This window comes from Bacillus sp. LB7, assembly GCF_030449715.1.
Taxonomy (GTDB): domain Bacteria; phylum Bacillota; class Bacilli; order Bacillales; family Bacillaceae; genus Bacillus; species Bacillus paralicheniformis.
The window spans coordinates 170495-224760 of sequence record NZ_JASGCA010000001.1 but is presented as its reverse complement, the minus strand read 5'-3'; the positions used below and the strand labels follow the sequence as shown (position 1 = coordinate 224760).

General features: G+C 46.9%; 64 protein-coding genes and 4 pseudogenes (2 of these 68 running past the window's edge). 19 read left to right on the top strand and 49 right to left on the bottom strand.

All coding sequences use genetic code 11. The features are described 5' to 3' along the window. From QMZ64_RS01060 to QMZ64_RS01050, 3 genes are all read right to left on the bottom strand, one after another. Positions 1-29, bottom strand: partial view of a hypothetical protein gene (locus QMZ64_RS01060; protein WP_265626492.1) — the 5' end (the start) only. It extends 241 nt beyond the left edge of the window; only the first 29 of its 270 coding nucleotides appear in the window; its start codon is at positions 27-29; the stop codon falls past the left edge of the window. Next, positions 19-1149 carry a Rap family tetratricopeptide repeat protein gene (locus tag QMZ64_RS01055; protein ID WP_265626490.1) on the bottom strand — a complete coding sequence of 377 codons (1131 nt, stop codon included), beginning with the start codon at positions 1147-1149 and terminating at the stop codon, positions 19-21. Before QMZ64_RS01055 ends, QMZ64_RS01060 begins: the two co-directional genes overlap by 11 nt. Before the next feature lie 229 nt (positions 1150-1378). After that, positions 1379-1816, bottom strand: a complete 438-nt coding sequence (locus QMZ64_RS01050; RefSeq protein WP_265626488.1) for a peptidylprolyl isomerase — start codon at positions 1814-1816, stop codon at positions 1379-1381. 337 nt (positions 1817-2153) lie between these two features. On the opposite strand from QMZ64_RS01050, the gene QMZ64_RS01045 reads away from it, so the two are divergent. Continuing rightward, positions 2154-3050 (top strand): DUF1002 domain-containing protein, encoded by an 897-nt coding sequence (locus tag QMZ64_RS01045; RefSeq protein ID WP_265626487.1) that lies wholly within the window; start codon positions 2154-2156, stop codon positions 3048-3050. On the opposite strand, the gene QMZ64_RS01040 is transcribed toward QMZ64_RS01045, so the two are convergent. After that, positions 3047-3907, bottom strand: a complete 861-nt coding sequence (locus QMZ64_RS01040) for a poly-gamma-glutamate hydrolase family protein (protein WP_265626485.1) — start codon at positions 3905-3907, stop codon at positions 3047-3049. The two genes, QMZ64_RS01045 and QMZ64_RS01040, sit on opposite strands and share 4 nt — an antisense overlap. 237 nt (positions 3908-4144) lie before the next feature. Further along, positions 4145-5464, bottom strand: a complete 1320-nt coding sequence (lysA, locus tag QMZ64_RS01035) for a diaminopimelate decarboxylase (RefSeq protein WP_265626483.1) — start codon at positions 5462-5464, stop codon at positions 4145-4147. 357 nt (positions 5465-5821) lie between these two features. Here lysA and QMZ64_RS01030 point away from each other — a divergent pair, with 357 nt between their 5' ends. Then, complete coding sequence (locus QMZ64_RS01030; protein ID WP_265626481.1) at positions 5822-6145, top strand: hypothetical protein; 324 nt, start codon at positions 5822-5824, stop codon at positions 6143-6145. Positions 6146-6189: 44 nt separating this feature from the next. On the opposite strand, the gene QMZ64_RS01025 is transcribed toward QMZ64_RS01030, so the two are convergent. The 19 genes from QMZ64_RS01025 to QMZ64_RS00935 all read right to left on the bottom strand — a co-directional run bounded on the left by QMZ64_RS01025 (position 6190) and on the right by QMZ64_RS00935 (position 20976). Further along, positions 6190-7662 carry a spore germination protein gene (locus tag QMZ64_RS01025; RefSeq protein ID WP_265626480.1) on the bottom strand — a complete coding sequence of 491 codons (1473 nt, stop codon included), beginning with the start codon at positions 7660-7662 and terminating at the stop codon, positions 6190-6192. Then, positions 7622-8224 (bottom strand): stage V sporulation protein SpoVABEA, encoded by a 603-nt coding sequence (gene spoVAEA / locus QMZ64_RS01020; protein ID WP_265626478.1) that lies wholly within the window; start codon positions 8222-8224, stop codon positions 7622-7624. The genes QMZ64_RS01025 and spoVAEA overlap by 41 nt, the downstream gene beginning before the upstream one ends. Positions 8225-8230: 6 nt before the next feature. Next, positions 8231-8581, bottom strand: coding sequence for a stage V sporulation protein AE (gene spoVAE / locus QMZ64_RS01015; protein ID WP_154994250.1), 351 nt, complete (start codon positions 8579-8581; stop codon positions 8231-8233). Between the two features lies 1 nt (position 8582). Beyond that, positions 8583-9602, bottom strand: a complete 1020-nt coding sequence (spoVAD, locus tag QMZ64_RS01010) for a stage V sporulation protein AD (protein ID WP_265626476.1) — start codon at positions 9600-9602, stop codon at positions 8583-8585. Positions 9603-9614: 12 nt separating this feature from the next. Further along, entirely contained in the window at positions 9615-10064 is a 450-nt protein-coding gene (spoVAC, locus tag QMZ64_RS01005; protein WP_154994246.1) for a stage V sporulation protein AC, read from the bottom strand. Between the two features lie 13 nt (positions 10065-10077). After that, complete coding sequence (locus QMZ64_RS01000; RefSeq protein ID WP_145653094.1) at positions 10078-10503, bottom strand: stage V sporulation protein AB; 426 nt, start codon at positions 10501-10503, stop codon at positions 10078-10080. Further along, positions 10493-11113 (bottom strand): stage V sporulation protein AA, encoded by a 621-nt coding sequence (locus tag QMZ64_RS00995; RefSeq protein WP_020452030.1) that lies wholly within the window; start codon positions 11111-11113, stop codon positions 10493-10495. The genes QMZ64_RS01000 and QMZ64_RS00995 overlap by 11 nt, the downstream gene beginning before the upstream one ends. Before the next feature lie 152 nt (positions 11114-11265). Then, positions 11266-12033 carry an RNA polymerase sporulation sigma factor SigF gene (gene sigF / locus QMZ64_RS00990; RefSeq protein WP_265626471.1) on the bottom strand — a complete coding sequence of 256 codons (768 nt, stop codon included), beginning with the start codon at positions 12031-12033 and terminating at the stop codon, positions 11266-11268. A gap of 12 nt (positions 12034-12045) precedes the next feature. Continuing rightward, positions 12046-12486, bottom strand: coding sequence for an anti-sigma F factor (gene spoIIAB / locus QMZ64_RS00985; RefSeq protein WP_165427471.1), 441 nt, complete (start codon positions 12484-12486; stop codon positions 12046-12048). Next, on the bottom strand, positions 12483-12836 hold the full coding sequence (gene spoIIAA / locus QMZ64_RS00980) for an anti-sigma F factor antagonist (RefSeq protein ID WP_020452033.1): 354 nt from the start codon (positions 12834-12836) through the stop codon (positions 12483-12485). Before spoIIAA ends, spoIIAB begins: the two co-directional genes overlap by 4 nt. Before the next feature lie 93 nt (positions 12837-12929). Further along, positions 12930-14102, bottom strand: coding sequence for a D-alanyl-D-alanine carboxypeptidase family protein (locus tag QMZ64_RS00975; RefSeq protein WP_265626468.1), 1173 nt, complete (start codon positions 14100-14102; stop codon positions 12930-12932). Between the two features lie 157 nt (positions 14103-14259). Then, positions 14260-15066 (bottom strand): purine-nucleoside phosphorylase, encoded by an 807-nt coding sequence (locus tag QMZ64_RS00970; protein WP_265627788.1) that lies wholly within the window; start codon positions 15064-15066, stop codon positions 14260-14262. Positions 15067-15086: 20 nt separating this feature from the next. Then, on the bottom strand, positions 15087-16271 hold the full coding sequence (gene deoB, locus QMZ64_RS00965) for a phosphopentomutase (RefSeq protein WP_243943339.1): 1185 nt from the start codon (positions 16269-16271) through the stop codon (positions 15087-15089). Between the two features lie 193 nt (positions 16272-16464). Next, positions 16465-17355 (bottom strand): site-specific tyrosine recombinase XerD, encoded by an 891-nt coding sequence (xerD, locus tag QMZ64_RS00960; protein ID WP_020452037.1) that lies wholly within the window; start codon positions 17353-17355, stop codon positions 16465-16467. Positions 17356-17361: 6 nt separating this feature from the next. Continuing rightward, positions 17362-17586 (bottom strand): YqzK family protein, encoded by a 225-nt coding sequence (locus tag QMZ64_RS00955; RefSeq protein ID WP_023855929.1) that lies wholly within the window; start codon positions 17584-17586, stop codon positions 17362-17364. 120 nt (positions 17587-17706) lie between these two features. Next, the gene (fur, locus tag QMZ64_RS00950; protein ID WP_003183178.1) at positions 17707-18156 is read right to left on the bottom strand and encodes a ferric iron uptake transcriptional regulator; all 450 of its coding nucleotides are present in this window, start codon (positions 18154-18156) and stop codon (positions 17707-17709) included. A gap of 118 nt (positions 18157-18274) precedes the next feature. After that, positions 18275-18931 (bottom strand): stage II sporulation protein M, encoded by a 657-nt coding sequence (gene spoIIM, locus QMZ64_RS00945; RefSeq protein ID WP_020452038.1) that lies wholly within the window; start codon positions 18929-18931, stop codon positions 18275-18277. Positions 18932-19311: 380 nt separating this feature from the next. Then, positions 19312-20658, bottom strand: a complete 1347-nt coding sequence (locus QMZ64_RS00940) for a PTS sugar transporter subunit IIC (RefSeq protein ID WP_265626463.1) — start codon at positions 20656-20658, stop codon at positions 19312-19314. Between the two features lie 18 nt (positions 20659-20676). Next, entirely contained in the window at positions 20677-20976 is a 300-nt protein-coding gene (locus QMZ64_RS00935) for a PTS sugar transporter subunit IIB (RefSeq protein WP_020452040.1), read from the bottom strand. Positions 20977-21241: 265 nt separating this feature from the next. Here QMZ64_RS00935 and QMZ64_RS00930 point away from each other — a divergent pair. Together QMZ64_RS00930 and QMZ64_RS00925 are read left to right on the top strand one after the other, a co-directional pair. Continuing rightward, positions 21242-22687 (top strand): annotated as a pseudogene (locus QMZ64_RS00930) (NCS1 family nucleobase:cation symporter-1); the annotation flags it as partial. A gap of 257 nt (positions 22688-22944) precedes the next feature. Beyond that, positions 22945-23505: a GNAT family N-acetyltransferase gene (locus QMZ64_RS00925; RefSeq protein WP_243943333.1), complete on the top strand. Its 561-nt coding sequence runs from the start codon at positions 22945-22947 to the stop codon at positions 23503-23505. Here the strand turns inward: QMZ64_RS00925 and QMZ64_RS23240 are convergent. The 4 genes and pseudogenes from QMZ64_RS23240 to QMZ64_RS00910 form a co-directional block, all read right to left on the bottom strand. Next, positions 23504-23713: pseudogene (locus tag QMZ64_RS23240) on the bottom strand (hypothetical protein); the annotation flags it as partial. The gene QMZ64_RS00925 and the pseudogene QMZ64_RS23240 sit on opposite strands and share 2 nt — an antisense overlap. A 64-nt stretch (positions 23714-23777) precedes the next feature. Continuing rightward, positions 23778-24230 (bottom strand): GNAT family N-acetyltransferase, encoded by a 453-nt coding sequence (locus QMZ64_RS00920; protein WP_265626461.1) that lies wholly within the window; start codon positions 24228-24230, stop codon positions 23778-23780. A gap of 20 nt (positions 24231-24250) precedes the next feature. Next, positions 24251-25414 (bottom strand): TIGR00375 family protein, encoded by a 1164-nt coding sequence (locus QMZ64_RS00915; protein ID WP_265626459.1) that lies wholly within the window; start codon positions 25412-25414, stop codon positions 24251-24253. After that, complete coding sequence (locus QMZ64_RS00910) at positions 25411-25968, bottom strand: NUDIX hydrolase (RefSeq protein ID WP_025811205.1); 558 nt, start codon at positions 25966-25968, stop codon at positions 25411-25413. The genes QMZ64_RS00915 and QMZ64_RS00910 overlap by 4 nt, the downstream gene beginning before the upstream one ends. A gap of 76 nt (positions 25969-26044) precedes the next feature. Here QMZ64_RS00910 and mciZ point away from each other — a divergent pair. The 4 genes and pseudogenes from mciZ to QMZ64_RS00890 form a co-directional block, all read left to right on the top strand. After that, positions 26045-26161: pseudogene (gene mciZ, locus QMZ64_RS00905) on the top strand (Z-ring formation inhibitor MciZ); the annotation flags it as partial. Positions 26162-26261: 100 nt separating this feature from the next. Then, positions 26262-26867: a TetR/AcrR family transcriptional regulator gene (locus QMZ64_RS00900; protein ID WP_265626457.1), complete on the top strand. Its 606-nt coding sequence runs from the start codon at positions 26262-26264 to the stop codon at positions 26865-26867. Positions 26868-26869: 2 nt separating this feature from the next. Further along, positions 26870-27220 (top strand): DoxX family protein, encoded by a 351-nt coding sequence (locus QMZ64_RS00895; RefSeq protein WP_301441086.1) that lies wholly within the window; start codon positions 26870-26872, stop codon positions 27218-27220. A gap of 73 nt (positions 27221-27293) precedes the next feature. Continuing rightward, positions 27294-28214 carry an aldo/keto reductase gene (locus QMZ64_RS00890; protein WP_265626455.1) on the top strand — a complete coding sequence of 307 codons (921 nt, stop codon included), beginning with the start codon at positions 27294-27296 and terminating at the stop codon, positions 28212-28214. 41 nt (positions 28215-28255) lie between these two features. Here QMZ64_RS00890 and QMZ64_RS00885 read toward each other — a convergent pair whose 3' ends face one another. Then, a complete protein-coding gene (locus QMZ64_RS00885; RefSeq protein ID WP_265626453.1) occupies positions 28256-28489 on the bottom strand; it encodes a YqkE family protein in 234 nt (77 codons plus the stop codon). Positions 28490-28646: 157 nt separating this feature from the next. Between QMZ64_RS00885 and QMZ64_RS00880 the strand changes: the two genes are divergently transcribed. Beyond that, on the top strand, positions 28647-29576 hold the full coding sequence (locus QMZ64_RS00880) for an alpha/beta hydrolase (protein ID WP_020452051.1): 930 nt from the start codon (positions 28647-28649) through the stop codon (positions 29574-29576). A gap of 24 nt (positions 29577-29600) precedes the next feature. On the opposite strand, the gene QMZ64_RS00875 is transcribed toward QMZ64_RS00880, so the two are convergent. Then, on the bottom strand, positions 29601-29840 hold the full coding sequence (locus QMZ64_RS00875) for a YqkC family protein (RefSeq protein WP_265626452.1): 240 nt from the start codon (positions 29838-29840) through the stop codon (positions 29601-29603). Between the two features lie 13 nt (positions 29841-29853). Beyond that, positions 29854-30177 (bottom strand): iron-sulfur cluster biosynthesis family protein, encoded by a 324-nt coding sequence (locus tag QMZ64_RS00870; protein ID WP_020452052.1) that lies wholly within the window; start codon positions 30175-30177, stop codon positions 29854-29856. 109 nt (positions 30178-30286) lie between these two features. On the opposite strand from QMZ64_RS00870, the gene QMZ64_RS00865 reads away from it, so the two are divergent. After that, a complete protein-coding gene (locus tag QMZ64_RS00865; protein ID WP_165427479.1) occupies positions 30287-30484 on the top strand; it encodes a CDGSH iron-sulfur domain-containing protein in 198 nt (65 codons plus the stop codon). Positions 30485-30497: 13 nt separating this feature from the next. Here the strand turns inward: QMZ64_RS00865 and QMZ64_RS00860 are convergent, their stop codons facing one another. The 3 genes and pseudogenes from QMZ64_RS00860 to QMZ64_RS00850 form a co-directional block, all read right to left on the bottom strand. Beyond that, the gene (locus QMZ64_RS00860) at positions 30498-31469 is read right to left on the bottom strand and encodes a bifunctional GNAT family N-acetyltransferase/GrpB family protein (RefSeq protein WP_265626449.1); all 972 of its coding nucleotides are present in this window, start codon (positions 31467-31469) and stop codon (positions 30498-30500) included. Further along, positions 31466-31841 (bottom strand): annotated as a pseudogene (locus tag QMZ64_RS00855) (antibiotic biosynthesis monooxygenase family protein). The gene QMZ64_RS00860 and the pseudogene QMZ64_RS00855 overlap by 4 nt, the downstream one beginning before the upstream one ends. Positions 31842-31852: 11 nt before the next feature. Further along, positions 31853-31990 (bottom strand): hypothetical protein, encoded by a 138-nt coding sequence (locus tag QMZ64_RS00850; RefSeq protein WP_265626448.1) that lies wholly within the window; start codon positions 31988-31990, stop codon positions 31853-31855. Positions 31991-32378: 388 nt separating this feature from the next. Between QMZ64_RS00850 and QMZ64_RS00845 the strand changes: the two genes are divergently transcribed. Continuing rightward, positions 32379-32993, top strand: coding sequence for an esterase/lipase family protein (locus tag QMZ64_RS00845; protein WP_020452056.1), 615 nt, complete (start codon positions 32379-32381; stop codon positions 32991-32993). 137 nt (positions 32994-33130) lie between these two features. On the opposite strand, the gene QMZ64_RS00840 is transcribed toward QMZ64_RS00845, so the two are convergent. Continuing rightward, positions 33131-33343, bottom strand: coding sequence for a hypothetical protein (locus tag QMZ64_RS00840; RefSeq protein WP_243943311.1), 213 nt, complete (start codon positions 33341-33343; stop codon positions 33131-33133). Positions 33344-33613: 270 nt separating this feature from the next. Between QMZ64_RS00840 and nikA the strand changes: the two genes are divergently transcribed. Genes nikA through QMZ64_RS00810 form a run of 6 tightly spaced genes read left to right on the top strand, consistent with a single transcriptional unit; the run spans position 33614 to position 39877 of the window. Further along, positions 33614-35143, top strand: a complete 1530-nt coding sequence (nikA, locus tag QMZ64_RS00835; protein WP_265626445.1) for a nickel ABC transporter substrate-binding protein — start codon at positions 33614-33616, stop codon at positions 35141-35143. Then, entirely contained in the window at positions 35140-36081 is a 942-nt protein-coding gene (gene nikB, locus QMZ64_RS00830) for a nickel ABC transporter permease (RefSeq protein WP_265626443.1), read from the top strand. Before nikA ends, nikB begins: the two co-directional genes overlap by 4 nt. Further along, positions 36078-36908, top strand: coding sequence for a nickel transporter permease (gene nikC, locus QMZ64_RS00825; RefSeq protein ID WP_265626442.1), 831 nt, complete (start codon positions 36078-36080; stop codon positions 36906-36908). Before nikB ends, nikC begins: the two co-directional genes overlap by 4 nt. A 1-nt stretch (position 36909) precedes the next feature. After that, positions 36910-37749 (top strand): ATP-binding cassette domain-containing protein, encoded by an 840-nt coding sequence (locus QMZ64_RS00820; RefSeq protein WP_265626441.1) that lies wholly within the window; start codon positions 36910-36912, stop codon positions 37747-37749. Beyond that, entirely contained in the window at positions 37749-38534 is a 786-nt protein-coding gene (locus QMZ64_RS00815; RefSeq protein WP_265626440.1) for an ABC transporter ATP-binding protein, read from the top strand. Before QMZ64_RS00820 ends, QMZ64_RS00815 begins: the two co-directional genes overlap by 1 nt. A gap of 14 nt (positions 38535-38548) precedes the next feature. Beyond that, positions 38549-39877, top strand: coding sequence for an MATE family efflux transporter (locus tag QMZ64_RS00810; RefSeq protein ID WP_265626438.1), 1329 nt, complete (start codon positions 38549-38551; stop codon positions 39875-39877). 50 nt (positions 39878-39927) lie between these two features. Here QMZ64_RS00810 and QMZ64_RS00805 read toward each other — a convergent pair whose 3' ends face one another. From QMZ64_RS00805 to QMZ64_RS00795, 3 genes are all read right to left on the bottom strand, one after another. Next, positions 39928-40569, bottom strand: a complete 642-nt coding sequence (locus QMZ64_RS00805) for a FusB/FusC family EF-G-binding protein (RefSeq protein ID WP_265626436.1) — start codon at positions 40567-40569, stop codon at positions 39928-39930. A 210-nt stretch (positions 40570-40779) separates the two neighbouring features. Further along, a complete protein-coding gene (locus QMZ64_RS00800) occupies positions 40780-41118 on the bottom strand; it encodes a YolD-like family protein (protein ID WP_265626434.1) in 339 nt (112 codons plus the stop codon). A gap of 15 nt (positions 41119-41133) precedes the next feature. After that, positions 41134-42396 (bottom strand): Y-family DNA polymerase, encoded by a 1263-nt coding sequence (locus QMZ64_RS00795; protein ID WP_265626432.1) that lies wholly within the window; start codon positions 42394-42396, stop codon positions 41134-41136. Positions 42397-42671: 275 nt separating this feature from the next. Between QMZ64_RS00795 and QMZ64_RS00790 the strand changes: the two genes are divergently transcribed. Both QMZ64_RS00790 and QMZ64_RS00785 read left to right on the top strand, forming a co-directional pair. Next, the gene (locus QMZ64_RS00790) at positions 42672-42884 is read left to right on the top strand and encodes a YqzH family protein (protein WP_003183240.1); all 213 of its coding nucleotides are present in this window, start codon (positions 42672-42674) and stop codon (positions 42882-42884) included. Between the two features lie 127 nt (positions 42885-43011). Then, complete coding sequence (locus QMZ64_RS00785) at positions 43012-44250, top strand: MDR family MFS transporter (RefSeq protein WP_265626430.1); 1239 nt, start codon at positions 43012-43014, stop codon at positions 44248-44250. 51 nt (positions 44251-44301) lie between these two features. On the opposite strand, the gene QMZ64_RS00780 is transcribed toward QMZ64_RS00785, so the two are convergent. The 11 genes from QMZ64_RS00780 to QMZ64_RS00730 form a co-directional block, all read right to left on the bottom strand. Further along, the gene (locus tag QMZ64_RS00780; protein WP_243943289.1) at positions 44302-44685 is read right to left on the bottom strand and encodes a VOC family protein; all 384 of its coding nucleotides are present in this window, start codon (positions 44683-44685) and stop codon (positions 44302-44304) included. 14 nt (positions 44686-44699) lie between these two features. Beyond that, positions 44700-45659: a type I pantothenate kinase gene (gene coaA / locus QMZ64_RS00775; RefSeq protein WP_020452068.1), complete on the bottom strand. Its 960-nt coding sequence runs from the start codon at positions 45657-45659 to the stop codon at positions 44700-44702. A 246-nt stretch (positions 45660-45905) separates the two neighbouring features. Further along, positions 45906-46871, bottom strand: a complete 966-nt coding sequence (locus QMZ64_RS00770; protein ID WP_265626428.1) for an ABC transporter permease — start codon at positions 46869-46871, stop codon at positions 45906-45908. After that, a complete protein-coding gene (locus tag QMZ64_RS00765) occupies positions 46849-47511 on the bottom strand; it encodes an ATP-binding cassette domain-containing protein (protein WP_301441085.1) in 663 nt (220 codons plus the stop codon). Before QMZ64_RS00765 ends, QMZ64_RS00770 begins: the two co-directional genes overlap by 23 nt. Before the next feature lie 115 nt (positions 47512-47626). After that, a complete protein-coding gene (locus QMZ64_RS00760) occupies positions 47627-48169 on the bottom strand; it encodes a hypothetical protein (RefSeq protein WP_020452071.1) in 543 nt (180 codons plus the stop codon). A 443-nt stretch (positions 48170-48612) separates the two neighbouring features. After that, positions 48613-49224 (bottom strand): bacitracin resistance undecaprenyl-diphosphatase BcrC, encoded by a 612-nt coding sequence (gene bcrC / locus QMZ64_RS00755; protein WP_243943280.1) that lies wholly within the window; start codon positions 49222-49224, stop codon positions 48613-48615. Positions 49225-49344: 120 nt separating this feature from the next. Beyond that, positions 49345-50079, bottom strand: a complete 735-nt coding sequence (locus QMZ64_RS00750) for an ABC transporter permease (RefSeq protein WP_301441084.1) — start codon at positions 50077-50079, stop codon at positions 49345-49347. Continuing rightward, positions 50072-50992 carry a bacitracin resistance ABC transporter ATP-binding subunit BcrA gene (bcrA, locus tag QMZ64_RS00745; RefSeq protein WP_265626422.1) on the bottom strand — a complete coding sequence of 307 codons (921 nt, stop codon included), beginning with the start codon at positions 50990-50992 and terminating at the stop codon, positions 50072-50074. The genes QMZ64_RS00750 and bcrA overlap by 8 nt, the downstream gene beginning before the upstream one ends. Before the next feature lie 79 nt (positions 50993-51071). Continuing rightward, on the bottom strand, positions 51072-52106 hold the full coding sequence (locus QMZ64_RS00740) for a sensor histidine kinase (protein WP_265626420.1): 1035 nt from the start codon (positions 52104-52106) through the stop codon (positions 51072-51074). Then, positions 52093-52809 (bottom strand): response regulator transcription factor, encoded by a 717-nt coding sequence (locus QMZ64_RS00735; protein WP_020452076.1) that lies wholly within the window; start codon positions 52807-52809, stop codon positions 52093-52095. Before QMZ64_RS00735 ends, QMZ64_RS00740 begins: the two co-directional genes overlap by 14 nt. 158 nt (positions 52810-52967) lie before the next feature. Further along, positions 52968-54266: the end of a non-ribosomal peptide synthetase gene (locus QMZ64_RS00730; protein WP_301441083.1), read on the bottom strand. 17808 nt of this gene lie beyond the right edge of the window; only the last 1299 of its 19107 coding nucleotides appear in the window; the start codon falls outside the window, past its right edge; the stop codon is at positions 52968-52970.

Sequence of the window (54266 nt, the reverse complement as noted above, 5' to 3'; positions counted from 1 at the left end):
GCGGCGGTTAACAACAGTTTAGATTTCATACGACCAGTCCCCTTTTTTCATTTGTTTTCGAGCACTGAATACCGTTTGATAGAAATAAACAGAGTCGCTCAAGCGCCCAATTTCATTATAGTATTCAGCTGCTTCCAATGCCAAGTCCTCAATATCGGGATACATCTTTTTTGACCCGAGCAGCTGAAAAGTTTCCAGCATTTGAGCTCTTCCGTCATCATCAAGATACAAGGCTTTCAAAAAATGAAATTTTGATAGATAGATCGAATCGTCTGATCGCCGGGCGATGTCAATCCCTTTGTTTAACGCGTCATCCGCCTGCTGCAGCTGCTTCAGCTTGAAATATGCATGCGCAAGACTAAAAAACGTTTTTGGAAGAATATCTGATGACTCTTCTTGATAAATCGCAGCTGCTCTGTTGAAGTATTCAGCCGCCCGATTGAAATCCCCCATCTTATAATAGCAGTTTCCCAAATTGTAATAAGTGTGTCCTTCCAATATGAGCTGGCCTTCTTGCTGTGAAAGCTTCAGCGCCTGTTCAAGATGCGAAAGCGCCTTTTCATTCGAATCCAGGTCGTCATAGTTCCCTGCGATGACGAACTCGCATTGGATTCTCCGAACCGTGTAAGTTTCATGCGCCTGGTAGGTTTCAATCGCTTGAAGCGCATAGTTCATCGACACGTGGCTCTGTTTCATATGATAAAACACTTCAGCCATTTTAAAATGAAACTCGGCTCTCTCTATTTCGTCCTCGACATGCAGCAGCTTTTTTTCAGCGCGCCTGTAAAAAGAGATCGCTTTAATATAATCATGGTTTTTATATTCATACATCCCTCTAAAAAAGTTGAAATAATATTCAAGCAGGCCTGTCAGCTTCCCTTGTTCATCTTCGATATCTTTTAATATTTCAGAAAAGTCAGGCGGGGTTTCGCCTTCTTTCAATGGTTTTACGTAATCAAGCATGATTCTGTGTCTGAATTCCATTAAGGCGTAATACAATAATAAGTCTTGATCTTCTTCCATTTGAGAAATTTCGCGCTCAATTTCTGCCTTCAGCATTTCGGCGTCCGTAACATTAAATTTGCGTATCGCGTTATACCAGTCATTAATTTTTACGCCGACTGCCGTCGATGGGATTTTTACGCTCACCCCTTACGCCCCTTCCTTTTTTACAGATTGCGTTCTCTATCTAGCTCTTCACTTGAATATATTTTACATAAAGGGTCATTTTTTCACAATTATTTTATTTATTAGCATCGTCATTTCTTAGCAGAATGCGGTCGAAGAATCGGTCCCTGGTCCTGTTGCAACTGGAAAATGAACACCGTTTCAGACAAAAAAACAGCCCGGCTTAGCGGGCTGTTTCTGCGCTTTCTGATTATGCGTCAAATACTTCGACTTTTTCCATGCCTTGTCCCTGATCCATTGAAGTGACAGCATCAAGACCTGATGTGACTTTTCCAAAAACAGTGTGAACGCCGTTCAAGTGCGGCTGAGGCTCATGGACGATAAAGAATTGGCTGCCGCCGGTATCTTTTCCTGCGTGAGCCATTGAGAGAGAACCAGCTTCGTGTTTATGCGGATTCCCTTCTGTCTCGCATTTAATCGTATATCCAGGTCCGCCTGTTCCGGTGCCGTTCGGACAGCCTCCCTGGCTGACGAAGCCCGGAATGACGCGGTGGAACTTCAACCCGTCATAGAATCCTTCGTTTGCAAGTTTTTCAAAGTTGGAGACAGTTCCCGGCGCCGCTTCCGGATATAGTTCAAACTCGATTTTTTTGCCGTTTGTCAGTTGTATGTATCCTTTTTTAGCCATCTTGATTCTCTCCTTTCATTTCACAAGGGTCATTATATCATATCGAAGAAGCACAGAGCCAATCAACCTGAAATAAACGGCGATCTTGTATCGCTTTTGTAAAAGATTTAAAAAAAAGGTTGAATCGCCTGTGAAAATCATGAATGATAAAAGGGCGGTGTGATCCGATACCGGGAGGGCATTTGACTTGAAGAGAAATTGATCTCTTTTTTTCTTTGAAACCTCTCTCATCTTTCATCCGTCTATATTTCGGAACGCATTATTTCCGTTCCGGCAGGCTTCTTTAAAAGTACAGCAATTCTGCCTGAAGCCTGCATTTTTAAGGAGGGCATTGAGCTTGAAAAAATCGATACTAGGAATCTTTACAGCATTGTGTCTGCTCATTTTCCCGCAGGTCAGCTTTGCTGACGCCGCAGTGGGTGATGTGATCGTCACGCTGGGGAAAGACTTGTCAAGCCAGGACAGACAAAAGGTATTAAAAGAAATGAATGCGCCTGAAAATGCGACCATCATCGAGGTGACAAATGATGAGGAGCATAAATATTTAGGGGATTATATACCGAAAGCACAAATCGGAACAAGAGCGATTTCTTCTTCTTCGATTACCGTAGCGAAAAAAGGCACCGGTTTGGAAGTGCAGACACACAATATCAGCAGAATTACGGATGAAATGTATTTAAACGCGCTGATGACAGCCGGTGTAAAAGACGCTAAAGTCTATATCACCGCACCATTTGAAGTATCAGGCACGGCCGCTTTGACCGGCTTAATGAAAGCCTATGAAACGACTTCGGGCGAAAAGATCTCCGAAGACGTGAAAAAAGTCGCGAATGAAGAGCTAGTCACTACTTCAGAGCTTGGCGAGAAAATCGGCAGTGAGAACGCATCGGCGCTGATGGCCAAAGTCAAGGAAGAAATCTCGAAAAACGGGGTTCCCGAATCAAAAGAGGAATTGGAGAAAACGATTGATTCGGCTGCTTCCGATCTGGGCGTGACGCTCACAGAGGATCAGAAAAAATCTCTCATGTCTTTATTTAATAACATGAAAAATATTAATATCGACTGGAACCAGGTTGGAGACCAGCTTGACAAAGCAAAAGATAAAATCACGAAATTCCTGGATTCTGAAGAAGGACAAAATTTCCTTCAAAAACTGATCGACTTCTTTGTGTCTCTGTGGAACGCCATCGTTTCCATATTCACCGGCGGCGGCACCTCAGAGTCCAACGGTTAACACAACCGCCAAAACACCTCCTTTTTCAATTGAAGGGGGTGTTTTATTTTTGCAGAGGGGAAGTCCCCTCCGTCTTCTTCATAGTTGTCGTGAATAAAATCGGTCAGCAGTTTTGTAAATCGGTAAAACGTTTCGTTTTGCGTCGCGGCCCTGTCTTTTAGCGTGAACCGATCGAATAAAGATTGGCGGAATCCTGTGCTCATTTCAAGCTGAATGCTCAGCCCGGAAAGCGACTTGTTGGCGATGTTATGCGGATGGGTTCCGGCATACTTGTCGTCTGTCGCCAGCATTTCAGCGGCAAATCCCGAGCGGTTCAGCTCATCAACCAATATTCTGATTTTAACGCGGTCTGTCCCGCCCACTTTAATCATGCGGTCTTCACTGTAATAGCCGTGAAGCGACATGACATACTGGTGGCTCGCAGTAATGGCGAGCGCCGCCGGCTCGTCAAATCGCGTGCTTGTAATGTGAAGATCTCTATTGCCTGATGATTTCAGCCCTTCAAACAAGTACAAGGAATAATTTTTCGACACTTCATTGGCGATTTCACTTGTTCCGGGTTCGATGCCGCCTCCATGGATGGCCATGATGAGCATCGGCACTTTTGCGTCCTTCTCCGTCATTCGGTAAGACGCCGGATCTTCATTCCGCTCCAATTCTTCAAAGCTTGAATATTTATCAGTAGACTGTGTTGCACTATGAGCCGCAGCAGAACATGGGAATGAAATCACAGCTGAAATTAATAAAATATTCACAGAACTGTTTATTGCTGTAAAACACTTCACTATGTTACAATCAACACATTGCTTCAGGCACTGGAGCATGCGGTGGAGTAGGGATACTTTGGCCGGTTTCATCTACTCCGCCTCTAAATCCGTGAAATCAGCAAATCTCATCCTTTTCATCTTGATCATTGCCTTTACCATCTCCTTTGTTAAATTTTTGTTAAATTCCCAATATTATATACAATCAGCCCGGTCGCTGTTCTATGCATGTCATGATCTTTTTTACAAAAAACACCTCCCGCTGGCCGGGAAGTGTTTTTCATGCTTGAATAAAAAATGGAGACTCCCTCTTAGGGAATCTCCATTTTTTTATTGTTTTACTTTCGATTTCAGCGGCAGATCCAGCTTGACAATATCCTCATACGTCTCTCTCTGAATGACGAGCTGCGCTTCTCCATCCTCGACAAAGACGACGGCCGGGCGCGGAATGCGGTTGTAGTTGTTGGCCATGCTGTAGCCGTATGCACCGGTGCAGAAAACGGCGAGCACATCTCCGTCACGAACTTCAGGGATTTCCAAATCCCAAATCAGCATATCTCCGCTTTCACAGCATTTTCCTGCGATTGATACAGTATCATGACAAGCATCGTTCATCCTGTTGGCGACGGCCGCTTCATATTTTGCCTCATAAAGCGCTGGCCTGATATTATCGCTCATGCCGCCGTCAATGGCCACATATTTGCGAATGCCCGGCACCTCTTTTTGCGAACCGGTCGTGTACAGCGTAGTCCCCGCATCTCCGACGAGAGACCTGCCTGGTTCGATCCAAATCTCAGGGATGTCAAAGCCGAAATGCTCGGCATTTGCTTTGACCGCCTCGATGATTTTTTCAACATAGACATCGGCTGCGAGCGGCTCGTCGTCTTTTGTATAGCGGATTCCGAAACCCCCGCCGAGATTGAGCACTTCCGGAATGAATGAGTAAGTCTCCCTCCATTCAGCGAGCTTTTCAAAGATCTTGTCTGCCGCAAGAACAAATCCTGCCGTATCAAAAATTTGCGAACCGATGTGGCAGTGCACGCCGAGGAGCTTAAACGCAGATGAGTGAAGGACTTGTTCGATGGCTTGTTCGACCTGCCCATTGTGCAGATCAAAACCGAATTTCGAATCTTCCTGTCCCGTCGTAATATAATCGTGCGTGTGCGCTTCAACTCCCGGCGTGATTCTGAGCAAAACGTCTACAGTTTGTCCTGATTGCTTGCAAAGCTTTTCTGTAATGGCGATCTCGTGAAAGTTATCGAGCACGATACAGCCGATTTGATGCTCCAGAGCCATGGCTAGTTCTTCAGGGCTCTTATTGTTTCCGTGAAAATGAATCCGTTCAGCCGGGAACCCTGCTTTGATCGCAGTAAAAAGCTCTCCTCCCGATACCACATCCAGAGACAGCCCTTCTTGTTCGGCAAGCTGAATCATGGCGACCGATGAAAACGCCTTGCTTGCATACGCTACCTGCGCTTTTAAACCGGCTTCCTTGAATGCCTTCTGGAATTTTCGGGCGCGCTCTCTTATCAGCGCGACATCGTATACATAAAGAGGTGTTCCGTATCTTTCTGCCAATGATAGAACATCGACACCGCCGATTTCGAGGTGTCCACTTTCATTTTGTCTGCTAGTACCATGTAAAAACAATTGTCATTCCCTCTTTCTTTATCTACAAAGGTGCAAGGGGCGGTCCGGTTGCTGCCCGATGCATCTTCCGGCTTCATGATAGTGCGATTCTTATGTTGTATTATAACATTTCGTTTTAAAAACTAAACCACCATTTGTCCAAATTTTCTTGATTTACAAAGGGAATGATTCCCTAAAAAACTAATCCATTCTATTGATTATAGAATAACAGAAAACAGCACTTGATAGAAATAGGCATACACAACGTCTTTCAATTAAAAAAAGAGCCGAAAAACCCAGATTTTCGCCCATACAAATAGGCATTTACCTGAATATAATCTTAAAGATGAAACCTAAAAAAACGAAAGAGGTTATCATATGTATCCAAACCGTTACCCCTACACCCCGGCTCCAAGCTATACACCGGAAGATGAATACGGCCCTTATCAGCCGGCTGTACATCATGAACAGCGAATTTACGAGCCTTATGAAGGGCAGATTATTACAGCTCCGGCGAATACGAGATTTTGGCGGAGAGGAACGGAGGTTTTCCTTCATTCGTCAACGATTGACCCGTCCGGCCGCGAAATGCTGTATGTCGTCTATCCAATCAGAAGACAGAACAACATCTGTAGCCTCCGGGCAGTCGCGATCTCTGCGAACGAATACAGAGGCATCAGGACCCAAAGATTCGCTTACTGAAAAAGAGGCTTTTCCCCGGGGAAAAGCCTCTTGGAATACCGTCTTCACGGCTGTCTGGAGCGGTTTCGCGGATGAACGATGCTCGGCCTGACTTTTCCCCCGGGAACGGAAGTGCGCACGAGAATATGCCAAAACGCTTTTCCGTTGAACGGGAGGAGCGGCCATAAGTAAGGAGTCCGCAATGACCTGATCGAAGCCATCACTATAGTTAAGATCGTTAATCCAATGACAAATCCCTCTACTTTAAAAAGCGCCACCAATATCAGCATAAACAGCTTCACCATTTTATTCGCGAGACTCAGTTCGTAGCTTGGTGTCGTGTAAGCTCCGATTGCCGAGAGGGACACGTATAAAATGACTTCCGGAGAAAACAAGCCGACATTGATTGCTATGTCCCCAATCAACACAGCGGCAATCAAGCCCATTGAAATTGAAAGTGTCGTTGGGGTATGAATAGCGGCCATTCTTAAAAATTCGACGCCAAGATCCGCCAGGAAAATCTGCATGATAATCGGAATATGAGTGTCTTTGTTTAAACCGATAAACGATAAATTATCAGGCAAAAGCGACGGCTGAATGACAAACAGCAGCCAAAGCGGCAGCAAAAAGGTGGCGGCAAAAATGCCAAAAAACCGCACCCACCTTAAAAACGTTCCAACAGCCGGCGTCTGTCTGTATTCCTCAGCATGCTGTACATGGTGAAACAAAGTGGTCGGCGTGATGATGACGCTTGGCGACGTATCGACGATCACGATGACATGCCCCTCTAAAATATGGCTTGCGGCTACATCCGCCCTTTCCGTAAATCTGACGAGCGGAAACGGGTTGAAACCTTGGCCGACAAGGAATTCCTCTACCGATTTATCCGACATCGGCAGCCCGTCGATCTTCACATTTTCAATCTCTTTTTTTAATACTTCAACAAGATCGGGATCTGCGACATCTTCCAAATAGCAGAGACAGATGTCTGTTTTGGAGCGTTCACCGATATGAAGCATTTTATAGCGCAGGCGTTCATCTCTGATCCGGCGTCTGATCAGGGCTGTGTTGACAATGATGTTCTCGACGAATCCATCCCTTGCACCGCGTACGACTTTTTCTGTATCAGGCTCTTCCGGCGTTCTGCCCGGATAGCTTCTGACATCGATGATAAAAGCAAAGCCCGCATCTTCGACGATGATGGCAACCAGTCCCGACAACACTTGGTCGACCGCTTCATCAAGCGTTTCTGCTTTTGAAACCTGCTGGTTCAAAAGCCTGTTTTCGACAATGTCTTCGACCTCGCCCGACTCTTTTTCTTTATCATTGAGATGCACCAGTTCCCTTAACAGGTGAATGATGTATTGTGTGTCGCACAACCCGTTGACATAATAAAGCTGAACTTCATGGCCGAGGATAAAGACCTTGCGTACGCCAAGGTCAAAGCTTTCTCCCATGCCGACCCGATTCTTGAAATACGCTTCATTCTTAGAAGGATCAAGGAATATGTTCGTCTTCTCTTGCTTTTGAGCACTCATGATACCCGCTCCTTTCTAAAATGAGCTCGACCGCTTTCATTGTAATCGGCGACCCTTTTTCCACATCGTCTTTTCTGTTCATCTTACCGATATCACCGATTCCGACAATGATCGGAACATCCAGCTGGTCAAGGCAATAGACCGTATCACCGTTCATTCGTTTGACATCGAGCTCTTTGACGCCGTGCTTATCGACGCCGTACTCTGTCAGCTCGCCTTCTGCATCGATTGATACATCGACCCTCGTCCACTCTGCATAATGAGTTTTTGAAGCGACGGCGATGACCCCGAGCACCTCGATATCGGGATGCATCGCTACATATTTCATCGCTGTCTCTCCCGGCCCTTCGCCTTGAAGTCCGGAATCATCAAACATGACTAATACAGGGTCATGAGGGGTTTCTAGGATCATGGATACAAGCTCCGGTCCTGTTTTAACGCTCGGATTCCCCGCCGATTGGGAAATGCAGCGGCCACCCGTTTTTCTTGCTGCATATTCGATTGCTTTTGCAGCGTATATATCGCCGTCTGTGACCAAAATGACTTTGCGTTTTGCTGGCATTATCCTTTATCCTTTCGGTTTAAAAATCACGGCAACAAGAAAAGCAAACAAAATAGCGGAGGATATACCGGCAGACGTCAGTTCGAATATCCCCATGGCAATCCCGATAAAGCCGTGTTCCTCAGCCTGGTGCATTGCACCGTGCAAAAGGGAGTGGCCGAAACTGACAATCGGAACCGTAGCCCCGGCACCGGCAAATTCGATAAAACGGTCGTAAATGCCGAAACCGTCAAGGATCGCTCCAGATACGACAAAAGTTGTCATCACATGAGCCGGCGTCATTTTAAAGACATCAAGCAAGAGCTGTCCGATGACGCAAATCAGTCCTCCTGCAATAAAAGCAATGACATATTCCATCTTAGGCGTTCCCCCTTTCGGCCCGTTCAAATACGACGCCATGGGCAATGCATGGAATCGATTCTTTTTGCTGAATGATCGTCGGGCTTAAAAGAGCGCCTGTCGCTACAACAAGCACTCTGTTCAGCCTGCCCGCTTCAATTTCTTTAAAAATGTGGGCAAAGGTGACAACAGCGGAACAAGCACATCCGCTTCCACCTGCAAAAACCTGCTGGTCAGGCGTATAGATCATCAGTCCGCAGTCATTATGTTTGGTCCCGACATTGATTCCTTCCTCTTTTAACAGATCCTTTAAAATCGGGCTGCCGACACCTGAAAGGTCGCCGGTTAAAATCAGATCGTAATCATCAGGGGTGCGTCCCAGATCCTCCAAATGCTGCTTGATCGTATCCGCCGCAGCGGGTGCCATCGCTGACCCCATATCTTGGGAATCGGTAATCCCCAAGTCGATGACCTTTCCGACGGTTGCGCTGCTGATTTTGATGCCGCCGGGCTGCTGGCTGAGGACGACTGCTCCGCTTCCGGTCACTGTGGATGTAGCAGTTCCCGGCTTTTGACCCCCGTATTCCGTCGGGTAGCGAAACTGCCTTTCAGCCGTCGCATTATGGCTGCTTGTTGCCGCTAAGGCACGCTTTGCGAAACCTCCGTCAATCAATGCCGAACTGATTGCGATCGATTCCATTGATGTCGAGCATGCTCCAAACAAGCAAAGAAAAGGTATTTTCAAATGCCTCGCCACATAGTTGGCTGTCACGTTTTGATTGAGCAGATCGCCCGCTAAAAAGATATCGATGTCTTCCTTTTTAAGATTTTGTTTTGATAACGCGGACTGAACCGCATCCTCCATCAGCTTGCGCTCTGCCATCTCCCAGTTTTTCTGGTTGCAGTGCATTTCATCATACGTTTTATCAAATAAGTGTCCTAGAGGCCCTTCTTTTTCCTTGGGACCGACCGCTGTTCCGCTCGAGTTAACAAACAGCGGGTTCTCGAACTCCCATGTTTGTTTTCCTGTTAATTTCATGTTGTTTTCCTCCTAAAACAGCTTGTCAAAAGCAAAGCGGATCATCCCCACAATATAAGCGGCCGCAACGCCGAAGACGATGACATTTCCCGCCAGCTTAAACATATTGGTTCCCACGCCGAGGACGTATCCTTCGCTTTTGTGTTCAAGCGCGGCGCTCGTCATACTGTTGGCAAACCCTGTAATTGGAACAGCAGAACCCGCACCGGCAAACTGGCCGATTCTGTCGTAGACGCCAAGACCCGTTAACAGGGCGGAGATTAAGATGAGCGTGGCAACCGTCGGATTTCCCGCCGTTTTTTCATCAAAGTTGAACACGGCCATATAAAAATTCTGGAACGCCTGGCCGATTGCACAGATCAGGCCTCCGACAAGAAAAGCCTTGATACAGTTCAGGACATAAGGCGGCGTAGGCTGATAAGCTTTGACTTTCGATTGATAATTATCTTTCAAACTTGACATCATATTCCTCCTTTTATGACAAATGAACAAAAATGAGCCATTGAAACATCGAGCCAAGGATCTTTCCGAACACAATGGCCATTAAAAGAATCAAAATCCTGTCCCCCATACCGATGCGTTTCGCCAGTATCGGCAGCACGTTCAACACTTCTGTCAGCGCCGCTGCAAGCATTCCGATGAAAACGCCCGCAAAAAGGCCGAGCGGAACAAGCAGCCATTTGGATAAAAAAAAGCGGGACATGTTCAGCGATTCCCATCCTCCGAAAACCGCGCCCAGAATGACAGCCCATTCATACGCCTGGATAAACCCTTGCGTTTTCGTCAGCTGAGTCAGCCTCGGGATAATGCCAAGCACGGTAAGAAAAGCGACAAAGCCGGATCCAACCGCAATCCCTCCTGCGAGTCCGAGAAAGATGATAAAGATTACGCTAATGATCATGAATATCCTTTGTCGTTTCTTTGTTTTCGTGCAAGGCCACATAATGGTCCAAATCAAGCTGATATTTAAACATCTCGACCTCCAGAGGGCTCGGCTCCTCGTTAAACCGTTTTTTAAATAAATGATTAAAAAACAAAATCATGCCGAGACCGAGACCGATGCTGTACGGAATCTGCAAAAGGTATGGATAGCGGTTCTCCTTGCCCGTCACCATTTCGTAAAGCAAGATGTGTACGTCCCTCATGCTGACATCTTCATGAAAGTTCATGACGGCAAGGCCGGCACCGACGAACAGGAGCAGCCAGACGCCGACGAACAGTACGGGAGACAGACCCCTTTTCGGATATTGGATCTCCACGATGGTTTCAGAACCGCCGACGGTTTGGACGTCAAGGTCAGGAAACGATTTATGTACAGCTTCAATCACCTTCATCACGTCCAACACCACCATGCTTTGATCCGCTTTGCTGACCTGATAAATAGGCAGCCGTTCAAGCTTTTCTTTGTATCGGCGGTCGCCCGCTACCTGTGCGATATGGCCGAGCAGAATCAATTCATCGGGATCGGCCTCAAGCCGGTGGCGGAGTCTGATAAAAACTTGACGTTCCATCTGGGTCACTTCCTATATGATGGTTATAGTTGTAGTATGAAGTACATCCCATTTATCATTCAGCAAGCGGCAAAAGACCATAAATTACCACAAAAAAACCGGAACGCTCTTTTTTGGAGCGTTCCGGTTTTTCATTAGACATCCGAGCAGCATCAGCTTTCAAATTGATCCATCTGGTTTTTGATTTGCTTTAAAATCTTTTTTTCAAGCCTCGACACTTGCACCTGGGATATGCCGAGGCGGTCGGCAACTTCAGATTGCGTCTTGTCTTTGTAATACCTTAAATAAACAATCAGCTTTTCCCGTTCCTCCAAATCCTTGATGGCTTCCTTCAAAGCGATTTTATCGAACCACTTCTCTTCCGACTGATCGGCGATTTGATCCAGAAGTGTAATCGGGTCTCCGTCGTTTTCGTAAACCGTTTCATGAATGGATGAGGGAGAGCGGACCGCTTCCTGGGCCATCACGACCTCTTCCGAACTGATTTCGAGATAATCGGCGATTTCCTGAACGGTCGGAATCCGGCCGTTTGACTTGGAAAGCTCGTCTTTTGCCCGCCGGATTTTGTTGCCGAGTTCTTTCAGCGAGCGGCTCACTTTGACGGTTCCGTCATCTCTGATGAACCGCTGAATCTCGCCGATAATCATCGGGACGGCGTAGGTGGAAAACCGAACGTCATAGGAAAGATCGAATTTGTCCACCGACTTCAAGAGGCCGATGCAGCCGATTTGAAAGAGGTCATCAGGCTCATAGCCTCTGTTCAAAAAACGCTGAACGACTGACCAAACAAGACGCATGTTTTTTTCTATGAGGAGGTCCCTTGCTTTTTGATCGCCGTTCTGGCTGTTTTTAATCAGTTCTTTCACTTCATGGTCTTTAAGCTGAGTGTTCTGGTTTTCTTTTTTAACCTCCACATCCATAACAAATCTCCCTTAATTGCAAAGCGCTTTGCTTTTTGATAAGTGCTTTGTTAAGTGTATTGTGGTTCCCATCTCAGGTGAGGAGTCGATCGAGATATCATCCATGAAATTTTCCATGATCGTAAAGCCCATTCCCGACCGCTCGAGTTCAGGCTTTGTCGTGAACAGGGGCTGGCGCGCTTCTTCAAGATCAGGGATGCCGACTCCTTCGTCACGAATCGTTAAGTAGACGATATGATCATCAAGGGTGACGGAAATGTATACGTCTCCCTGCCCTGAGTTTTCATAACCGTGTATGATCGCGTTTGTGACCGCTTCAGATACGACCGTTTTAATTTCGGTCAGTTCATCCATCGTCGGGTCGAGCTGAGCGATAAAAGCAGCGACTGTCACCCGTGCAAACGATTCGTTTTGGCTGAGTGCCGTAAACTGGATATTCATTTCATTTTTCATGACGCCACCCCCAACGTTTCAAGTGCACGCTGCTCTGATTGCTCAAGACGAATAATTTTAAACAGCCCGGACATATCAAATAAACGTTTGACAGCAGGAGAAATGGCACAGACGATCATTTCTCCGCCGAGCTGTTTAATCTCCTTATATCTGCCGAGCACGACGCCAAGCCCTGAACTGTCCATAAACGAAAGGTCTGCAAGATTCATGACAATATGGCGAATGCCGGATTGTTCCAGGTGGTCACTGACTTGTTTTCTCAAGGTTTCTGCTGTATGGTGATCGAGTTCACCTGTCAACCGAATGCATAGTACGGATTCTTTGACGTGAATATCGATTCCGAGGCTCATCCTCATTCCTCCTTGGTTTAAATCGGATAATGAGTGTTTCGCTTCAGACTTTATAAATTCCTTCACCGTGACAAAACTAGTGACCGTTCGGCATTATTCACTCCACTTCGTCCAGTGGGTCATCGTCCGCTTGAACATCGTCCACATCCCTGCTTTATCCATGTCTTTTTCCGCGACAAGAGGGCTTTCAGCGAGAACCTTTCCGTCCTTTTTCAATACGAGCGTCCCAAGCTCTGTGCCTTTTTTGACAGGGGCCTGGATATCTTCCTTCTGTTTGATTTCTTTTTTAACAGATTCGATATTTTCGCCTTTTTTCGTCAAAAGGGAAATCGGTTCTGATGTGACAAGGTTTATTTTTTGCTCACGGCCTTTATTGACCTTCAAATCGGAAATGATTTCATTGCGTTTATACATCGGATGCGTTTCATATTGGCTGAACGCAAAATCAAGCATTTTTGTGATTTGGGCATTTCGTTCTTTTGGCGTACTGGCTCCAAAAACGACCGCGATGACGCGCATGTTTCCTTTTTTCGCTGAAGCTGTCAGGCAGTACTTTGCTTCATTTGTAAAGCCTGTCTTGACTCCGTCAACGCCGGGATAAAATTTGATGAGGCGGTTTGTGTTGACGAGCCAGAATTTTTTGTCACTATTTTCTCTCAGATAGTCTTCATACGTTCCCGTAAATTTCGTGATGTTTTCATATTTTAAAAGCTCTTTCGCCATAAGTGCCATGTCATAGGCTGTGCTGTAATGGCCTTCTTCAGGCAGACCTGTCGTATTTTCAAAAGATGTATCCTTGAGGCCGAGCTCAGCAGCTTTTTCATTCATTCTTTTGACAAATTCCTCTTCAGATCCGGCAATATGCTCTGCCATTGCCACAGAGGCATCATTACCCGATCCGATGGCGATTCCTTTCAGCATATCTTCAACCGTCATTTCTTCGCCGGGCTCAAGGAAGATTTGCGAGCCCCCCATTGAAGCGGCATACTCGCTTGTTCTGACTTTGTCTTTCATTTTGATCTTGCCTTCATCAAGAGCTTCCATGATCAGCAGCATGGTCATCACTTTTGTCATGCTGGCCGGGGGAAGCTTTTCACGGCTGTTCTTGTCATACATCACCTTACCGGTATCCCGCTCGATTAAAACGGCAGATTTTGCGTCATCAGCAAGCTCCGACGGTTTCTTTGCGCTCTCTTTCGCAAACGCCGACGGCGCAGTCATCAGAATTATCGTAAAAATCAGCAATTTGGATAAATGACGTTTCATCACCCAGACCTCCATTTCGTAATCCTCTCTATTTTTTCCAATCCGGTTGGATTTATACGGATCTATTGGAAAAAAATTCTTTAAAGTCAAAAAGAAAGAGCCAATACAGGTTCTCATTTGAACTTGCATTGGCTCACGTTTCAATTTCGCTGCGGTTTTAGCCGATTTTGGCGACGGCCGCTTTAACAAACCGCAAAAAGTCGGCTTTTACTTTTTCGGTAACTTCGATCACTTCGTCATGGGAGAGCGGCTGATCGAGGATTCCGGCTGCCGCGTTTGATATACACGAAATACCGAGCACGCGAAGGCCCGCATGTTTTGCCACGATGACTTCCGGAACCGTCGACATTCCGACGGCATCCGATCCGATCGTTCTGAGGAAGCGCACTTCGGCAGGCGTTTCGTATGTAGGTCCTGTGACGGCTGTGTAAACCCCTTCTTGTACACTGATGTTCAATTCATCGGCTGTTTTTTTCGCCAAGAGGCGCAGTTCCTTATCATATGCGGATGACATGTCAGGGAATCTGACGCCCAGCGAGGAATCGTTCGGCCCGATCAGCGGATTCGTTCCCATATAATTGATATGATCAGATATGATCATCAAATCGCCGGGACGGAACGATTCATTGACGCCGCCTGCGGCATTGGTCACGATTAAAGTCTCGATTCCGAGCTCTTTCATGACACGTACGGGGAAGGTTACCTTGTCCATTGAATACCCTTCGTAAAAATGAAAACGCCCTTGCATGGCGACGACTTGCACATTTTCAAGTCTGCCGATGACAAGCTGTCCGGCATGCCCTTCAACGGTTGAAACAGGAAAATCCGGGATGTCTTCATATTTAATGCGAACGGCGTCTTCTATCTCATCAGCAAGCACGCCAAGGCCCGATCCCAAAATCAGGCCGACTGCCGGTTTGATTTCTGTTTTGCTTTTAATATAGTCTGCGGCATTTGCAATCATCTGTTTCACGTCGTTTCCTCCTATTTCAGCAGGGATAAAAAGCTTTTTCCGTACTTTGGCATATTCGTTTTAAAGTTGTCGGCGATCGTCGCGCCGATGTCCGCGAATGTATCTGCGAGCGGAAGCGCACCGGGCTTTTCGTGCTTTTTGCTGTATACAAGAAGCGGTACGTATTCCCTTGTATGATCTGTGCCATGGTGAACCGGATCATTGCCGTGGTCGGCGGTAATGATGAGCAGATCGTCTTCACGCATCTTTTCAAATACTTCAGGAAGGCGCGCGTCGAACTCTTCAAGCGCTTTTCCATATCCTTCAGGATCGCGGCGGTGTCCGAACAGCGCGTCAAAGTCCACGAGGTTTACAAAGCTGATCCCTGTAAAATCTTTGTCAAGCGTTTGCACCAGCTTGTCCATCCCGTCCATATTCGATTTCGTTCTAAGCGATTCCGTAATACCTTCGCCGTCGTAAATATCGGAGATTTTGCCGATCGCAATCACATCAAAGCTGTCATCTTTCAATTCATTCATCACGGTTCTGTCGAACGGCTTCAGCGCATAATCATGGCGGTTCGGCGTCCGTTTAAATTCGCCCGGCTCGCCGACAAACGGCCTCGCAATGACGCGTCCGACCATATATTTCTCGTCAAGCGTAAGCTCGCGCGCGATCTCGCAGATTTTGTACAGTTCCTCGAGAGGCACGACTTCTTCGTGTGCGGCAATCTGCAGAACGGAGTCCGCTGAGGTGTAGACGATCAGCGCACCGGTTTCCATATGCTCCGCACCGAGCTCATCCAAAATCGCAGTGCCTGATGCAGGCTTGTTTCCAATCACTTTTCTTCCGGACTTCTGTTCAAGTTCATGGATCAATTCGTCCGGAAAACCTTCGGGAAACACCCGGAAAGGTTTGTCTATGTAAAGCCCCATTATCTCCCAATGACCAGTCATCGTATCTTTTCCGTTTGAGGCTTCTTTCATTTTGCCGTAATAGGCAAGCGGCTCTTCTGCCTTTTCGACACCTTTGATTTCTCGGATGTTGCTGAGTCCGAGCTTCGACATGTTCGGCAGGCTGATGCCTCCCATATGTTCGGCAATATGGCCTAATGTATCTGCGCCTTTGTCATTAAATTTATCGGCATCAGGCGCCTCGCCGATTCCAACGGAATCCATCACAATTAAAAATACGCGGTTGTAATCAAATGCAGGCATTTGTCGGCCTCCTTTTTTTCTTTCTGTCAGCTGTAGGCTGTCACGCTTGGCATAAAAAAACCAAAATACCGCTATTAGCCAAGTATAAACCGTTTACACAACACTTGACAATACGAACGGGAATAGTGAGAAACTTCCCGCAATTTGCTGCTCACTCAACATGAAAAACCGTGCTTTCGCCTGTTCTTTTAGGCTATGCACGGGGATGGTACTGCTTATATACGTCTTTCAGCCTTGTTTTCGTCACGTGCGTATAAATTTGCGTCGTCGAAATGTCGGCGTGTCCGAGCATTTCCTGAACGGCCCGGAGATCGGCTCCGTTTTCGAGCAGGTGTGTGGCGAATGAGTGCCTCAGCGTGTGCGGCGTCAGCTCTTTATTAATTCCCGCTTCCAAGGCGATTTTCTTTAAATTTTTCCAAAATCCCTGCCGGCTCATCTGTCTGCCGTGGTGATTCAGAAACAGGGCGTCTTCGGTATTTTTTTTCAAAAGCTTTCCCCTCGCTTTTGACAGATATTCGCCGACCGCATGTGACGCCGCTTCGCCGAGCGGAACGATCCGCTCCTTCCTTCCTTTACCGAAGCATCGGATAAAACCCATCGATAAATGGACATCGGACAGCTTTAATGCGATCATCTCGCTGACGCGGATTCCTGTCGCATACAATAACTCCAGCATCGCTTTATCGCGATAGCCGAACGGCCCCGTCAGCTTCGGCGTATCCAGAAGCGTTTCGACTTCTTGTAATGACAGCACCTTCGGGAGCGTCCGTTCCGTTTTTTGTGACTCAATATGGACGGACGGGTCCTGGGCCGTTACTTTTTCTCTCAGCAAAAACTGGTGGAAGCTGCGGATTGAAGCGAGATGCCTCGCAATCGTCTTACCGGATTTTCCGGCGTCTTTTAGATGCTTTAAAAACTGGATGATGGTAAGCCTTGTCACCTGGTCAAAAGAGCTCAGCTGCTCCTGTTCCTCTAAATAGGCGGCGTAGCTGTTCAAATCCCGTTCATAGCTCACAACCGTGTTGTGGGAAAGCCCCCGTTCAACAACGGCGTAGTGGATAAAGTCTTTAATATGAACTTTCACGCTATCCTACTCCCCGTTTAAATAAAAAAAGATTAACCGGTTAAACCAGCTGCCCTGCTCATCCCCTTCCATCGAGGCGACCTTGAGGGCTGCTCCTTCAGGTTTATCATACCGATGATAGTTTTCATACTCTGAATTTATCCATATCATAGCATAATAAAACAAGACGGTAAAACCGGTAAACAGCACGAACACCTTGATCATATCGGCAGCCGTTTTCAGCATTTTCATACGGTTTCAGGTCCCTTCTTTTGATTCGATTACTAAAACTTATGCCAAATGAGACAAGTTTTATACGTCTGAATCAAAAAAGAACCCGCTCATGGCTGAAAGGGTTCTCTCCGGTTTAGACTATTCCGATTCCTTTTGCTGACAGTCATGACAGATGCCGTGGAACGTCAGCCTGTGGTCTTTTATTTTAAATTTCCAATCCTTTTCAATGATTTCTTCCACGTCTTCAAGCAAATCTTCTTCAATTTCAACAACCGAACCGCATTCCATGCAAACGAGGTGGTGATGGAAATGGGCGGCACCTTCTTTACGGAGGTCATATCTTGACACACCGTCGCCAAAATTGATTTTATCCACTACTTTTAATTCAGTTAACAGTTCAAGAGTCCGATATACTGTCGCAAGACCAATCTCAGGAGATTTCTCTTTTACGAGGAGGTATACATCTTCTGCGCTTAAATGGTCTTCCTCATTCTCAAGCAGCACCCTTACAGTAGCCTCGCGCTGAGGGGTGAGTTTATAGCTGGAAGAATGCAGTTGCTTTTTAATCCGATCAATACGTGTTTCCATTGACTTTCCCTCCTACGCCGCATTACCTAGCTTATTATAACAAAACAAGCGCAGGGAGCCAACTATAATCATTATAAATTGATAAACAAAATGAATATTTTTTAATAATCATTATAAATTAATGCTGTTTCGGCAAGACGTACTCTGTCAGCTTTTCCATCAACACCGGCGAAAGATATGCTTCAAAGGAAGAGGATATAAGAGACATCGCGAGAATCAGGACGAGCACGAAAGCGTACCGGCCAAACCAATGGACAGGCGCTTCTGCAAGGCTGCGTTTGACAAAAAGCTGGCGGATGAGCCTCATCGAAAAAGCAATGGCGCAAGTCCCCATGATCAAGTAAGCCGGGATCAGCAGAATATTTTGCGGGAGCACGGAGACAAAAGACAGGAAAAAGCCGTTGATTCCCATTTGATTGACCAGAAAGCCGACTGTAAATCCGACAACGATCCCTTTTAAGAAGACCATGATAAAAATGACGGGCAAGCCGATGATGGAAATCCCGAGAATCCACATTAAGCCTAAATATTTCATATTATGAAGAAAGCTCTGCAAAAACATTTCCTTTGAGCTGGCTGCTTTTCCTTCGGAAAGCTGTCCAAAAAATCGATTCAAATAGTAGAACAAATCTTCTTTTTGACCGATCGTCATGCTGTTGACGATGACCGCGCCGAAAATCACACCCATTAAAAACAGCACTGAAACAAATAAATAGATCGACAGATGATCCTTCATATGTTGAAAGATGAGCTCTTTGATTGTGGGCTTCCGCATGTATCTTCCTCCCAGACGTGCTTTTGATTTTAATAGATTGTATGAGAGAAAAGAGAGCCGCATGACTGCCGCATGACTTTTTTTGAAAAAAGACAGGCGCCCGTAAAAGGCGCCCCAGATTGTTGACAAAATCGCAAAACGGCTTTTAGTTTTTGGATTTTGTCATCCCTTCAGCGTGACCCGCAACCCTTGCAGTCTAGGAAGGCCGAGCATCGGAGCTGACTTTCACAGGAGGTGATGACGGCGGCGTTCAGGCAGGACGTCTGGGCAGTTAGTCGCCGATCCTACCTCTATTCGTGAGCACCGACTTAGCAGGCCTGACAACGAATGCGAGGGTTTGTCGACACGCTGAGGCGCCCGTAAAAGGCGCCCCGATAACGTTATGATTCCTCCCTGTTTTCTGCAGAATGCCCCCTGTCCGTATTCACAGTCTTGTTGGCGGCCATTACAAAAGGCAGATAAATCACCGTTGAAATGGCGAGGCAAAGAAAGCCGACCCCGAGCGCAAGCCAGTTCCCTCCTGTCCCGAGAAACGGTATCAACGGCCCGGGCGTTGTCCACGGAACAGCGTATGCGATCGGCGGAATCAGCTGAAACTTGATGAACAAATAGCCGATGACAGTATTGACTGCCGGAACGATAATAAAGGGAATCATGAAGATCGGATTGAGCACGACCGGAAGTCCGAAAATAACAGGTTCATTAATGTTAAATATCCCCGGCCCAATCGAAAGCTTGCCGATGTCTTTATAATCCCGGCGCTTTGAAGCGATGAATATTGCGATCAAAAGCCCCAGCGTCATGCCCGATCCCCCGTAGTTTGCAAAGGCGTCATTCAGCGCCCATGTTTCAGGAAACGGAGCGTTCCAGGCAGAGCCTGTTTTGGCGGCAAAAGCGAGATTTTCAAGGTTTGCTTCGGCAAAAATCGTTTCTCTGATCGCCGCGATTGTATTCGGACCGTGAATGCCGAACAGCCATAAAAAGTTGGCGACGATTCCAAGAAAAACAACGGTGAAAATATTCGTTCCCATCTCTCTCAACGGCGCCTGCAGCACGGTGTACACCAATTCATGCAAACCGTTTTTCGACAGAGACATCAGCGCAAAGCTTAACACCGCAAAACCAATCGTAATGAAGATGATCGGAAAGAGCACTTTAAATGTCCGGGCAACCGCAGGGGGCACCTGCGGAGGCATATGAATTTGCAGGCGCTTGGCATTTGAAAGCCTGCTGAACACTTCACCGACGATGATCCCGATGATTAAGGCGACGAACAGTCCTTGCGCGCCAAGCCACTTCGTCGTTAAAAAGCTCTCGTTTTCGATCAGGCGGTACGGTGAATAAATGATAAAATAACAGGATACGGCCGTTAATCCGGCAAGCAGTTCATCCGCTTTCATTGAGATGGCTAAATTGCGTGCGACGAGAAACACGACAAATATCGACATAATATCGAGCGACCCCCGCAGTACGGGGGTAAAGACCGACTGATAATCAGCCAAGTTTGGAAATATCTTTTCAAGGAACAAAATGTTGGCGATAAACCCGTCCGGAGATAAAATAGCGAAATTTAATAAAATGATAATCGATCCTGCCATAATAATCGGAAATGATAGAATAAAAGCATCTCTGATCGCACATATATGGCGCTGTGAGTTCAGTTTTGCAGCAACGGGAACCAAAAACCGTTCCACGTTCCGCTCAAACTTCTCCATAAATCCGCTCATCCCTGTCTCCCCTCCTTTTTATTTCATCAGCTGCAGCGCTTTTTGCAGCACAGCTTCGCCGTTCATGGTGCCGTAGTCGCGCATGTCGATTACCTGAACCGGCGTGTCTCCCGCGCTCGCCTCAACCTGTGACTTTTGGTACCTGACTTGCGGCCCCAGCAATACGACGTCCGCGCTTGACGCGGCAGTCCCGGCTTCGGATACAGGCAGTGCGATGATGTCGACCTCTTCGTTCAGTGTCTCGGCATGCTTTTTCATTCTGCTGACAAGCAGGCTCGTTGACATGCCTGCCGCGCAAACCAATAAAATTTTCTTCATTATTTGTTAACCCCCTTCAGCTTCACCTTTTTCTCCGCTATCCAGAAAACGCTTTCATTATAGTGCGGAGTCATATTTCAACCTGGTCTTTTATCCTATGATCGAGATAGACAACTGTTTCATAAAAATCAATATTTTTATAACGGTTTCAAACGGCTCGTTTAGTTAACCTCAACAAACGCCTTGAAACATTTGTTTAGTTTATCTAATGGATTTTTCATAATAATAAGTTATATTTTCCCTTAAAAATAACCGGAGGGATTACATGAAATCTGTTTATCATAAAAAAGTTCAAACAGACAGCACACTCTCAAACAGCGACCTGCAGCCACTGAAGCCTGAGGAACGCACATGGAAAGCAGTCAATTTCGCATCGATCTGGATGGGCTGTATCCATAACATCCCCACTTACGCAACGGTTGGCGGGCTGATTGCGATCGGACTTTCTCCGTGGCAGGTGCTTGGGATTATCGCTGTCGCTTCGATCGTGCTCTATGCAGCCCTCGCTTTAAATGGACATGCCGGCGCAAAATACGGTGTGCCTTTTCCCGTGTTAATCAGATCTTCTTTCGGGATATACGGGGCCAATATTCCGGCGCTCCTCAGAGGTTTTGTAGCGATTATGTGGTTCGGCATTCAAGCGTTTGCGGGAAGCACGGCGATCAACATCCTGATCTTAAATGTGTGGAACGGCTGGAAAGACATCGGCGGCGATTGGAACTTGTTTGGATTGCATTTATCGGGTCTTTTGTCATTTGTTTTCTTTTGGGGAATTCATCTGCTCGTCCTCCACCACGGGATGGAGTCGATTAGAAAGTTTGAAGTCTGGGCCGGCCCGCTCGTGTATCTCGTCTTTGGCGGAATGGTGTGGTGGGCGGTCGATATTGCGGGAGGACTCGGTCCGATTTATTCGCAGCCGGGAAACTTCCAGACATTCGGCGAATTGATTTGGCCGTTTCTTGCCGGTGTGACGGGGATTATCGGCATATGGGCGACGCTCATTTTGAACATTCCCGATTTTACGAGGTTTGCAGCCTCTCAAAAAGAACAAATCAGAGGGCAGTTTTACGGTTTGCCGGGCACATTCGTACTGTTTGCATTTGCAAGCATTACCGTCACCTCCGGCTCACAGGCTGCCTACGGGGAGCCGATTTGGGATGTTGTCGATATTCTCGCCCATTTTGACAACCCGTATGTGATCGCGCTTTCGGTCATTACACTTTGCATCGCCGCCATTTCGGTAAACGTTGCGGCAAATATTGTCTCGCCGGCCTATGACTTGGCCAATTTTTTGCCGAAATACATCGATTTTAAGCGAGGCAGCTATTTGACAGCTGTTTTGGCCCTGTTCACTTTCCCATGGAAGCTGATGGAGAATGAAGCGAGCGTGTTTTCCTTTCTCGGCACAATCGGCGGCATATTGGGGCCGGTCGCAGGCGTAATGCTTGCCGATTATTTTATCATCCGGAAGCGCACGCTCTGCCTCGAAGATCTCTATTCTGCAAGCGGGCAGTACATGTATTATAAAGGCTATAATTACAGGGCTTTTGCTGCGGTTGCTCTCGGGGCGCTGATGTCTCTGATCGGCTCTTACATCCCCGCCATGAAGCCGCTTTATGACATCTCCTGGTTTTCGGGCGTGCTGATCGCTTCCTTCGCCTATATCCTTTTGATGCGCATCCATCCGCCGGCCTCCATTTTAAATGAAACGGCGTCAATACGAAGACGGAAGAAAAATAAGCGGATAATTAATATGGGAAAAAGATTTTTTGCTAGAGAAAAACGCCTTTTCTTCTGTCCGCTTTTTTTCAGAGGCCGCTTATGATAGACTCATATTATCAAATATTTTCCACAATTCTACTGAAAGAGACGATGCAAACGGGAGCCGAGTGCGGCAGTTAGGCCGTTTCGGATCACGTCTTTGCGATGGCAAGATTCCATGAATAACGTCTGCAGGAGGAATACGCTATGAATCCGATACTGCTCGATTTTCCGGACAGCTTTGAAACGGAGCGTCTGCTGATCAGAGCGCCGCGCGCCGGCGACGGCAAGGCTGTATATGACGCTATTACAGCTTCGTTTTCAGAGCTCAAGCCGTGGATGCCGTTTGCAAGGGAGATGCCCGAGGAAGAACATGTAGAAATCAACGTCAGGCAGGCACAGGCCGATTTTATTTTGCGCAACGATTTACGGATGCATATTTTCCATAAAGAAACGGGAAAGTTCGTCGGCAGCACAGGCCTTCACCGCATGAACTGGAAAGCGAAACGGTTTGAAATCGGCTATTGGCGCAGTTCTGAATTTGCCGGACAGGGGTACATGACAGAAGCGCTTATCGGACTGATTGATTTCGCGAGGGGACACATTAGAGCCAAGCGGCTTGAGATATGCTGTGACAGCATGAACACGAAAAGCAGAAAAATGGCGGAGCGCCTCGGTTTTCAGCTGGAGGCCGTTTTACAAAGCGATGACCTTTCGAATGATTTAAGCGAACATCGGGACACATGCATGTATTCGCGCATCTTCTAAAAAAAGAACCCTTATGATCTTCATGAAGCAAATCATAAGGGTTCTTTCGTTTATGTTTCATATGCAGCTTTGCAAGCACTTCCCGCCTGCTTTTCGTTTTTCTGACGTGCGTGCTGAAGTCAGGCGCCTTGCCTCTTGATGCGGCGGCATCTCTGCCTGAGTTTCTCAACATGTGTTCGCGCTTTTTCTTTGCTTTGCTTTTGGCCATGTTCCCCACTCTCCTGTAAAATTTTTACCTTACTATTATAGAAAGGCGTGGGGCTGAACGCAAGTCATTCGGTTTCTGCCGTTCTGATCATATTCACATGCGGAATGCCGTCCTCCATATAGACGTCTGATATTGCTTTAAATCCGAAGGAGCCGTAAAAGGAACGCAAATGATTCTGGGCGCTGATCTTGACCTTTGTCTCTCCGCGCTCGCCTTCCAAAAAGCGGAGCGTTTGATCAAGAAGCGTCTGCGCATATCCCTTTCCCCTGTCTTCTTTGCGGACGATCACCCGGCCGATTGATGCCTCCGGATAAGCCGTGCCGCTCGGGAACAGCCTGCAATACGCAGCGATCTCTCCTTCTTGGCTCAGAAATAAATGGTGTGCCCGCTCATCTAAGTGATCAAGCTCGTGATACGGACAGTTTTGTTCAACGATAAAGACGTCTATTCTAAGCTTGATGATGCGGTACAGCTCTTCCTTCGACAATTCCTCATACGATTTTAGTTTCCACTCCATCCCTTTTTCTAAAGCCCCCTTTAGCTCTGCACTTTTCCATAGGTCCCGCCGCCTCCGGCTTTAAGCTCTAAATCCCCGTTCCTTGCTTTGATCACGAGCTCAGCCGTCTGCGGACGAATGGTTTCTTTTAGTTCGTCTTCTTGTACCCGGTGAAGGATATTCATCTCAGTGCCGAAAGCATCTTTCAGTTTTTGAATCGTTTTCGGACCGATGCCGGGGATCAGCTGCAGCGGAACCTGGTGAACGTACGGCGGGCGCTTGACCGGGCTTTCATCCTGATCGTAAAGCTCCATTAGACGTGTGCTGACGCCTTTTGTAAACTTTCGGCTTCCGCACGCTTTACACACCGTTTCACCTGCCTCCTGCAAACGGCCGCATCTTTCACAAGCGGTTTGAAAATATTTGCCCAACTGCGGATTCATTCCGTAATTGGCGGCAATGCAGCGCCCCTCTTGTCCTTTTAAAGCAAGAGAAAACTCTTGAAAGCTGGCATGTTTAATGTGGAGCTTATTATACTCCCTGCCGATTTTCCCAAGAGAATGGGCGTCCGAATTGGTCAAAAATGCATAAGGATTCAGTTCAGATACGTGTGAAGCCATATCGGTGTCGCTGCTCAGCCCGAGTTCAACCGCATCAATCATCTTCAGATCAAACACTTCTTGCAGCGAAAATTTGACTCCTTTTCCATACAGGCTCTTATGCGGTGTAAAAATGTGCGCAGGAATGAACAAGCCGCCGAGTTCTTTCACTTTCCGCTGAAGACCGATGCCCGTCTCATAGATGCGCTGGGAGCTCAGGTGGATATTCGTTACCCTTTCTGAGAGCCAGGCGGAAAACTGCTTCATTGCGGAGATCGACGGCATAAATGCAAGCACATGAATCGGGCCGCGGCATCTGTCATCATTGATTTCCAATTCAGACCCGCACAGAAGCACGGTATCTTTATACTTGATTCCGCCGTCTTCAAGCTCTGTATAACGGCCTGAAGACACCCCTTTTTCAATTTCGGCCAGCACTTCGGGTGAATGACAATCTATAATGCCGATCAGTTCCATTCCTTTATGCTCGCTTGCTTCAATCAAAATTTCGTCGAGCGTAAGTGTTCTGGCAGCCGTTATCTTAACGGGCCGGCCTGATTCCGTCCGCCCGATATGGATATGCATGTCTGCGAATATTTCTTTCATTTTTTTGCTTGCAGGGCCTTTCTCAGCTCCAGATACTGCACGGCATAAGCCGTTTTCGCATCATAGATGTCCTGAGTTTCCATCAGTTTCAGCGCGCCTGTAAGCGGCACCTCCATTACTTCTACAAATTCGTCTTCATCAAGTTCGCGCTTTTCTTCAAGCGGTGTCAGCTCTTCGGCAAGGTACAGGTGCACCAATTCGTCCGCAAAGCCCGGCGATGTGTAAAAAGCGGTGATTTTCTCCAGCTTTGCCGCCGTGTATCCCGTCTCTTCCTCAAGCTCCCGCAGCGCGGTATATTCAGGTTTCTCTCCTTTTTCAAGCTTGCCCGCCGGTATTTCAACGATCGTCCGTTCAAGCGCTTTTCTGTACTGCTTCACCAAAATGATGTTTCCTTCATCAGTCAAAGCAAGCACCGCAACAGCGCCCGGATGCTTCACGATTTCGCGCTTTCCCGTTTTACCGTTCGGCAGTTCGACGTCTTCAAGATAAAGATCGATCACCTTGCCTGAAAAAAGTTTTTCTTTACATATGGTTTTCTCCTCTAAATGCTTCAGTTTGATCATCTCCTAAGTTCTGCTCTGGCTTTTGATCCCATACATTTTATCATACACCATGGAAGGGGGACGCGCCATGAAGGTCTACCGGCTGAACAATCGCATCGTCATGTCGGGGAAAGCATGGGAAATCCGCGCCAAGCTGAAGGAATACGGACGAACGTATCACTATGTGAAAGACTGGCTTTCCGAAAAAGAAAATCGCCTGATTTTCATTGACATCAAGAAGGATCGCATGAAATAATACTTATGAGTAATGTTACTTATAAGTATTATTTTGGAGGCGGATGGATGTGGGAAATGAAAAAGGCCGCAAAGGTAAAGAAAGCCGAAAGCGGCTGCTCGCAGTCGCTGCAAACGAATTTGCAAACCGGGGATTCCATGAGACGAAAGTAAGTACGATTGTCAAAAGAGCGGGGCTGACTCAGCCGTCTTTCTACTTATACTTTCCAAGCAAAGACGCCATCTATAACGAGCTGATCGATGACTTTCACGCGAACTTAAAAAATCTGATCGAATCGTTTCGTTTAGAAGAAGGAATCGAGAAAAAACACGTCTCAAAACGGGTGACGGCCGCTGTAGAGGCTGTATTTCGGTTTTTGGCAGAGGACCCGGATTTGACCCGCATCGGTTTTTTTCTCAGCCTGGACGCATGCAAAATGAAAAAAGATTTAACACTGGCCTTGAAAGAAAACTTGAAAGCAGAGCAGGAGCTTGGCTACTTCCGGTCCAGCCTGGAAATGGAGACCGTTGCCGAATGTCTGACAGGCATGATTGAGCACCTTGCCGATACCTATTTGCTTGACGGATCAAAAGACCCTTCAAGTCTCGCAAAACAAATCACGGATCTTTTGATCCACGGGATGCTCGTTAATCCGCAACATCCAGAAACGGAGTGAACATGGTGGCATTTATTTTTGTAAAAGCAGGATTGGCGGCATTTATGCTGACCGGAGGCGTAATCAAAGCGCTGCACGTTCCTTTTCAAGTGGAACATTGGCGCCATTATGAATACCCGCTGTGGTTTCTTTCAGTTACAGGATTTCTCGAAATCGCCGGAGCGCTCGGCATGATCGCCGGGATTTGGAATGTGCATCTGGCTGTCGGCTCGGGGCTGTTGTTCTCCCTGCTTATGACAGGCGCCATTCATGCCCACCTATTCCGGGCGCGGCAGCCTTTTTTCACGGCCATCCCTGCCGCGGTTTGTTTGATTTGCGCCCTAAGCGTTATCATCTTCGAGCTGTACTTCTGAGACCGATGCCGATGGGTTGAAAACTTCGCTCCTTTGTATTACGTTCAAAGTAAGAAAAAAAGGAGTGAAGCTTATGAAAAAAAGGACGCTCGGACATTCCGATTTACAGGTGAGTGAAGTCGGCCTCGGCTGCATGTCTCTCGGAACAGACAAAAAGCACGCACTGTCAATTTTGGATGAAGCTTTGGAGCTTGGCATCAATTATTTGGATACTGCCGACCTGTACGATTTTGGACGCAACGAAGAGATTGTCGGTGAAGCGATCAAATCAAGGCGCCAAGACGTGATCCTTGCGACAAAAGCGGGAAACCGCTGGGAGGAAGGAAAACCGGGCTGGTTCTGGGATCCCCGGAAAGCGTACATAAAAGAAGCCGTCAAGCACAGCTTAAAGCGGCTGCAGACCGACTACATCGATCTTTATCAGCTGCACGGCGGCACGATTGAAGACAATATCGACGAAACGATCGAAGCCTTTGAAGAATTAAAACAGGAAGGCGTCATCCGTCATTACGGCATTTCTTCAATTCGGCCGAACGTCATTAAGGAATACGTCAAAAAATCAAACATCGTCACGGTCATGATGCAATACAGCTTGTTGGACAGACGGCCTGAGGAATGGCTTTCTCTCCTTGAAGAACATGGAGTCAGCGTGATTGCAAGAGGACCTTTGGCAAAAGGAATCCTGACAGAAAAACCTCTGTCAGACGCAAACGCCGCGATCAAGAAAAACGGCTATTTATCATATTCCTACGATGAACTCGTTAAAACAAAAGCGGACATTGAAAAAACGGCACCTGATTTATCCGCGACCGAAACCGCGATGAAGTATATTCTCGCCCAGCCGGCTGTCGGCGCGGTCATCCCCGGGGCGAGCAAAATCTCCCAGCTTCGGGAAAACGTTGAATCTGTCGGCGGACGCGGTCTGACAGAACAGGAAATCAAAGCGCTCCGCTTTTATACAAAACGCGGCGTGTACACCGCACATCGCGAATAAAGCAATAAGAAAGCCCCGTCTCTTGGTCAGACGGGGCTTTCTTACTTATACTTCCTCCAATCGTCAATTCCGCTTTCGTTGAGGAGTTCTTCAAAGCTTTTGTTTTTTTCCCTTTCCTGTCTTTCCTTGATGATCCGCTCTTTCTCACGCTCTTTTCTTTTTTCGTCCTCCTCTTTCAATTCGCTCTTTATTTGCTGAAGTTTATCTTTCAAATCGTCGGCGAGCGCATCTTTCAGCAGCTGCCGGGCATTTGGGTCTTGTTTTTTCTTTCCCATATCCTGTCCTCCGTTCTCCCTGTTTGTGTGATGATAGTTTATCAGGAATCTAAAAGTTCAGGCAAGCCGTCACTCGTGAGCCGTCTCTCTCGGCAAATGCCAATCGTTGTGTGTTATGATAAAGAAAGAAGCATTTAAGAAAGGAAGAATACATCAGATGTTGATTTGGCTGGCTGCTATCGGGGCGGTTTTGCTGTTTATTGCCGCGCTCGGAATCTATTTTACGAATCAAATCATGTACATTAAAAAACGGACCGACGAATACATTATCGAACGGGAAACGGCCGACGGCCATTATGATGAAAAAGCTTTTGCCGCTCTCCCGAAAGAAGAAATCATCCTCGCTTCTTCTTACGGCTACAATATTAAAGGATACTACGTCCACCCGCACAAAACGAAAAACACCGTGATTATCTGCCACGGGGTGACGATGAATCTGCTGAATTCGATCAAATATATGAATCTGTTTCTTGACCTTGGCTGGAACGCCGTCATATATGACCACCGGAGGCACGGCACAAGCGGCGGGAAAACGACGAGCTACGGATATTATGAAAAAAACGATTTGAAAACGGTGGTCAATTGGCTTCGTGAAAAACACGGCGAACACGCGCTGATCGGGATTCACGGCGAATCGATGGGCGCTGTCACGACGCTTCTTTACGCGGGAATGGACGAAGCCGACGCTGATTTTTATGTGGCCGACTGTCCGTTTGCCACATTTGAGGATCAGCTCGTTTACCGGCTGAAAGAAGATTTTCATCTTCCGGGAGCTTTCATTTTGCCGCTTGCCAGCCTCTTTTTGAGATGGCGGGACGGCTACCGCATCCGTGATGTCTCCCCTTTATCCGTCGTCGGGAAGATCAAGAAACCGGTGCTGTTCATTCACAGCAAACACGACGACTATATCCCGGCTGAATCGAGCGAAATGCTTTACGAGAAAAAGCCGGGGGAGAAAAGGCTTTATATCGCTGAAAAAGGTGCGCACGCGATGAGCTACACCCAAAACAGAAACAGCTACAAAAACACGGTGCGGGACTTTCTTCAAGAGATCACAAACCGGCGCAAAGAAGGCGAACGAGCATAAGTCTCGTCCGCCTTCTTTTTTGTGCTACAAAATATCCGTAATGTCGCTCATATGATCGTCGATCCAGGAGATCGCCGTCTCAATTGTATCGAATTCCTTTGTTTCAAAAGTCATTTCATCTTGAAGAAGCCAGACATCCTTTTTGACGGACTCTGTCCCTCCGATTGACCAATGAAGGAGTGTATACGGATGATTTTGATGTAAAAAGGACGCCCATGTTTTATTTTGAGCGGTTTGCTTTAAAGATTTTACCTTTTGATTCAAATCGAACGCCACCCTATTTCACTAAAATACTCATTCTGGGAGAAAGCACCTGTGCCGGACTTTTCAGCATCAAGGCACCCGCTTTCTCATAATAGTCGATGGTCATCGCTTCATCAAAAAAGACTTTTTGCGATGACTGAATATAAATCGGAAGCCCGTTTGTCTCAAGGGGCTCGCAACTTCCCGATAATTCGTCCGTCAGCCACAGAACCGGTACGCCGCTGACCGCGCATCCGCAGCCCTCGGAATCATAGCGGAGCTGGATCTTTTTATCAGGGTAAGGCTCTGTTGCCCGCTGAATGGCTTGTTTTGCCTGTGCAGTGATTTCAAGCTGCATGATATCATCCTTCTTTGTTTCGTTTACGGACATTGTACCACAGGAGCGGGAAAAAGAGCATTGTTTCCGGCTGTCAGGCATAAATATGAAGAGATTCGGAGGTGGAATGATGCCCAAAAAAGTGCAAATTAAAGTGATGGACAACGGCGGTTTCCGGGTCACGGGAGACGTCGACCTGATCGATATGGATGGAAACCCGTTCCCTGAAAAACCCGCTTTTTCGCTCTGCAGATGCGGAAAATCGCTGAAAATGCCTTACTGTGACGGAAGCCATAAAGGAACGTTTGACTCTTGTGTCAGAGCCTGAAGCAGGAGGGGGCTTACCTGTCCTCCCCTGCCTTTTTCCATTGTTCAGCCAAGCGCTCAGTCTCTTTTATCCAGCCGTTTTTGCCGTCAATATAGCCTGCCATGTCAAGCGGAAACATCTCCGCCAGCTTCATCTTCAGAGCAGCATATTCTTCGGCCCGCTCCGGATGCGAGATTAAATAATCCCGAAACGCGAGATGCCGCCTAATATCATGATGCCCGCTTTCATACAGATGGACATGATGTGTACGCTTCCGCCCCCCTTTTTGAAAGAACCTTCTCCCCGGAATGCCGTTTTCCCCCTTCGGTTCATAGCCGAGCATTTTCATCCCCTTTTCGAAGCGGGCGGCAGAGCCGAGATCTTTCACTTCAATCAGCATGTCAATGACAGGCTTGGCAATCATCCCCGGAATTGACGTGCTTCCAATGTGGTGAATATGCAAGACTTCATTCTGGAAAAGCGCTTCAAGCTGCTTTTTTTCTTTGAAAAATTCGCCTTTCCACTCCTCTTGATAGGAGACGACTTTAACCTTTCTCGGCGCATGCAGCGTCAGCCTTGAAAGAACAATTCCTTTTTCAGGTTCATACTGCTCAATCTCGGAAAATCCCAATTTCTGATACAGCGCTTTTGCCGGTTCATTCCCCGCTCCCGTCGTCACTTCAAATGATTCAGCTTCCTTCTCTATCAACATATAAAGAAGCAATGCCATCGCAATTCCTTTTCGAAAATGAACCGGATGAACGGCCAGCCTGCAGATCGTCAGCTTATCTGCTGTATGTATAAAGGAACCGATTCCGGCTAATTCTTCTCCCTCAAACCAGCCGATGAAAGTTTCACGAGAATCCATCACATCAAAAGCTGTTTCATTCAGCTGGGGAATGCCCTGAAATTGAATGATCTCCGCTTCTCTTTCATAAGCCGGCTTTTGAACATTTACTATGCAGCGGGCCGTGTGCGGATCTTTATGATTTAACAATTGAATCATTGCATTTCCTCCCCGCCGGTGCTATCTGACGGGGGCCGGCCGTGCCGCTCTGAAATTCTCGCGTCTTCAACTTTTGCAACCCGCACGGCAAAGTCGGAATACCATTCCGTTCGGCCTTTTTCCTTCGCCTGCAGGTGTTCGCTGTGAAACTTCCATTTTTCAATCGCTTCAAGGCTTTCCCAATAAGAAACCGTTATTCCTTTTCCATTCATGTCCCTTGCGCTTTCTGCTCCTAAAAAGCCTGGCTGGTGCTGCGGCAAGCTTTAGCATGTTCGCAGCCGTCTCTTTGTAGCCATGATCACCGTTTGTTCTGACCGATGTGAAAATCACCGCGTAATACGGCGGCTCCGGCGTTTTTGAAATCATGTTCATCCCCCTTTGATTCACAGTTCTTTGATAAACAGGACTTGATCCTGATCCGGTCTGTCATCATTCAAAACGTCTCTTTTTTCAACCGAAAACCCCCTTTCCCGCTGATAAGCAATCGATACTTTGTTGACATGCAGCGGACCGCTCTGCATCCTGCACGCTGCATGCTTTCATTAAGATCTAACCTCTCTTTTTCAACATTGACCTGACCATCGGCCAAAACGTTCTGCAACTCAGTAATGGATATGTTTCCTTATTATACCGTTTTCCGCTCCCAATTTACCATTTTAATCTGTCTGTAGATTTATTAGGAGAATGTTCTTAGTCCTCATTCAAGAGCACAAATCGATTTGCCATCTCTCAGGAAAGCTTCACTCTCCTTACCCTACAGGCAGCCGACATACGGAGCGGCAAAAAACCGTTTCATATACTGCTCTTTTTTCGGGGCGAAAAATAGATAAAATTACACTTCGTTTTCATATGTTCGTTTTATAGAATTGTCGTTGTTGTGAATTTATTACTTTTTTAGGAGGAGAAACAATGCGTCGTCATTCATTTTTATCTATTCTATTGATTTGCATGCTGTCTGCCGTATCCGTCTTTTCGTTCCAGCCTGCTACAGCTTCCGCCGCTTCCCGCAATCCGGTCGTCATGGTTCACGGCATCGGCGGAGCCGATTATAACTTTATCGGCATTAAATCGTATTTACAATCTCAAGGCTGGACGAGCAGTGAGCTTTACGCCATCAACTTTATCGATAAAACGGGAAATAATAAAAACAATGCGCCGAGATTATCCGAATACATCAAGCATGTGCTGAATCAAACAGGAGCGTCAAAAGTCGATATTGTCGCTCACAGCATGGGCGGGGCCAATACGCTCTATTATATTAAAAATCTGGACGGCGCACATAAAGTCGGACATGTCGTTACCCTTGGGGGCGCTAACCGTCTGGTTACAAACACGGCGCCTCAGGGAAACGAAATCTCATACACTTCGATTTACAGCACAAGCGACTATATCGTCTTAAACAGCCTCTCCAAACTTGATGGTGCAAACAATGTGCAAATCTCAGGCGTAAGCCATGTCGGTCTTTTGTTCAGCAGCAAAGTGAATGCCTTGATTAAAGACGGGCTGACCGCCAGCGGGCAGTAAAAGCGAAGGAACCTTGAAGGGCTGAGACCTCTTCAAGGCTCCTCATTTATCAGGACTGTTTTCCCGCCCGGGCAAAAATAAAAAAGGACTCTAAATAAACGCCTTTTCCGACCGTTCATTCAGTGTCCGATATATGATTATTCCACAATGATTTCAAAGACTCTTTGTTCGAGGTTGTATTTAGCATCCTGGAATGTAAATTTATAATCATCTGTGTCGGCATCAGGTGAAAGCCAAGCTCCGTATTTTCTGATCGTCTGGACGATGCTATCGAGTTCAGCAGGAGTGAAGTCACCTATGTCTGTGCCTTCGGTTTCAGCTGTATGGCGTATTTTTACTGTAATCATCATCGCTTTTTGGCTCCTTTCACTTGCTGTTTGAACATCTTATTAACAGCATATTTTTTTCCCCTGTAAATCGTTCCATTAAATCCCTTGTTTCAAATTATTCGGGCTTTCTTTTTTGCAGACCTATTTTATATGGAAAAGCAGGCAGAACTTCAAAAAATTTGTCCCCGCACTTTCACCAAACATGAGCAAACATTCCTGTTTACAACAAAGGAAATATCCCCTATGATAATGAGGGTAAATCGAAACCATTACTTTTTGGAGGTGTAACCGATGGCTTACATAGCAAAACGCATGATCATACCGATTATTTTTCTCGTCATTCTCGCTTCCTGCTCCTCCGGAGGCGCGGACTCGGCGAAAGGTGATGAGAAGAAACTCACTTTTCTTTTCAATATTCCAAGTCAAACCCTTGACCCGAATCTCGATGTCAATTATACGGCGGTCCGCGCCGGCATCAGCGAAACGCTCGTCAAAATCAGCGCTGACCTTTCCATCGAACCTTGGCTCGCCAAGGATTGGAAAAGTAAAGACGGACAAACATGGGTCTTCACCCTTAAAGACAATCTGACGTTTCAAAATGGCAAAAAAGCGGATGCCAAAGCGGCAAAAGCGTCTTTAGAACGGACGATACGCGAGAGCAAAGCTATGAAGAACGCCTTAAAAATCAAAGAAATCAAAGCTGCAGGACAAACATTGACGATTACAACGAAGGAGCCATTTCCCGAATTCCCTTCAGAATTGGTTCATCCAAACACATCGATCATTGACGTCAGCGCAGCAAACATTTCTCAACAGCCCGTCGGAACGGGCCCTTTTCAAGTTTCCTCTTTTGAGGCCGGCCATAAAATAGAGTTAGAACGGTATGACGATTATTGGGACGGCAAACCGAAGCTGAAGCACGTCACATTTTCGTTTAATGAAGACGCAAACGCCCGCGTCATGGCTCTCCAATCAAAAGATGCCGACATCATTTACAGACCGAGCGTGGAGGATATTGACCAAATTCAAAAAGATTCATCAATTACCGTTGATTCGGTGCCGAGCTTGCGCGTTCACCAGATTCTCTACAATACAAAGAAGGATCATTTCGCTGACCGTCACCTGCGCCGCGCCTTCGACGCATTACTGGACCGCAAAGAAATCGCTGAAAGCATTTTGAACGGGCATGCTCAGCCGGCAGACGGCCCTTTCTTAGCGGATTTCCCATTTTCCGCCGGTGCGGTTCAAAAGCCGGGCGGACTGGAAGCGGCAAAAGCTGAGCTGAAAAAAGCCGGCTACGAGCTTGAAAACGGCAAAGCCGTGAAGGACGGACAAGCCTTATCTTTTACACTGCTAACCTATCAGTCTCGTCCGGAATTGCCCTTAATCGCGCAGATTCTTGAATCAAATGCGAAGGAACTGGGCATTTCGATTAAGATTCAGCAAGTCGAAAATATCGATGAGTATTTGGCGAAGAACGATGATTGGGATTTGGCGACATACAGCTCGATGACCGCGCCCAGAGGCGATGCCGGCTATTTGCTGAACACCGCCTATATGCCGAATGGCGCTTTAAACTACAGCGGCATCGAAAATCAAACCTTGATCAAATGGATTGAGGAATTCAACCGCACGATCGACAAAGAGAAGCGGAACCGCCTTGCCAAAAAAGCAGCTGAATTGATCGAGAAGGAGACATTAAACTCTTTTATCGTCACCCCCGAAAACATCACGGCATACCGAGATGGTGTATTAAATTGGGAAACGAGCAAAAGTGAATATTATATGCTGACGAAAGATTTGGATGTGAAAACGAAATGAAGCAGATCGCTAAGCGGCTGTTTGAACTGGTTCTATTCTTATTCCTGCTTTCGTTTATCAGCTTTGTGTTTATGAAAGCGGCTCCCGGTGATCCGGTGAAACAGATGCTTCGCGTAGATGATGTTGCGGTAACAGACGAGCAGATCGAGGCTTTCAGAGAGGAGCTCGGTTTGGACAAACCGGTTTATATTCAATATTGGAACTGGTTCAAGCGCTTTTTCCAGTTTGATTTGGGAAACTCCTATACAACACACGAACCCGTCATCGACGAGCTCAGCCGGAAATTCCCGGCGACGTTGCTTCTGACCGGCGCATCGCTTCTCGTCATGCTGCTGATTGCCGTGCCGGTCGGAACGCTTTCCGCTTTATACCGGGATCGGTGGATCGATCATCTCGGCCGCTTGCTCGCTTTAGTGGGAGCCGCGCTCCCGAGCTTTTGGCTCGGATTGATATTGATCGATCTCTTCTCCGTCAGGCTGAATTGGCTGCCGTCAATGGGAGCCGGAACGTTTAAACATTTGATTCTCCCCTCTCTCACGCTTGGGATCGCGATGTCGGGCGTTTATGTCCGTCTTGTACGGTCAAGCTTGATCGAAAGCCTTGGTCAGGATTTCATCAGATCAGCCAGGGCGCGCGGTATCAGCGAGGCTAGAATTTTCTTCTTTCACGCGTTTCGCCACTGTCTTATCCCTGTCATCACGATATTCGGGGTCAGCCTCGGCAGCCTGCTCGGCGGCACGGTGATTATTGAAGTCCTGTTTGCATATCCCGGCGTCGGCAAGCTTGTCGTTGACGCCATCGTTCAGCGTGATTATCCGATCATTCAGGGGTACATTCTTTTCATGGGGATCACGGTTGTCCTGATCAATCTTTTAGTCGACCTCTCCTATCGGTACCTCAATCCGGAAATTCGCTTAAAGGAGGCTGGACGCCGATGAGAAAAAACGTCAAACATATATTCCGAACCAAAACAGGACTGTGGTTTGTGCTGCTGTTTTCCGCGGCGCTCTTCACCGTCCCCTTCTTTTTGCCGTTCGATCCGCTCCGCACAGATATGGCCAACCGGCTTCAGCCGATCAGCATGCAGCATTGGCTCGGAACGGACCATTTGGGTAGAGATATATTTTCCCGGATGATCGCCGGTGCGAAAGCGACGGTCGGCACCGCCTTGGCCGCGATTCTGCTCTCCGTTTTCATAGGTGTTCCCGTCGGGCTTGTCTCCGGCTTTTTCGGCGGACGGCTGGATCGGATGATCATGAGAATTGTTGACGCGGTTATGGCGTTTCCGGACTATATTGTCGCGATTGTTTTAAGCGGTTTGCTTGGCCCGGGGCTGATGAACTTAATATTGGCCGTCGTCGCTGTCAAATGGGTCGGCTATGCAAGGCTGGTCCGCAGCACGGTGTTTTCGGAAAAACAAAAGGATTACATCGCCTTGGCCGAGCTGACGGGTTTAGGCTCCGGGGCGATTTTAAAAAAGCACTTGCTGCCCCATGTTCTCGGCAACGTTTCCGTACTTGCGACACTTGATATCGGAAAAACGGTGTTAATGATTGCTGCCCTTTCCTATATCGGACTGGGTGCTCAGCCTCCATATCCGGAATGGGGCGCCATGCTGAATGACGGAAAACATTACTTTTTGCATGCGCCTCAGCTTATGGTGATTCCCGGTCTTGCGATCATGTTCATCGTTCTGTTGTCCAACCTGTACGGTGACCGTTTAAGGGACAGGTTTGACGTTAAACACAAGAAAGGAGTTTCTTAGCATGCCGATGTTATCTATTGAGGGCTTATCAATCCGCTCCCGACAGCACACCATTGTCAAAAATGCCTCCTTCTCGATTCATGAAGGGGAATGGTTCGCGCTGCTCGGGGAAAGCGGCAGCGGAAAGAGCCTGACCGCTTCGGCCATAGCCGGGCTGCTTCCGGACGGACTAACGGTGTCTGGCGGAGACGTGATATTTGAGGGCCGCCAGATGCTTCAAGCAGGCCGCAAAGCGCTCCGACGCATGCGCGGAAAGGATATCGCCTTTATTTTTCAGGACTGTCACGGAGCATTCACCCCATTTATACGGATCGGCAGACAAATTGACGAAATGGTCAAAACGCATACCGATTGGTCTAAGAACAAGCGAAGAGAAGCGATTCTCCGCGCTTTTCAGGAGGTTTCTCTGCCGGAAAACAGAGTATATGAAAGCTACCCGTTTCAATTGAGCGGAGGGCAGCTCCAAAGGGCCGCGATTGCTCAAGCGATGGTGCTCCGCCCGAAGCTTCTCATCGCAGACGAACCGACAACGGCTTTAGACAGCATCACGGCCGCGGACGTCTTGCAACAGCTCACCGTGATGCGCGCCAAAACAAACTGCGCCATCCTTTTTATCACTCATGACCTCCGGCTTGTCAAAAGGTACGCCGATCAAACCGCCGTCATGCAAAACGGAGAAATCGTCGAAAGCGGCTTAACCGCTGATTTAATCAGACAACCGGCACATGAATGTACAAGGCGTTTATTCGCAGCCGTCCCGCCGCTGAAAAATCCTCCGCCGAGGCTGACAGCCGCGCCTGAAACAAAGGAACGGGCGCTGGCGGGAACAGGAGGTGCGTGATGACCCATTCAGCAGAAACCGTTCTTTTTGTCAGCAATCTGACAAAACATTACGCTTGCGGCCACAAAGCGGTTGACAATGTATCGCTCTCCATTCGAAAAGGCGAATGTCTCGGGCTCGCCGGTGAGAGCGGCAGCGGAAAAAGCACCCTTGCGCGCTGCCTTCTGCTGCTCGAAAAAATCGATCACGGAGAGATTAGGCTTCATCAACATCCGCTTCCCGGCATAAACAAAAAAGAGACCCGAAGACTGCGCCGAAAGCTGCAGGCTGTTTTCCAAAATCCGGCCGCATCATTGAATCCAAAGCTCAATATTATCGATTCAGTTATGGAGCCGCTTGATGTTTCCAAACAAGACATACCGTCATTTTTAAAGGACTTCCAAGGCAGCCGCCGTCTGACGGCTGAGCGTCTGTTCTCAATGGTCGGCCTTCCCTCGAGCCTCCTTGACCGCTATCCGCACGAATTAAGCGGCGGGCAGCTCCAAAGGGCCTTAATCGCCAGAGCCATCAGCACTCACCCGTCTTTAATCATCTTTGATGAGCCTACGGCAAGCCTGGATGTCACCAGTCAGGCGAAGATCCTCGACCTCCTCAAAGATTTGCAGGATGATATGGGGCTTTCCTATTTGTTTATTTCCCATGATCTGGCCGCTGTCCACTTCATGAGCCATCGCATCATGGTCATGAAAGACGGGCAGATTGCCGATCAATTTAAAAAAGAAGAGCTTTTTTCCGCCGAAAGGCACCCATATGCCAAAAAGCTGCTTCAAGTGTTTGAATCCTAAGGGGGGCATAAAAGATGAATCACAGACATTATCTAGCGCTCGCCGTTCCGCTGATCATTTCAACGATCACCACTCCTTTGCTGGGGGCGGTTGATACGGCGGTCGCCGGCCAGCTTTCCTCCCCCGCTTACATCGGCGGTGTTGCAGTCGGAACGATGGTTTTTAATACGATGTATTGGCTCCTCGGCTTTTTGCGGGTGAGCACATCGGGGTTCGCCGCTCAGTCGCTCGGCTCCCAAAACAGATCAGAGAGCGTTTTGGCTCTTGCCCGGCCTGTTTGCATCGCGGTTTTTGCCGGACTGATGTTCATCCTCTTGCAAAAACCGCTTGAATACGCAGCGCTGACGCTCATACAGCCCGACCGCCATACCGCTGAATTCGCCTCGCAGTATTTTTCGCTGAGGATTTGGGGCGCTCCATTTGCTTTAATCAGCTATTGCATTCTCGGCTGGCTGATGGGAATGTCCCTTATCAAAGTGACATTGCTTTTGCAGATTTCGATGAACGTCTTGAATATCGTGCTTGACATCGTTTTTGTCTACGTTTTTCACATGGAAGTATACGGCATCGCTCTAGCCACTTTGATTGCGGAAGTGACGGGCTGCCTGATCGGCTGCTGGCTTGTGAAATCGAATGCCGCCATGCGGTTTAAGTTGCCGTCCGTCAAGGTTTTGTTCGACCCGAAACCGTTTAAAAAAATGATGGTTGTCAACCGCGATCTATTGATTCGGACATTGTGCCTTTTAACGGTTTTTAATTTGTTCACGGCTAAAGGAGCAGGCTTCGGAGCTGAAGTATTGGCCGCAAATGCGATCTTGATTCAAATTCATTATATGATGGCTTATGTGTTTGACGGATTTGCCAATGCATCGAGCATTTTTGCCGGGAAAGCCGTTGGAAGAATGGATCGGGAACTATATTCCCGTACGCTTTCCCTTTCGATCCAGTGGTCGCTGATCTCGGCCGCGCTGCTTTCAGTCGGCTACTTTCTTTTGAAAGGTGCAATCCTTCCATTGTTTACACCGCTTGAAGGCGTTTTGGAAGCAGCGAAAACTTACGATATTTGGATCGCTCTCTTTCCTTTGACCGCAAGTTTTGGACTCGTTTTTTACGGGATTTTCACAGGAGCCACCGAAATAGGCCCGGTCAGAAATTCAATGTTTTTGGCTGTTCTCGTCTTCCTGGCCGCCTTTTTTACCGCTGTGCCTGCTTTCGGAAACCATGGGCTGTGGCTCGCTTTTCTTTTATTCAGCCTTGGACGTTCCGTATTCTTATGTATGGCTGTTCCCGGGCTGACCACCCGTCTCTTCGGAGAGCGAAGTGCTGCGAGAGAGGCAGGCTAAAAGCCAAATCATAAAACACCCCGGCTAAAGCTTAGCCGGGGTGTTCACGTTTATTCTTTCGTTAATTGTGCGACGAATTGGTTCAGATGATCCAGCGTCATCACATTTTGATTGCATGTTTCACTGTCACAGCAAATATAATTGCCTCTGTCCGTATAGGTTTCTTTCCCGCTTTTCACCCGGGCCATGAACAGTCCGATCTCTTCGGTCCTGTTGCATATCGCACAGATTCCTTTTTTATTGCTGGATTTGATCGTGCCGTGTATTCCGGTCAGCTTTCCGTCGGTATCCACAATCATGTACTTCCTGCCTGATCCTGCATCATTCCATCCCAGGTAGGAATATCCGCTGAAATCCATCTGCTCAAAATCGGGCGTCTTTAACTTTTTCACTTTAGAGAACAGCTTTTTAGCCGTTTTTACCGTTACACGCTGAAATGGAATGACATGAAGCTTTAATTCGGCTAAAAAGCGCATCGCTTCACCGCTGTCTTCCACTTCTGCCAGCTTCTCCAGCAAAGACTTTTGATCGCTGCCGAGATCAGGAAAGAGGTTGAACACTTGATCGAGCGCATTGCACTTCAAAGCGTCAAGTACGTTTTCGTCATTGATGTTCGCATGTCCCTGGACGAGGCTGTCCGTTTGAAACTTAATAAAATTATATTGGTCATTTCTGATAAAAGGTGTCTTCATTTCTGCCAGCTCCTTATTTATGGATCTATATTTTAAAATAAGGTGCAAAGCCGGATGATCAGAAATGATACCTTGCTTTTTAGGCGATTTTGTTTATAACCCCGCCTCATGCAAAGTATCGCCTTTCAAGATAACAGGCTTTGCATGAGACGCTGCAGTCGGCAAATGAATGTCATTTACCATTTTATCCACCTCCGAATACTGATTCTATTATAAACGACAATCGTATTCAATCTCAATGATATCCTCCATCTTTAAAATGCATATTTCATCCGCTCGGCTTACGATCCGCAGCTCCCTTTTCAGGGCGTCGGCATAGTGAACCCGGCCTGCAAGCGTTTTCACTTCCCCCTGCCGATAATAGGCAAATTGCAAAACGCTGTTTTCTGCCATCGCTTCACAAATGATTTCATTGAATTCTTCATATTTTTGTTCATCCAGGATCGGTTTTTTGAGTTTTTGAAAGCTTTCATGATATTCCCTGAGCAATTCCACGTGCTCAGGCAGCATCATGGAAACCCATTTGATACTGCCTCTGTCGCGAAGCATAAATGATTCTCCTTTCTATGCCTGATGGCCTCCGACCAATTTTGACCGCAGCCGGGCCGTCCCGGCGTTTGTATAGGAAACGGCCCGCAAAAGCGCTGTTGATCCGTACCGTTCTCTGATTCCGTCCATCACATACCCGAGCTGCCGCTTCTTTTCCTGATCGGGGCGAAAAAGATCAAGCTGCATATTGGTGTCATCTTGAATATTGGACAAAGAGACGGAAATTTTTCGAACCGTTTTGCCGGCATAAAACCGCTCGAACAGTGCCAGACATGTGTGGTAGAGATCAAGGGTGATATTTGAAGGGCTTTCCATTGTTTTTGAACGGTAAAACCCGCCGCCAAGCTCATCGCGGCTGTATTCGACGCCAAGACTGACGGTCCGGCCCGCCTGGCGGTGAGCGCGTGCCCTTTTAGCCACTTCTTCACACATTTCAAGAATGACATGCTTGACTTCCTCCGGATTCGGATAATCGCGAAGCAAAATCTGGCTTTTTCCATAGCTGACCTGTCCTTCCAGGATCGGCGCTCCGATCGCCGAAAGGTCGATGCCCCAGGCGTGATAATAGAGCTGGTTTCCCATCACCCCGAATGTTTTCTCAAGCCGCTTGAGATCATAGTGGGCCAGCTGGCCGACTGTAAAGATCCCCATCCGGTTTAACGTCTTTTCCAGCCTGGAGCCGATTCCCCACATGCGTCGCAGCGGAGACAGCGGCCACAGCTTCGTTTTCACGTCTTCGTAGCCCCAGATGGCCACCCCGTCTGCTGATTTTTTCGCTTCAAGGTCAAGGCACAGCTTTGCCATCAGCAGATTCGGTCCGATTCCGACAGCACAGGGAAGGCCAAACTCCCTTTCCATGTCATCTTGAATTTTCATCGCAATCGTTCGGGCGTCTCCCCACATGCTCTCAACACCGTCCACCTGAATAAAGCTTTCATCCACGCTGTACGTATGAATGGCATCAGGCGGCACATAGCGGCAGAACAACCGGGTGAGCTCTGTAGAAACACGGACAAACAGCCCCATCTTCGGATTGACCAGCTTGATGCGCGGATCATCCGGCAGCTGATAAAGCCTTGTTCCCGTTTGAACGCCGAACTCTCTTTTCAGAGCCGGAGAAGCAGCGAGAACGATGCTCCCCTGCCGCTCCGTGTTTCCGACAACCGCCAGCAGGCAAGTCATCGGATCAAGTCCGAGCAGGACTGCGGCACAGCTTGCATAAAAGCTCCGCATATCAACGCACAAAACCGAACGCGACGGATATTGACCGTAATCCATCTCTCTCCCTCCAAAAAAGAACTGATGTTCGCACAATTAGTGTATGAATACTATACTCCGAATATACGTTCGATTTCCAGGCGTAATTTTATCCAAAGAAACTCCTGGCTGAAAGCAATAAAAAACACCTTCTTTGGAAAGAAGGTGACATGGCGGATCATTCCAGTTCGGAATGCTGCCGCATTCGGTTTAATGGCTCAAATTGAAAGCTCCCTTGAGAACATCGTTTTTTCCTAGTAAGATAAAAGAAAAAGCGCTCCTAAAGGAGAAGACAAATGGATGAGAAACTGATTGAAAAAATGCTCGGACAGGCGCTGAAGCAGTACGGGCGCAATGTTGCAACCGATCCGCTCAGCCCCGGCGAAAAAGAAATCCTGAAGCTGGCTTTGCAGGAAAGGCGGATCGAGGAACCGAATGAGGGGCTGCATGCCCATATCGAGGATGTCATCTATGATTACGTCACAAATCAAGGCTTGTTCTCATCATAAATCGATTTTTCCTTTCGGCTTCCTTTATGCAGGAAGCCTTTGATCATCCAGCATATAGAAATTCCTCTATTCACCGCCATCTGTTTCATGTATGATAAACAAATAAAAACGTAACGGAGAATTTATCATGAAACAAAAATGGCAGAACATCCACCCGCTCAGCTGGACCATTATTGTCGGAACCATTTTCGGACGTATGGGCACAGCCATGAGCATCCCTTTTTTAGCAATTTATTTGACACAAGTGAAAGGCGCCTCTTCAGGCTTTGCCGGCGCCGTTATTGCAGCGAGCTCTCTGATCGGAATTGCGGCAAGCTTTTACGGCGGGTACTTGTCAGACCGGTTCGGCCGGAAAACCATCATGCTCGTTTCGATTTTCGGCTGGACGTTCGTGTTCGCCGGTTTTGCACTCGCCGATCATGTCTGGACATTCTTTGTCATGAATGCCTTAAACGGATTATGCCGCGCCTTGTTTGAACCGACTTCAAGAGCGCTGCTTTCAGACGTATCCAAACCCGAAACGCGCCTTTTCGTCTTTAATCTCCGCTATACCGCGATCAACCTCGGCGTCGTCTTCGGTCCGCTTTTAGGACTGTACCTCGGATCTTCGAAAACGACGCTGCCGTTTTTCATTGCAGCTTTCATTTATTTTATTTATGCGGCGGTGCTGGTCATTCAATTTAAACACCACACCGTACCGGCAACTGAGCGGAATAAGCGTATAAAAGTGCGGGACGCGCTGGAGGTGACAAAAACAGACCGGGTATTTACGATTACACTAATCGGTTCGATTCTTTGTTTATTCGGGTATTCCCACTTCACATCGACGCTCGCACAATACATGGCGGCCAGCTCGTTCATCGAAGACGGGACGAAAGTGTTCGGCATGATGCTGACGCTGAATGCCTTGGCCGTGCTTGCCGTACAGTACCCGATCGTACATATCGCCAAACGGTTTTCACCGATTTTATCGCTGATTGTCGGAAATGTGCTGATTAGCGGAAGCCTGTTCAGCCTCTCGTTTTTCCACGATCTATGGTCCATCGTCTTGATCATTATCGTGTTTACGATCGGGGAAGTGCTTCTCTTTTCGATGATGGATTTACTGGTCGATCGGATTGCCCGTCCTGAGCTGAAGGGCACCTACTTCGGGGCTATGGGCTTCACCCAGCTGGGAAGCGTGGTCGGCCCTTGGGCGGGGGGAATGCTGCTGGACGCCTTTGGAGCGGAAAAGCCGTTTTTCACTTTTGCAATCCTGTCTGCTGTCACCATTTGCGGCGTTCCTTTCCTGGTGGCAGCCTTCCGGAAGCTCAAAATAGATGATGCAAAAGTCAAATTAAGTTCGAAAAAAACGATGGAGCATTAATTGAAAACGGGCCGGCCCGGTCAAAGGACGGCCTTCCGGCGGACGCCCGTCTCAAGGCGCCGCAAGTTCGACTTTGATGCGGTCGGGATCTTCGGTATACAAGGCATAATGCCCGCTTCCGCCGGCAAACGGATGTCTGTCTTCATATAAAATGCGGCATCCCCGCTCCCTCAGTTTCATTGTCATTTCGTCGACCTGTTCTTTGGATGCCGCGTAAAAAGCAAGATGGTTTAAGCCGACGCGGCACCTGTGATAACCCGCTTTGACAAACTGCTCTTTCGCCTGCACAAGCACGAGATAGGCGCCATTTGCTTTCCAGCTGATCCCGTCTTCCCATTGTTGAAAAACCTCATAGCCGAGCTCGCCGAGAAACCAGCCCCAAAAACGCTTCGACGCTTCCAACTCTGAAACATACAGTTCAATATGATGGATCATGCAAGTCTCCTCTTCTACACCCGTCTGACGAGAATCTCTTCCACCTTGTGGCCTTCACCTTTTCTCAAGATTAAATCAGACCGGAATTTTGTAGGCAGAATGTTCTCATACAAATTCGGACGGTTGACGGTCTCCCATATTGACTTTGCCATATGGTCCGCTTCTTCGTCCGCAAGGTCTTTGAATTTATGGAAATAAGAACTCGGATCTTGAAATGCCGTCTCTCTGAGCATGCGAAAGCGTTCAAGATACCATTTGATAATGAGGTCTTCTTCGGCATCCACATAAATTGAGAAGTCAAAAAAATCGGAAACGAAAACCCGCGGTTTTGTCCGGTCGTCTTCGATCGTCGGTGTCTGCAGCACATTGACGCCTTCGATGATGACGATATCCGCTTGTTCAACCGTTTCGTAAACCCCTTCCAATCTGTCGTACGTTAAATGGGAGTAAACGGGTGCGCGAACGATTTCCTTGCCGGATTTTAAATCGTTTAAAAACTCAAGCAATGCTTTGACATCATAGCTTTCCGGAAACCCCTTCCGCGACATCATCTGTTTTTCTGTCAGCACCGCATTGGGGTAAAGAAAACCGTCGGTTGTGATCAGACTGACTTTCAGCCGTTCCTGCAAACGGGAGAGCACAGTCTGAATGATGCGGGCCGTCGTGCTTTTTCCAACCGCGACGCTTCCGGCAATCCCGATGATGAACGGAATTTTGGCCGCGTGCGGATGGTTCAAAAAACCGTTCACCCGGGTGTTCCGTTCATATTGAGTTGTCCGGTGTAAATAAAGCAGCCTCGCCAGCGGAACATAAACGGTTTCGACTTCTTCCAAAGACAGATAGTCATTTAAACCTTCAAGCCTTTTTACTTCCTCTTCGGTCATTTCTACCGCCATATGCCCGCCGAGATTTGCCCAGGCATCGCGGGTATGACTCGTATATAACGTGTGCAAATTCAAATCCTGATTCGCCATTATTCTCACCTGCTCTCTGTTCAAAAGCTGTTTACTAAAAAGTTCCTGAAATTCTGAGACCGCTTTATTATTATATAGAATTTTTCGAATATTTACGAGGAACAAGGTTTCAATCAAAAAAACCGCCTCATCCAGAGACGGCAGATTCTGTTGTTCCAACTGTTTGACACTCGACTGCCAAACCTGAGCCAACGGGCATCCGTCGCTTGTAAAAGAAAAAAGAGCGCAAGTGCCTGCGCTCTTTTTTCAAACGACATATTTGCTTTGCCTGTGCGCCATATAATAAGTAACCGCAGACAGCAAGCCGACGGATGCGGCTAAAATGATGACGACCGGAATCATGTCCACCTTCACCGGTGTAAACAGTTTAAAGCCGCCGCTGAAACTGAAAACCGCATGCCCGAGATTAGACAGCAGGTTTTTCAAATCGAACCTGCCCAAAGCAGGGATAAGCAGGCTGTAAACGATATAAAGCAAAGCAGGCGTAATAAAGCTTCTGAAGAGGACGCCCAAATAAAATCCGATCGTCGAAAAAATGAAGCTGACCGCCAGAACGACAACGAGCTGAAGCGGGATATTGCTTTTTGAAACAGCGGGTATTGTGAACTCGCCGACCGGTATGGCCCTTGAAGCCAGGGAATAAAAGACGAGGCTTGACACATATACCGTACATACAACGGCGATCACGGCGGAAACCATCACCATGTAAACCGAACACTGTTTGGCCAACAGAACGGATTTCCAATCATGGCTGACAGCTTTCACTTTCACCGTCTTGAACCTGATGTCATAAGAGGAGATATAGATGGCATACAGCGTAAAAGCCAAGGGAAAAATGATGAAGCCCATCAGCTCAAGCGTCATGATAACCGACTGCTTGGGCTCCAGATGATGGAGAGACAAGACGAAATTCTCATAGTCAAACCTTAAAATATTTTCGACGATCTCTCCGTCGCCACCCTCGCTTTTCAGCTCCCCTTCCTTCACCTTGACGGGCGACGCCAGCGCCTGCTTAATATCGATGCCGAGTTCTTTATATTCGTCTTCAGTCTTTTTAAACTGCTGATAGCTGTCAATTGTATTTTTATAATGAACATATATGTATCCGGATGAAATGAATAATAGAGGAAGCAATAAAATGATGAGCATTTTAGAATATGATTGAAATGCAAGCTCTTTTTTGAAAATATTATAAATATTCTTTATAGACATCGCCCAATTCTGCTCCATTCGTTTTAAAATTGTCTATATGGATAGCTGAACCGTCTTTCAACACATATAATTGATCGACGATTGAAGAATAAAACTCAAACTGATGGCCGGCGGCAACAATCGTCATCGTGCTCGACCAGTCATTGATCAGCTTCTGAAGCTCCATCATGGACCGGTAGTCAAGCCCGTTTGATATCTCATCCAAAAACAAGTATGACGGTTTGTTTAATGCAGCGATCATTAAAGCCAGCTTTTTCTTTTGTCCGTATGAATAGGTCTTAACCTTTTTTTTCAGCAGCGCCCGGCCGAGGAACTTTTGCGATAATTGTTCCAGCTCTTCTTTGCCGGCAGGTTTATTGATCAACAGTTTAATATTTTGATAGCCGCTCAGATGAGCGTAAAACGGGGAATCGTCATAGATGACGTGCACTTTGCTCCTGACGGCTTCAAGCGGCTCGCCGTCGTACAGAATGCCGCCTTCGAAATGTTCCAGCTTGAGCAGGCATTTCAGGAGCGTCGTTTTCCCGGCGCCGTTTTCCCCCATCAGGAAGGTGACTTTGTTTTTTTCGATATTCATGTTGAGACGGTTGAATACCGTTTTGTTTCCATAAGATTTCGTCAGGTCATCGATTTTGATCAATTTAAAAAACCCTTTCTTGCATCAGGATGGTGTTGCAACATTCTCCATTATACAACGCTGCCATTAATTTCAAAATAGTCTTTTAGCAGCGTTGTATGAAATGGCTTACGGCAAATTAATCATTTCCGTATTTTCCTTTTTTATTGACCCACCTTCTGTCTGTAAAGGTTGAGCTGGCGAATTCAACATCTCCCCACGGTGTAACGGTACCGAAGCTCAGCGTTTTTTTCGCTCTCCATTTGTGAAGCCCTGAAGACTTGTAATACCTTTTAATCCCCTTTGCCCTCACGACATTTGGAAAGACGTAGCCGACATCCTGCGATCCGCTGCTTTTCGATATTTTTTTGCCGTTGTAGTACCAGTCGATATAATCTTTCGACCAGGCGAGGAAGCTTCCCCTTTTAATTGTGAGCCTTTTTCCTGCATATGCCGTCACACCGCTTTGGACAGATGCCTGTTCAGGAAGTGATTGCACGTATTCTGTCTTGGCTTCAAGCAGTTCCTTTTGCTCACTTGTCAGCTGCCCGTCCTCAGCAGCCGCAGCGAATGAGGATGGAACCAGGAGCGCCGCAGACAAAGAAAACCCTAAAATCGCTTTTTTCATTTCGTTTCCCTCCGTATTTTTAATCATATTCGTATGTACGTCTTCAGCTGCCATCCATAAGCTACTGCCGCATCCAAAACAATTTGAGGTCCGAGTTCTCTCATTTTAATGGATGAAAAAATAGATTTCTAGAAGAATGGACCATTTTATCATTACCTATTGGAAATTATCACCTCCTATGTATTTGATATTATACCATATTTTTACTTATATTCAATTACTATTATTTGGAATTTTTGTCATGGGCAGCTCGCACCTTTTATAATGAGAATGAAAAAAGGAGGAAGAAGAGGAACCTATACTACCTGGAATGCGATTCAACAGCTGAAAATTCCTACTCGTAAAAAACAAAGCACTCGACAGACCGTCTTCCTTCATGGAGACGGTCATATACTCTTACTGCCGGGAACCGCCTTCGATTTGGAGGATGAGGAAGCCGAGCGTTTATTTGTGAGTGCACATAGCAAAGGCTGCCTAATCCAAGGCAGCCTCATCCTTTAAAAGTTCTTCGATTTATCGTTCGATTTGCTTTTGGAAGGAACAATCCGCTGTTCCACCTTTTCATAAAGGGACAGCATTTGATGAATAAATGACAGCTTCGGTGCTGTCCAGAATACAAACAGAGCTGACAACACGCCAAGAAGGGCTCCCGCCGCAACGTCGAGCGGATAGTGAACGCCCGACCAAATGCGGGAAATTCCCACGGCAAACGCAAGTACAAGCCACAGCCAGCCCGTCTTTTTGTGAAACAGAAAGATTAAAAAACCAATTGAAAAAAACAAAATCGTATGGTCGCTCGGAAACGAATTGTCAATTTCATGCTCTATCAGCTTGTTGACATTCGGAAGCGTTGCAAACGGTTGATAGTTGGAATGCAGAGAGCCCATGATTTTCCCGAGAATTTCGGCAATCACAAATGCGATGACTGCATAAATGACCATCAATCTGTTTTTTGTCGTCCGGGTCAGCCAATAAACGACAAGACCCAAGGCGAGAAAGTACATCATATATTCGGCTAGAAAGTAAACGACCGGATTCAGCATCGAATACTCTTTTCCCAAATCATTAATGAAACGAAAAGCATCAATATTTAATTCTGAAAAAGACATGTTTCGATCTCCTTTTTTATACTTTTATTCTAAATATATCCATTTAAATTGTACAAAAAAGCCTTATCGGAATGAGGAATGTGCAAACATGTGTCGCACATTCCGTTAGACTCTCCTGCATCAATGAATATCGATTTTTTTAAAGTAAACGATTGTCGCGGCTAATCCAAGAACGGTTGTGGCGGCAACAGTAATAAAAGAATATTCGGGCGGATATTCCGGAAAGAACGTACTCGAAGCGATCACCCATACCGCCGACCAAGGGAATAAAGCGCTGTATTCCGTGCCGTATACCATAATGCTGACCATTGATATAATGATCGTAAAGATAATGGTGGGCACGTAGTTTTTAAACAGCAATGTCACAAATATAATCGGACTGACCAAGAAGAAAAGAAGTGCCCCACCTATCATAAATTGTTTAAACCCTTCTATTAAAACCGCCGAACTGAGCCCTTCAAACTGACCGATCAGCCCGAACAGCAGCGTCAGCACCCAGGCGATTAACGTCAGCATCATGATCCAAATGAGGAGCAGAACCAATTTGCTGACAATCAGGCTGATTCTTGAAACAGGAATCGTCAATAGATTCTTTAGCGTGCTTTCAGCGTATTCCCGATTGAATAAATATGATGTAATCACGCCATACAACGGGACTCCGATCAAAAGCACAATATACAGGTTGGTATCGGAAAAGGTCTCGCTGAAGCGAATCGGTACATCAGGGTACTTGGCTTTTTTAGCCAAAGACGATATAAAACAGATGAAAGGGGCTGCCGCCGCTCCCAAGATGCTGACCAGAAACATCTGTGAACGTTTCAGCTTCAGCAATTCGGTATATAGCAAATTAGCCAATCGTCCCGCCCCCTATCAACTTCACGAAGTAGTCTTCAAGACTGTCTTCGCTCATCGTAATCTTCAATACATCTATTCCGTTTTCGACAAACAATTTATTGAGCTTTCCCTGCTGGCCCAAATGGGAGTATACCCGGATGATCCCGTCCTGGTGAACTTCGTAGTCATGAATATCAAAATGCTGTTCCATCAGAACGACCGCTTTATTTTGATCGGATAATTGAAATTCCAGATATTTGCGGTTTCTTTTTTTAAGATGGTTAAACGGAATTTCTTCAAGCAGTTTTCCTTCATGAATGATCCCGACATGATCGACGAGCTGTTCGATTTCAGACAAAATGTGGCTTGATATAAAGATGGTGATGTTTCTTTCTTTGGCGAGAGAATGAATGAGTCTTCTCATTTCTTTGATCCCGATCGGGTCCAAACCGTTTGTCGGCTCGTCCAGTATCAACAGCTCCGGATAGTGAAGCAAGGCTCTTGCAATTCCCAGCCTTTGTTTCATGCCCAAGGAAAACTTGCCGACGAGCTTTTTCGTTTCATGCTGCAGGCCCACGATCTCCAATACTTCATCGATCGCATTTTTTTTATGGATACCTATGATTTTTGCATTGATCAGCAGGTTTTCCCTCGCCGTCAAGTTCGCGTAAAAGCCGGGCACTTCCACAATAGATCCGATTCTTCTTAAAATTTCTTTTTTATTCTTGAAAAAGTTTTCTCCGAAAATTTCTATCTGCCCACTGGTCGGTTTGATCAGACCCAGCAGCATTCTGATCGTCGTCGTCTTGCCGGCGCCGTTCCGTCCCAAAAAGCCGTATATATCTCCTTGTTTTACATTGATATTGAGATGGTTTACAGATTTTTGCGGCCCGTACATTTTCGTGAGATCCGTCGTTTTAATAATTGTGCTCAAAGTTGATCCACTCTCTTTCACTAGCCTAATAACTACATCATAAACAGAAGGATTTAACTTCTTCTTAACCAATTCTTAATTAATTCTTAAATGATTGAAGATGGTTTTGTTTAGGCAGCGAAAAACCAAACGTCGTTTTTTTCCATGGGACGCTCTGTGCCCATATGCGTCCGCGGTTTTTTTCGATGAGCGATTTGGCGATGGCAAGCCCCAGACCGCTCCCGTCATCAAGGCTTCTCGACCGGTCTCTGCGGTACATTCTATCAAACACGTTTTCAATCTCGTTTTCCGGAATTCCCGGACCTTGATCCCAGATGAGAAGCTGATATTCATGCTCTGATTCTGTCAGTTCGATTCCAAGTACTTTTCCCGCTTTTCCATAATGAATGCCGTTTCTCACGATGTTTTCGATCACGCGGATCAAGCTGAGCCGATCTGCGATAACAAAGCATTTCTTTTCCGGAATCTGCACATTCAAATCAATGTCATGTTTTTTCAGTTCCGGCAAAAAATCAATCAGCGTTTCCCTAGCGACTTCAGCAAGGTCAAAAAACTCTGTTTTCAACTGGACTTCATTCGCGTCCAATTTCGCCATGTTGAATATTTCATCGATCAATTGCTTGAGGCTGTTGGATTTTTTAGAAAGGATATTGAGATATTCCTGTTTCTCTTCTTCTGAAGACGCGACCCCGTCTTTTAATGCATCAACATAGCCAATAATTGATGTGAGCGGCGTTCGGATATCGTGAGAAATATTAGACAGCAGCCGTTTTCTGGCCGCTTCCGATTTTGCGGCGTTGATTTGAACTTTTTCAAGCTGCTCTATCAATTCGTTAATGGAAAAAATGATTTCATTATACGGCTGACCGCCTTTCGCCAGCAATCTTCTTCTTAAATTTCCATCCGCCACGCGCTTCAGCTCGGTTTCGATCAGCTTTAAGCGATCGATGAAGCGAAGCCTCATCGTAAACAGCAGCGCGGTAACGGCAAACAGAAAAATAAACAACATTGTGCTGAAAACCCCAAGGGAATCCGTTTTCATATAGATGAACAAAAGTGCTGCAATCGCCGCACATTGCAGAATGAGAAGCAGCAGCTTTTTATCGATCAGCATCTTTCTCACCTACAAACTTATAGCCGATTCCCCAAACGGTTTGAATAAATTGTGGATCGGAAGGGTCCGGCTCTATTTTTTTTCTCAGCCTTCTGATATGCACCATGACCGTATTATCATCTTCTATGTATTGGTCGCTCCATGCGTTTCGAAACAGCTGCGTTTTCGTAAATACCTGCCCCGGATTTGAGGCGAAAAACTTCAGCAGTTCAAACTCCTTCGCCGTCAGGGAGATTTCCTGTCCGCCTGCGGTGACCGTATATGTTTTCAAATCGATGGTCAATCCTTTAAATTGAATCAGCGATTGTTCATCGGAGCGGCTTTCGCTGCCGAGGACCAAAAAGCGCCTCAGCATGGCTTTGATCCGCGCAAGCACTTCGTTCACGCTGAAGGGCTTTGTTATATAATCGTCGGCACCGATGGACAGTCCTAAAATTTTATCGCCTTCAAGGTCTTTGGCGGTCAGCATCAGGATCGGAACATTCGTATGATTCCTCATTCTTCTGCAAACCTCGATGCCGTCGATTTTCGGCATCATCACATCCAATATCACGAGGTGGTAATGGTTTTGTTCAAACAGCCTTAACGCATCTTCTCCGTCAACTGCCACGTCAACCTCATAACACTCTCTTTTTAAATAGGTTTTCAATAAATCTCTGATTTCTTTTTCATCATCCGCTATGAGCACTCGAATGGCTTCCACTTGGTTCACCCGCTTTTATTTTGTCTTGATAGATGTTCACACCGCAGCACGCGCTGCTGCATGTTTTTTGAAATATTTCCTCTCTTTTCTTTGCCTTTCATTATAACAGAGAGTTGATAAGGCAAACAAAAGGCACCCTGAAAAGGATGCCTTTTTGTTCATATTTTGACAGTCTTATTGATGATATCATGGATCAATCTTGCATTTCTTTCAAGAATGTCGGGATGGGACTTGGAGATCATTTGCATATGGGTTCCGGCTCCTTGAACGACTGTAAAGGTTTTGGACGCCGCTTTTTCCCACATCATCATGTTTTCATCCCGCTGATTGTCGCTTGACTTGATATAGCTGATATGTCCGTCAATTGCGCCGGCTGTGACTGTGTTTTGTATATATACATAAGACTTCATCACCAAGTCCACTAAATAGTCGCTCAATAATTTCTCTGCGTCGCGGTATTTCTCAAGTTCAAATGTTTTGGATATCTCTTCTCTGTATTCCTCCTCTGTGAACTGATGTTTCTCGGCTTTTGTCCGATATTTTGAATCGATGATGATCAAATCCTCGACTTCATATCCTTGCCGGTTCAATTCTTTCGCCACATCAAATGCCAGGATTCCGCCGGATGAATAGCCGATTAATGTATATGGCCCTTCACCTTGAATGTTTTTGATGATGTCCGCGTATTTGCGAATCCTGTTTGCAGATGGAATGAAGTTGAAGCTGTACACCGAATGCTGCTTTAGATGCTTGGCCAAGCCCATGTAGGCAATGCCCATCGACGCGGCCGGCGGGAAGCAGAACAGGTTTTTCCCGCCTTCTTCCGTCCTGGTCAGCTGCATGCAATCATCTGTGTAGTCTTTCAGCAGGTCTTGTGCATGCTTCAGAAAATCAGACAGCTCTTTAATGGTCGGCTTGGAGAAAATGTCCTTAAACGGAACTCTGAAGCCAAGCTCTGCATATAGCCTAGAGACAAATGACATGACGTTCAAAGAATTCGCTCCGATATCGAATATGTTGGCGTTGATGCCAATCTGTTCGATATTCAGGATGTCTTCCCAAATGGCGGCCATTTTTTCTTCCAGCTCATGTCTTGGAGGCTCGTATTCCAGTAAAGCGCCCGCGCTTCGATCTGGCTCTGGAAGGGCCTTCAAGTCGACTTTTCCGTTTGGTGTCAGCGGGAGCTCATCAAGCTTCAGCAAATAGGACGGCACCATATATTCCGGAAGCTCCTTCGCCAAAAACGCTTTGATGTCTTCCTGTGTGATGTCTCTTTCGGAAACGACGTATGCGCAAAGAACTTGATTGTTGCTTTGATCTGTTTTGGCGGCAACCGCCGCTTCTTTTATATCGCTGTGCCTTAACAATTGATGCTCGATTTCGCCAAGCTCGATACGGTAGCCCCGAATCTTGACTTGATGATCGATCCGGCCCAGATACTCAATATGTCCATCCGG

What these genes read in the sequence shown, in the direction of transcription:
- QMZ64_RS00915 (WP_265626459.1), bottom strand. Translation starts at nt 25,414, where the DNA reads ATGAAAGAAATATTCGCAGACATGCATATCCATATCGGGCGGACGGAA.
- QMZ64_RS01040 (WP_265626485.1), bottom strand. Translation starts at nt 3,907, where the DNA reads ATGAAACCGGCCAAAGTATCCCTACTCCACCGCATGCTCCAGTGCCTG.
- QMZ64_RS00780 (WP_243943289.1), bottom strand. Translation starts at nt 44,685, where the DNA reads ATGATCCATCATATTGAACTGTATGTTTCAGAGTTGGAAGCGTCGAAG.
- QMZ64_RS00770 (WP_265626428.1), bottom strand. Translation starts at nt 46,871, where the DNA reads ATGTCTATAAAGAATATTTATAATATTTTCAAAAAAGAGCTTGCATTT.
- QMZ64_RS00815 (WP_265626440.1), top strand. Translation starts at nt 37,749, where the DNA reads ATGACCCATTCAGCAGAAACCGTTCTTTTTGTCAGCAATCTGACAAAA.
- QMZ64_RS00865 (WP_165427479.1), top strand. Translation starts at nt 30,287, where the DNA reads ATGCCCAAAAAAGTGCAAATTAAAGTGATGGACAACGGCGGTTTCCGG.
- spoIIM (WP_020452038.1), bottom strand. Translation starts at nt 18,931, where the DNA reads ATGCGGAAGCCCACAATCAAAGAGCTCATCTTTCAACATATGAAGGAT.
- QMZ64_RS00860 (WP_265626449.1), bottom strand. Translation starts at nt 31,469, where the DNA reads ATGATTCAATTGTTAAATCATAAAGATCCGCACACGGCCCGCTGCATA.
- spoVAC (WP_154994246.1), bottom strand. Translation starts at nt 10,064, where the DNA reads ATGTCAAGTTTGAAAGATAATTATCAATCGAAAGTCAAAGCTTATCAG.
- QMZ64_RS00925 (WP_243943333.1), top strand. Translation starts at nt 22,945, where the DNA reads ATGAATCCGATACTGCTCGATTTTCCGGACAGCTTTGAAACGGAGCGT.
- bcrC (WP_243943280.1), bottom strand. Translation starts at nt 49,224, where the DNA reads ATGTCTTTTTCAGAATTAAATATTGATGCTTTTCGTTTCATTAATGAT.
- QMZ64_RS01030 (WP_265626481.1), top strand. Translation starts at nt 5,822, where the DNA reads ATGTATCCAAACCGTTACCCCTACACCCCGGCTCCAAGCTATACACCG.
- spoVAE (WP_154994250.1), bottom strand. Translation starts at nt 8,581, where the DNA reads ATGGAATATGTCATTGCTTTTATTGCAGGAGGACTGATTTGCGTCATC.
- deoB (WP_243943339.1), bottom strand. Translation starts at nt 16,271, where the DNA reads ATGCCTGCATTTGATTACAACCGCGTATTTTTAATTGTGATGGATTCC.
- QMZ64_RS00890 (WP_265626455.1), top strand. Translation starts at nt 27,294, where the DNA reads ATGAAAAAAAGGACGCTCGGACATTCCGATTTACAGGTGAGTGAAGTC.
- QMZ64_RS01050 (WP_265626488.1), bottom strand. Translation starts at nt 1,816, where the DNA reads ATGGCTAAAAAAGGATACATACAACTGACAAACGGCAAAAAAATCGAG.
- QMZ64_RS00885 (WP_265626453.1), bottom strand. Translation starts at nt 28,489, where the DNA reads ATGGGAAAGAAAAAACAAGACCCAAATGCCCGGCAGCTGCTGAAAGAT.
- QMZ64_RS00880 (WP_020452051.1), top strand. Translation starts at nt 28,647, where the DNA reads ATGTTGATTTGGCTGGCTGCTATCGGGGCGGTTTTGCTGTTTATTGCC.
- QMZ64_RS01000 (WP_145653094.1), bottom strand. Translation starts at nt 10,503, where the DNA reads ATGATCATTAGCGTAATCTTTATCATCTTTCTCGGACTCGCAGGAGGG.
- nikB (WP_265626443.1), top strand. Translation starts at nt 35,140, where the DNA reads ATGAAGCAGATCGCTAAGCGGCTGTTTGAACTGGTTCTATTCTTATTC.
- QMZ64_RS00790 (WP_003183240.1), top strand. Translation starts at nt 42,672, where the DNA reads ATGGATGAGAAACTGATTGAAAAAATGCTCGGACAGGCGCTGAAGCAG.
- QMZ64_RS01025 (WP_265626480.1), bottom strand. Translation starts at nt 7,662, where the DNA reads ATGAGTGCTCAAAAGCAAGAGAAGACGAACATATTCCTTGATCCTTCT.
- nikC (WP_265626442.1), top strand. Translation starts at nt 36,078, where the DNA reads ATGAGAAAAAACGTCAAACATATATTCCGAACCAAAACAGGACTGTGG.
- QMZ64_RS00920 (WP_265626461.1), bottom strand. Translation starts at nt 24,230, where the DNA reads ATGGAGTGGAAACTAAAATCGTATGAGGAATTGTCGAAGGAAGAGCTG.
- QMZ64_RS00795 (WP_265626432.1), bottom strand. Translation starts at nt 42,396, where the DNA reads ATGGATTACGGTCAATATCCGTCGCGTTCGGTTTTGTGCGTTGATATG.
- QMZ64_RS00975 (WP_265626468.1), bottom strand. Translation starts at nt 14,102, where the DNA reads ATGAAACGTCATTTATCCAAATTGCTGATTTTTACGATAATTCTGATG.
- QMZ64_RS00870 (WP_020452052.1), bottom strand. Translation starts at nt 30,177, where the DNA reads ATGCAGCTTGAAATCACTGCACAGGCAAAACAAGCCATTCAGCGGGCA.
- QMZ64_RS00785 (WP_265626430.1), top strand. Translation starts at nt 43,012, where the DNA reads ATGAAACAAAAATGGCAGAACATCCACCCGCTCAGCTGGACCATTATT.
- QMZ64_RS00810 (WP_265626438.1), top strand. Translation starts at nt 38,549, where the DNA reads ATGAATCACAGACATTATCTAGCGCTCGCCGTTCCGCTGATCATTTCA.
- QMZ64_RS00845 (WP_020452056.1), top strand. Translation starts at nt 32,379, where the DNA reads ATGCGTCGTCATTCATTTTTATCTATTCTATTGATTTGCATGCTGTCT.
- QMZ64_RS00820 (WP_265626441.1), top strand. Translation starts at nt 36,910, where the DNA reads ATGCCGATGTTATCTATTGAGGGCTTATCAATCCGCTCCCGACAGCAC.
- QMZ64_RS00850 (WP_265626448.1), bottom strand. Translation starts at nt 31,990, where the DNA reads ATGCAGAGCGGTCCGCTGCATGTCAACAAAGTATCGATTGCTTATCAG.
- nikA (WP_265626445.1), top strand. Translation starts at nt 33,614, where the DNA reads ATGGCTTACATAGCAAAACGCATGATCATACCGATTATTTTTCTCGTC.
- fur (WP_003183178.1), bottom strand. Translation starts at nt 18,156, where the DNA reads ATGGAAACACGTATTGATCGGATTAAAAAGCAACTGCATTCTTCCAGC.
- sigF (WP_265626471.1), bottom strand. Translation starts at nt 12,033, where the DNA reads ATGGATGTGGAGGTTAAAAAAGAAAACCAGAACACTCAGCTTAAAGAC.
- QMZ64_RS00760 (WP_020452071.1), bottom strand. Translation starts at nt 48,169, where the DNA reads ATGGCAGCTGAAGACGTACATACGAATATGATTAAAAATACGGAGGGA.
- spoIIAA (WP_020452033.1), bottom strand. Translation starts at nt 12,836, where the DNA reads ATGAGCCTCGGAATCGATATTCACGTCAAAGAATCCGTACTATGCATT.
- QMZ64_RS00805 (WP_265626436.1), bottom strand. Translation starts at nt 40,569, where the DNA reads ATGAAGACACCTTTTATCAGAAATGACCAATATAATTTTATTAAGTTT.
- coaA (WP_020452068.1), bottom strand. Translation starts at nt 45,659, where the DNA reads ATGGCGAATCAGGATTTGAATTTGCACACGTTATATACGAGTCATACC.
- spoIIAB (WP_165427471.1), bottom strand. Translation starts at nt 12,486, where the DNA reads ATGAAAAATGAAATGAATATCCAGTTTACGGCACTCAGCCAAAACGAA.
- QMZ64_RS00940 (WP_265626463.1), bottom strand. Translation starts at nt 20,658, where the DNA reads ATGAGCGGATTTATGGAGAAGTTTGAGCGGAACGTGGAACGGTTTTTG.
- QMZ64_RS00740 (WP_265626420.1), bottom strand. Translation starts at nt 52,106, where the DNA reads ATGCTGATCGATAAAAAGCTGCTGCTTCTCATTCTGCAATGTGCGGCG.
- QMZ64_RS00970 (WP_265627788.1), bottom strand. Translation starts at nt 15,066, where the DNA reads ATGATTGCAAATGCCGCAGACTATATTAAAAGCAAAACAGAAATCAAA.
- QMZ64_RS00800 (WP_265626434.1), bottom strand. Translation starts at nt 41,118, where the DNA reads ATGCTTCGCGACAGAGGCAGTATCAAATGGGTTTCCATGATGCTGCCT.
- QMZ64_RS00895 (WP_301441086.1), top strand. Translation starts at nt 26,870, where the DNA reads ATGGTGGCATTTATTTTTGTAAAAGCAGGATTGGCGGCATTTATGCTG.
- QMZ64_RS00935 (WP_020452040.1), bottom strand. Translation starts at nt 20,976, where the DNA reads ATGAAGAAAATTTTATTGGTTTGCGCGGCAGGCATGTCAACGAGCCTG.
- spoVAD (WP_265626476.1), bottom strand. Translation starts at nt 9,602, where the DNA reads ATGAAATTAACAGGAAAACAAACATGGGAGTTCGAGAACCCGCTGTTT.
- QMZ64_RS00995 (WP_020452030.1), bottom strand. Translation starts at nt 11,113, where the DNA reads ATGGAACGTCAAGTTTTTATCAGACTCCGCCACCGGCTTGAGGCCGAT.
- spoVAEA (WP_265626478.1), bottom strand. Translation starts at nt 8,224, where the DNA reads ATGCCAGCAAAACGCAAAGTCATTTTGGTCACAGACGGCGATATATAC.
- QMZ64_RS00955 (WP_023855929.1), bottom strand. Translation starts at nt 17,586, where the DNA reads ATGAAAATGCTGAAAACGGCTGCCGATATGATCAAGGTGTTCGTGCTG.
- QMZ64_RS00840 (WP_243943311.1), bottom strand. Translation starts at nt 33,343, where the DNA reads ATGATGATTACAGTAAAAATACGCCATACAGCTGAAACCGAAGGCACA.